Raw genomic sequence first — 53,945 nt, forward strand, 5'->3', positions numbered from 1 at the left:
AGGGCTGTTACCTTAAATGTTTCAGCGGAAGAAGGAAAAATCAGACAAGTGGCATCCATGATAAGTCTGAACGCCTAAATGGTAATTTACAATGCACATACATACCACCAAAATTGGGGAAGAACCAGAAAGTAGACAAGGATTTTACGGCCAAACTGATCCATACGCGTCCGGGAATGGGCTACATTATGAAGGAAGAATAGCAATGAAAATCAAAGACCGCATCGCTTTCCAGTTTACCCTTTTGGTAGCCGCGATTCTGCTGCTGTTTTCCATTGCGATTTACAGTGTTTCCGAACATTACAGACAGGAAGAATTTTATGACCGCCTGAAAAGCCGTGCAAGGACGACGTGCCGGCTTCTTGTAAAAGTAAAAGGAATCGACAAAGACCTGCTGAAAGCCATTGACCAGAATACGCTTTCTGAAATGCTGGATGAAAAAGTCCTGATCTTCAATTCCGCGAATGAACTGATTTATTCCAGTGTTGACGACAAACTGCTTACGTACCGCACCTCTTTACTGAATGACGTCCGGAAAAAGAAGTACATGGAATTTCATCAGGGTGAAAGTGAAGTAATCGGGCTGCTTTATCAGGAAGAAAGCCAGCCGCTGGTTGTACTCGCAACGGCTTACGATACTTTCGGGCACAGCAAACTGAATAACCTGAAAAGTACGCTCGGCTGGGGACTTCTGGCCGGAATTGCGGTGACGGTCGGGCTGGGTGTTTATTTTGCCGGCAATGCGCTCCGGCCGATCAGCCGCATTAACGAGCAGGTTTCACTCATTACCGCACAGAACCTTTCCCTGAAACTGGACGAAGGCAACCGGAAAGATGAAATTGCGCAGCTTGCCATCAACTTCAATACGGTGCTTTACCGGCTGCACAAAGCATTTGAGCAGCAGAAAAGCTTTGTTTCGCACGCTTCACACGAACTGCGAACGCCGCTTGCCGCACTTAAGTCCGAAATCCAGCTCGGCCAGCGGTTTACCAAAAGCGATCCGGACCTGGAAGAAGTGTTTTCCAATCTGTTTTCGGATACCGAAAGGCTGATCAGCATTACCAATAACCTGCTTTTTCTGGCACGTTCGTACGAGAATATGAGCAGCATGAAAATGGCGCCTATTCACATTGAAGACCTGGCTTTTCTGGCAAAAGAAGAACTGTTATCATCGCATCCGGATTACACGGTTGAAATTGACTATGAAACGATTCCGGAGAATGAAAATGAAACGGTTATTGAAGGCAATGAAGAACTGCTGAAAAGGGTTTTTTCCAATCTGTTTGATAATGCATGCAAGTACTCAGCCGATCATACCGCCAGGATTTTGATTTCATCCAATGAAAAATCGTGCATTGTCAAAGTCAGCGATCAGGGAATCGGGATTGGCAGGGAAGATCTGCCTCATATTTTCAATCCTTTTTTCCGCTCATCGAATGCCGCCGAGCTGCCCGGCTTCGGTATCGGTCTTTCCATTTGCCAGCGGATCGTGGAACTGCATCACGGCGTTATTTCGGTAACCAGCGAACCCGGCAAGGGAAGCGAGTTTCAGGTACAGCTTGATCACGTCTGAGCGGCGCAATGCCTTTTTCTAATCTTTTTCTAACTTTATTCTAAGCCTCCTGTAATACTGAAGTCGGAATATCGCATACTCTAAAAGAAAGATTATGCGAGTTTACATTATAGCGCTTTTCATCTGTATTTCAGGCGCTTTGCATGCGCAGGATACATTAAAGCTTTCCATGCGGCAGGCAGACAGCCTGTTTCTTCAGAACAATCTGGAAATCCTGGCTGAAAAATATCAGATCGACATTGCCAAGTCGATTGAAATTCAGGACAGGCTCTGGAACAATCCGGTTTTCGGTGTAGAAATCAGTGCTTACAATCCGTCCAGAGGATTGCTTGACGTCGGCAAGCAGGGACAAAAAGCATTTAACGTACAGCAGCTGATTACGCGTGCCGGCAAACGCAACAAGCAAGTCGCACTGGATATTGAATCGTCCCGGAAAAGTGAATACCAATTCTACGATCTTATCAGAACGCTGAAATTCGAGCTCAGACAAATTTTCTTTGAATCTTATTATCTTGGCCAGACCGTATCGCTGTACGACAACCAGATCAATACGCTTCAGACTACGGTAACTGCTTTTGAAAAGGAATATAACAGGCAAAATATCTCGCTTAAGGAAGTGGTGAGATTAAAGGCGCTGCTTTTCCAGCTTACCAATGACCGCGCGGATATTTTGTTTGAACTTCAGGAAAACCAGCGCGACCTCCGCACGTTGCTGAACACGGAGCGGCCCGTCAAAGCAGTTGTGGACAGTTCGGAAATACAGAAATACCAGCTTGAAAATTACACCGCAGCTGCTTTAAAGGACAAAGCATTGCAAAGCCGCAGTGACCTCAAAATTGCGCAGTCTTCAACCAAGCAGGCCGAGCTGAACTATACACTGCAGAAAGCCCTTGCCAAACCGGACGTGCAGATCGGCGCGGTTTACGATCAGGCGAGCAATTATGTGAACAATTATTTCGGCGTGTCGGCGTCCATGACGCTTCCGTTTTTTAACCGGAACCAGGGAAATATCCGGGCGGCCAAAAGCAATATCAATTATAATAAAACGGCCGAAACGCTGAAAGAAAACAGTATCCTGAATGAAGTTGACGCTGCCGTACAGAAAGTCGGCATTGCAGAAAAAGCATATCAGAGCGTGGAAAACCAGTTTACAGACCAGTTCCAACTGCTCAGCAAAGGTATTTTTGAAAATTTCCAGAAACGCAATATCACGCTGCTGGAATTCATCGACTTCATTGAAACTTACAACGAAAGCATCCGGGAATATAACCGTCTTCAGGCCGACCGCATCAAGGTTTACGAAGAGCTGAATTTTGTCGTCGGCGAAGAACTGTTTCAATAATAAAAGATAACAAGGATAAAACTTCAAATATCATGGCATCTGCCCTTAATAATTTCCCGATGAAAAGTCCATTTTACATGGTTATGCTGGCTGCATGCAGCTTATGGCTGACCGCGTGCGATACCCGGAAAGAGCAGCCGGAAGAATCAAAAGCTTTTATGCTTTCCGATACGATGATGAGCAGAATAAAGCTGGACACGGTGAAAACCGAGCCGGTACGGAATGAACTGACACTGGTCGGGAAAGTGGTTCCGGACGAAAACCGGATTATAAAAGTGTACCCGCTGGTTGGCGGAAATATCGAAGAAGTAAACGTTGAACTCGGCGACAACGTTAAAAAAGGCCAGAAACTCGCTACGATCAGATCCGGTGAAGTAGCTGATTTTGAAAGACAAATGATTCAGGCACAATCCGACCTGCTGATCGCACAAAAAAATCTTTCTTCTACGGAAGACCTTTTCGAAAGCAAGCTGGTTCCGGAAAAAGACGTGATTACGGCCAGACAAATGGTGGATAAATCAAAAGCGGAACTGAGCCGTGTAAAGGAAATATTTTCCATTTACGGACTTGGAAAATCCACCAATTACATTGTTAAATCACCAATAGACGGATTTATCATAGACAAAAACGTAAACCGTGGCATGCAGCTGCGTTCCGATAACTCCGAAAGCCTTTTTACAGTCGGGCAAATTACGGATGTATGGGTAATGGCCAATGTCAATGAAAGCGACATTCCGCGTGTCAAGCTCGGGATGCCAGCCGATGTCCGCACAATCAGCTTTTCGGATGAAGTATTCAAGGGGAAAGTTGATAAAATATACAATGTTCTTGATCCTGACACCAAAGCCATGAAAATCAGAATCCAGCTTCAGAATGCCGGTTTCAAGCTGAAACCTGAAATGCATGCAACGGTAAGCCTGAATTTTGAGGAAGGCAGCGAAATGCAGTCCATACCCGCCGAATCGATCATTTTTGACAAAAGCAAAAACTGGGTGATGGTTTATCACGGCCGCTCGAACATCGAGACCCGGCCGGTAGAAGTGTACCGTTCGCTTGCCAACCGCGCTTACATCAGCAACGGGCTTAAACCCGGCGAAACGGTTATTTCCAGAAATCAGCTGCTCGTTTATGACGCGCTGAATGATTAAGTGCAAGTTTCAAAGCGGGTCATTATTCAATCAGGATTCACTTATTCAAAAGTAAAAGATGAATAAATTCATTCGGGGAATCGTAGGTTTTTCTTTGAAAAACCGGTTCTTCATATTCTTTATGACCGGCCTGCTCATTGTTGCCGGAATCGTAAGTTACCGCGATACGCCGCTGGAAGCTTTTCCCGACGTAACCAATACGCAGATCATTATAGTAACGCAGTGGAACGGCCGCAGCGCCGAGGAAATCGAAAGGTTTGTAACGGTGCCGATCGAGGTTGCCATGAATTCGGTACAGCAGAAATCCAACGTGCGCAGCACGACCATGTTCGGACTGAGCATTATCAAGATCATTTTCGATGATGGCGTGGAAGATTTCTTTGCGCGGCAGCAGGTCAATAACCAGCTTCGGAACATATCGCTTCCCGAAGGCGTGGAACCCGACGTCCAGCCGCCGTATGGCCCGACCGGTGAAATATTCCGGTTTACCCTGAAAAGCAAAGACCGCGACAGCCGCGAATTACTGACGCTGCACAACTGGGTTATCGACAGACAACTGAGAAGTATCCCGGGCGTTGCCGACGTAGTTGCATTCGGCGGACGTGAAAAAATATATGAAGTGCAGGTAAATCCTACCAAGCTGGTAAAATACAACATTACGCCGCTGGAAGTTTATCAGGCCGTTACCAAAAGCAATGTTAATGTAGGCGGTGATATAATCGAGAAAAACGGTCAGGCATATGTCGTGCGCGGGATCGGACTTCTGAACTCCATTCCGGATATTCAGAACATTATTGTCGAGTTTGTCAAAGACAATCCGGTGCTTGTAAGAGATGTGGCAGACGTAAAGGAATCGGATATGCCGCGCGTCGGACAAGCCGGGCTGGATGGAAACGACGATGTGGTGGAAGGAATAGTCGTGCAGCGCAAGGGCGAAAACCCGAGTGAAGTACTTGCGCGTATAAAGGATAAGGTGGAGGAACTGAACACCAAAATTCTGCCGCCCGATGTAAAAATGGTCACTTTCTACGACCGCGACAATCTGATTGAGTTTTGTGCGCATACCGTAAAGCACAATCTGGTGGAAGGAATTGTGCTTGTCACCGTCATCGTTTTCATATTCATGGCCGACTGGCGTACAACGGTCATCGTTTCCATCATTATTCCGCTGGCATTGCTGTTCGCATTCATGTGCCTGAAATTAAAGGGCATGTCGGCAAACCTTTTGTCCATGGGTGCAATTGACTTCGGGATTATTATAGACGGGGCTGTTGTGATGGTGGAAGGGATTTTTGTGGCGCTGGATCATCTGGCGCACCGCAACGGAATGGACCGCTATAACAAACTGTCCAAACTCGGGCTGGTGAAAAGAACGGGCGGAGAACTGGGAAAAGCCATTTTCTTTTCCAAACTGATCATCATCACGGCACTGATTCCTATTTTCAGCTTTCAGAAAGTGGAAGGAAAAATGTTTACCCCACTTGCTTATACGTTGGGTTTTGCATTGCTCGGCGCTTTGCTGTACACGCTAACGCTCGTTCCGGTGCTGTGCTCTATTCTTTTAAATAAAAATGTACGGGAAAAGAGCAATCCGGTTGTCCGCTTTTTCGACCGCATCGTAAGCAACGGCTTTGAATGGTGCTATTCCCGCAAAAGGCTCAGCGTTGTGCTGGCAACGGCATTTCTGGTGATCAGCCTGTTTTCCGCGAAGTTTCTGGGAACGGAATTTCTGCCTACGCTGAACGAAGGCGCATTGTGGGTGGAAGCCAAAATGCCGATGAGCAGCTCGCTCAATGAAACGATCAAGATGGTGTCGGTGCTGCGTGCCAAGCTGAACGAATTTCCGGAAGTAAACGGCATACTGTCACAAACCGGCCGCTCCAATGACGGAACCGATCCGTCCGGGTTTTACTACGTCCAGATGCAGGTAAATTTGAAACCCAAAGAAGAATGGACAAGAAAAATCACACAGGATCAGCTGATTGAAGAAATGGACAAAAAGCTGAAACAGTTCCAGGGAATCAATTACAATTACTCGCAACCGATCATCGACAACGTGGCCGAAGCCGTAGCCGGAATGAACGCCAGCAATGCGGTAAAAATTTACGGCGATGACCTGGAAACGCTGAACAGCAAGGCAAATGAAGTGCTCGATGCAATCAAAGATGTACCCGGAATCAAGGATGCGGGTATTCTGAGAAATATCGGGCAGCCGGAAGTAAGTGTCATCCTGCATGATCATCTGATGGCGCAATACGGTGTAAGCATTGCTGACGCACAAGCTGTTATAGAAATGGCAATCGGCGGAAAAACGGCTTCCATACTGTATGAAGGCGAACGTAAGTTCGATATCCGGCTGCGTTACGAACAGCAGTACCGCCGCACCGTAGATGACATTCAGCAGCTGATGGTTCCTACGCTCACGGGCGGAAAAATACCTCTGAAGGAAATTTCCTCTATACGCACGGTAACCGGCCCGGCATTTGTTTACCGCGACAACAACAAGCGTTTTATCGGCGTAAAATTTTCGGTCCGGGAACGCGATCTGGGCAGTACGATTGCTGATGCACAAAGCCGTGTAAAGCCGCTGCTTTCATCTTTGCCGAAAGGCTATTCGGTAAACTGGTCCGGAGAATTTGAAAATCAGGTGCGTGCCACTGCCCGGCTCAGTCAGGTTGTTCCGGTTAGTCTCATCGGTATTTTCATTTTGCTGTTTATCATGTTCAGCAATGCAAAAGACGCAGGCCTCGTGCTGATCAATGTTCCCTTTGCTTTAATTGGCGGAATCCTTGCTTTGCACGTTACACACATGAATTTTGGTATCTCGGCGGGCGTAGGCTTTATTGCCCTGTTTGGTCTTTGTGTCCAGAACGGTGTGATCCTGGTTTCGGTCTTTAACAAAAACCTTGCAGCAAGAATGTCACTCGATGAAGCAATCCGGGAAGGTGTCAAATCAAGAATCCGGCCTGTGATCATGACTGCGCTGATGGCGGCAATCGGCCTTTTACCCGCTGCAACTTCCACCGGAATCGGCTCCGAAACGCAGAAACCGCTAGCAATCGTCGTCATCGGCGGATTGATCACGGCGACTGTACTTACGCTGCTGATTTTCCCGATTATTTACGATTTCTTCAACCGCAAGAAGAGATTGGCTTAACTGAAAAATGGCAATGATGTGCGGGTAAATAGCTGCATGTCATTGCCGTTTTAATTTAAAAAGCAGAACCGTAATCTGTTTGCAGGCAGACAAAATTTATTTACCTGCTTTCTCTTGATTGTTACTTGCCTGAAAACTGATCGTAAAAGTAGTTCCGACGCCCACTTCCGACTGCACGTCAATGCGTCCGTGGTGCGCGTGGATGATGCTCATGGTTGTAGACAAACCAATGCCCATACCGTTGTTTTTACCGGTAAAGTAAGGTTCAAAAATCTTGTCCATGTGCTCTTCGCTGATGCCCGAGCCGTTATCCGCAAAAATAACCTGAATGGAATCTCCCTGGTTTTTTGTTGTGATCCGCAAGATGCCCTGATCTTCTTCCATTGCTTCAATGGCATTGGTAATCAGGTTCAGAAACGCCATCTGGAGAGAAACCGGGTCCAGCGGCAGCGCAAGTTCCTCTTCTGCAAAATGGTTGACGATCTGGATTCTTTTTAGCTGAACACGGTCCAGCGCAGCACCGATGGCCTGTTCCAGAACAAGGTGAACGGAACTTTCCACAAGCTCGATATCCGCCGAGCTCGAAGGCTGCAGAAGCTGCGAAATCAGATCATTGATCCGGTTGCAGTTACGTTTTATTATTTGTGTATAAAATTTTTGGTCTTCGTCGACAAGCTCCATTTCAAGCTGTTCTGCCGAAAGATTCACATTCGTCAGCGGATTTCTGACTTCATGTGCAAGCATGCGTACCAAACGGCCGGTAACAGCCATTTTTTCAGAAAACAGCCTTTCCCGCTCCGACTGCTTTCTGGCGGTCATGTCATGCAATCGTCCCTGAATGTATGCATGATCGTCATCTACTTCCACCGATGCAGAAAAAAGACAGTATTTTTTGTCACCGTCTTTGGTCAGCAGCCGCACTTCCTGATCGTGAATCGTATGGTCTTTGATATTTTCCCAGTCCGTTTCGAATTCAGGTTCCTCAATGATTTCAAGAATGTTCTTCAGTTTCAGATCTTCTTCCGAGTAACCTGTAAGCACGCTTGCCGACGTATTGAAGTCAATGATATTTCCGGCCAGATCGCTGATGAACAGAAAGTCATTCGATTCTTCAAAAATACGCCGGTACCTTCTTTCACTGTGCCTTAATGCTTTCAGAACCGAGGTTCTTTCCAGCGCATAGCGGATGCTTCTTTCCAGCTTTTCGGCATCCAGTTCACTCTTGATAAGGTAATCCGCAGCTCCGAGACGAAGCGCTTCCACGGCAATTTTGGTATCGCCTTTTCCGGTCAGCAGGATAATGGGCTCTTCGCAATCCAGCTGACATGCCTGTTCGATCAGTTCTATTCCGGTGCTTTCTCCCAAAAGGTAATCAAACAGATACAAATCGTATTTGTTTTCCTTGATGTTCTTTACAGCTTCCCTGAACGTAGAACTCCATGTAATATCAAATTTCCAGTTTAAAAGATCCTGGAAATATTCTCTTGTAAGGAAATAATCATCCTCATCGTCATCAACTAGAAGAACCTTAATTAGTTTGTTATTCATTCTTTTTCATCCTGCTCAGTTGCCGGTAATTAAATATCAAATTGTTTCATTTTGTTGTAAAGCGTCTTCCGGTCGATATTCAGTAACCGGGCGGCCTTGCTTTTGTTGAAATTGACATCACGTAAAACCTGCATGATCATATCATATTCGGCTTCATTGGCAACTGTTTTGAGACTTGGCTTGGAATCGTCCGTTTCAACCGGCTCTGCAATGCTGACCGTGCTTGTCACCACAGGAAGCGGCTCTTCATCCAGATCTTTCAGTTTTCTGTAATTTACAATTTCAAACGGCAATGATTTTTCTTCGATCAGATCGCCGTCAGACAGCAATGTGGCCCTTTTGATCACATTCTTCAGCTCGCGCAAATTGCCAGGCCATGAATAGTTGAGAAAATCACTTTTTACTTCTTCCGAAAATCCGGATACATTCTTGTTCAGTTCTGCATTTGTATTTTCAAGAAATGTAGAAGCAAACAGCATCAGATCGTCTTTCCGGTTACGAAGTGCCGGCACTTCAATCGTAAATTCATTGAAACGATAATAAAGGTCTTCGCGGAATTTCCCGTTTTTGGCCGAATCCAGCAGTCTTTCATTACTTGCAACGATGATTCTTACGTCCAGGTCAATTTCTTTGGAACCACCGATCCTGCGCATTTTACGTTCCTGAACGACACGCAGCAGCGCAACCTGGATTTCATACGAAAGGTTGGAGACTTCATCCAGGAACAATGTTCCTCCGTTTGCCATTTCAAAATGGCCGATCTTCGTCTGCAATGCACCGGTAAAAGATCCTTTTTCATGACCGAACAGTTCACTGCCAGCCAGTTCCTTGGAAATTGCACCGCAGTCCATGGCTACAAACGGCATGTCTTTTCTTTTCGACCGGTTATGTATTTCCTGCGCAATCGCTTCTTTTCCGGAACCGCTTTCACCATAAATAATGACGCTGAAATTGGTCGGGGCAACCAGATCGACCTGCCGGAAAAGATTGTCCGAGACATCGCTTTGCCCCATTACATAGCCGGATTTCGATCTTGAGTAACCTTTGCGCGGTGCCTTTACAGGCTCGCTTGTATTTCCGCCGGCAACCGGCGAGATATATTCCGCTTCTTCATTTCTTGTAGATTCTGCATCTGCAATGGCTTTTTTTACAGTTACCAGAATTTCATCGGGGAAAAGCGGCTTTGTAATGTAATCGTAAGCACCCAGCTTCATTACATTCACGGCCACTTTTATATCCGAGTATCCGGTTATGATCAGTACAGGAACGTTTGGACGTTTTGTTTTGATAGTAGTAAGAAGCTCCGTTCCGGTAATATCACCCAAACGGAAATCGGTCATCACCAGATCAGGAGAAATGGATTCAATCAATGCAAGACCGTCTTTTCCGTTTTGCGCTGTTTCTACGATAAAATCATTCTTTGATAAAAATCTTTTTAACAAGAAGCAGATATCCGCTTCGTCATCAACAACAACAATTTTTTTCATGCAGGTTCTTAGGGCTTAAACTTAGTTTGTTCCAAGCTTTTGTATAGTTATTCTTAACGTTTATATAGTTACTCGCAGTCTTGCAGTCGGAATGTTTAACTGTTCCCGATACTTGGCAACCGTCCTTCTGGCGACTGAATAGCCTTTAACAGAAAGCATATCTGTAATCTGCTGATCGTTGTAGGGATGCCTTTTGTCTTCTTCACTCACTATTTCTCTTATTGCTTCCTGAATTTCCCTGTTGGAAACTTCGGTACCATCTTCATTCGTAACGCCTTCGGTAAATAGATCTTTCAGCAAAACGATCCCGAAAGGAGTCTGGACATATTTGTTTGTAGTAACCCTGGAAACGGTTGAAATATCCATGTCGATGATTTCCGCCACGTCTTTCAGGATCATCGGGCGCAGCTTTTTGACGTCTCCGGTCTGGAAATAATCGTACTGAAGCTTGACAATGGCTTTCAGCGTGCTCAGCATCGTATTTTCCCGCTGCTTGATCGCGTCAATAAACCATTTGGCCGAGTTCATCTTGTTTTTAAGGAACTGGTTTGTGGCCTTGTCGTTCTTCTGTTCAGCCATCTGGGTGAACAGTTTGTTAAGCCTTAACGCAGGGCTGTTTCCCCACGTAAGCTGAACTTCTATTTCACCGTCTTCGGTATACCGAAGCATAAAGTCAGGCTTGATGCTTTCATTGATAATGGAATCGTTCCGCAATCCGGAGGCCGGCTTCGGGTTTAAGGTGGTAATAAGCTGAATGGCTTTCTTGAGGGACTCTTCGTCGAGCCCGGTAATTCGCATGATCTTGTCGTAGTTTCTTGAACCCAGTTCATCAAACGCATCCGATATGATCCGGTAAGCCCATTTCCAGGTTTCATCCTGATTTTCCATCCTGTTGAGCTGTATCAGCAGACATTCTCTGAGGTCATTTGCTGCGATTCCGGGCGGATCAAGCTGCTGGATTACTTTCAGCATCAGGTTTACTTCATCCGTATCGATAAACATGTTATTGGCAAAAGAAATATCATCTGCAATTACTTCGCTTTCTCTTCTCAGAAAACCGTCTTCATCCAGCGAATCAAGTATAAAATCAGCAACCAGCTGCTGTCTTTCATTTAATCTTAAGAAATGGATCTGCTGTTTCAGATCATCCCGGAATGAAATTGTTTCCACCATTGGACGCGTATACAACTCATTGTCATCCGTCTGATTGTTTGCATATGTTTTATAGTCAGGAATATCATCGTCTCTGAACTCATCCCAGTCGTAATAATCCTGAACTGAAGTATCGTCGCCTGAATTTACTGCGTCCGTCGGGTCCTGAGCCTCGTCACTGCTGTCTTCTGATGCATTGTCCTCCTTGCCTTCTTCCAGTATCGGATTTTCTTCTAATTCTTCCTTTATTCTTTGCTCAAGCTCCATTGTAGTCAAATGCAGTAAATTCAGCATCTGGATTTGCAAGGGAGAATATTTCAGTGTCTGTCTTTGCGTCTGCGTCTGTCTTTGCATATAGCAACCAAGGGTAAAATTAAGTACTATTAAATCTAAACGGGTAAAGCCAAGCCGCTTTATTGTTACGTGCTTTAAATTTACAATTCTTTATCTAATCTACCTTTAAAGAATAGCTTGTTTATAAAGATTGCGTAGTTAATTCCACATTATGAGTACAATAATTCAGAATGTAGAGGTTGTTCACAAATATGAACATGAGCGGATTTGCCGAACTTAACGCTGTCTCTGATTTGCACAGCACCGGGATTTATTTAACAAGCATCACTCCTCATCATTAATTTTTCTGCGACTAACCGTTGGTGTTTCACCATGTTACTTTTCATTTCCTGCACGTAGCCGACATATTCTTCGGTTGAACGAATATATAAATTTTACTTTATGCCCGACTGAAAGCTGTGCTTTCACAAAGCTTATGTATTCCGGATTTTCGTAATTCATCCGACAATATCAAATATATGAGTAAAACCCTTGCCTGTAAAAAGCAAGGGCATATAAAAACCCTTCTTTAAAGGAAGGGTTCCGGTGAATGTAAATATTCCTGGTTACTATCTTTTGACAACCGGTTTTTCATCCGTTGCCTTTTTAACCCAGCGCAGACCTTTCAGCAACAGTTCCCGTCCATGCGGAACGCCATGCTTGATAATTACCTTTTCAACAACAATAGGAGCAAGAAGCCTGAGCGGCGCAGGCAATCCTTTGAATGCCGTATTGGTTAGGATGGCTCCTATTCCCGAAGCATTTCCTTTTCCGCTGATTCCTTTTGAACCTTCTAGAAATAAATCCTTTAAGTAACTGGCATTTTGCAAAACCGTTGACTTTGCCTTACTTTTTTGTGAATCTGCTACTAATGTTTTCATATCCCGGATGAAGTCTCTGATGAAAATGCAATACTTCCGGCCAACAAGAATATACGCCTGGCCGGAAGTTACATCATTTAGAATTTGTTGATTTCCTCTTTTGCTGTATCCTTGTACTCTTCTGCCTTGTTCACAGCAGCATCTTTATAAGCTTTTCCTTCTTCCTTGATATTTTCAGCTGTATCTGTGGCTTTTGCCTTGCTTTTTTCAAGCGCATCAATCAGATCTCTGGCAAGTGTATTGGTTTTTTTCTTGATTTTCTTTCTTGTGTTATCGCCGTCTTCAGGTGCGAAGAGTAATCCGATGATTGTTCCTGCCGCAGCAGCTGCTAAAACGCCCAAAATAATTTTATTGGTGGTCATGATCCAAGTCTGTTAGTTGTGGATAATTTATTTCTTTAATGCAAACACCTATCAAAAACCTGTACCAATTCCGGTTTCCGCTTTTCACAGTATAAGCAATTATTTGAAAATGAATCAGTTGCGCTGAAATCCGCATTTAACCGGCAAAGATGTGGTTTGAAATTCTGTAAATGAATGTTCCTATAAAGCGGAAAAGAGGGACAATGATTCTACAACCTTGCCAGGATCCGGAATCATTCTGTACCGTTCACTCATTTGCAATTAATACCTTTTCTACAGCAATTTGAATGGCAGGATTATTTTAACCTGATGTTTATTATTACTAAACAAGGCACTATTGTGGTCTGTTACCTCCGTAAAAATGAAAAAAAATCTATTTTTAACACATCGCTATGAAAATTGTAATTATTGAGGATGAAAAGGATTTAGGGATATTGATGCGCAATTTTCTAGTTAGGCAATTAAATATTAAGACTCCGGATACGACTGTCAAGGTGGCATCTTCGTTGCTGGAAGGAATGAATTGTATAAAAGAATTAAGTCCCGATTGGATATTTATTGACAATAACTTACCCGACGGCAAGGGAATTAACGAAATAAGGCATATAAAAGACGACAATTCCGGAAGAAGGATCAAAATTGTCATGATGAGTGCAATGACCAACCTGAGAGAAGAAGCATATAAAGAAGGTGCGGATTATTTCCTTGACAAACCGATCAGTTTTGTCGAGGTAAGAAACATCCTTAACCAGCCATTTTCGTAATTATTCCCGTTAGCTGAGTTTGTAACTGTTTGTGAAGCTGTGGTGAGGAATACGTAGAAAATATTTCTCAGCAGTAATTTTCCGGATTACCGAAGAAACAGCTAGAATAAAACCGGGCATCTGGTTCCCGAACGTGCTCTGGAGCCGGGAAGCTTGACTTTCTGGCTTTTGTAACGCACTTTCTTTTTTTTCACTGTTTTATTCTTTTTCTTCTCGTAAGGAACCAGTTTGAAATCGTAATCGGGAATGAAATAATCTTCATTGTACTCGGCCACGGGCAAAGGCATGTAATGACGCCCGGGAAATGAAAGCACGTCATACTCATAGTCGTAGAGGTAAATCGTTACAAAACCATCGCGGCTGTATTTGATACCAATGTCTGAAAAAGGGCTGTTTTCGTCTGCAGAAGCAACAAGTTTCATCATTTCCTTTTGCTTTCCTTTGGCAAGAATGGTCATATTGTACTGAAACACACGGTGCATTGAATCAATCTGAATGGCAATTCCGAGGTAATATTTGGCATCTTTAATGCGTTCCTGGCCGGCGTAAAGTACAGCCGTATTGTTCAGCGCACTCTTGTCCTGATAGTTCTGATAACTCTGCCTGGCTTCATCGTATTTCTCCTGATAGCGGTACACATTTCCCTGATTTACGTTGTAGAATTTCCTGGAAGGAGCAGCAGCCATCGCTTTTTTAAAATCCTGAAAAGAACCGTCGTATCTTGCATTGGCCTCATCCACCTGATGCCGCTGTTCGTGCCTGTTTCCTATATACGCCTGAACAATCCCGTGATTGTTATGCAGGAACGGAAGCTCCGGATTCTCTTTGATCAGACTGTCAAATAATGCCATAGAACGGTCCAGCTGGTCATTTTCCAGCATGACAACGCCCCAGCCGTTTTGTGCATTGATGTTTGCCGGATTGAGCGCAATGGCATTTTTAAAAACCTGATATGCTTTTTTATACATGTCGAAATGCAGCAGAAGATTTCCGTAATTGCTCCACATCCGGTCGTAGTTCTTTTCGTACATGAGCGCTTTTGCCATGTACTGCCCGGCTTCGGGAAACCGTTTCTGATCAATCATGATTCCGCTTAGTCCTGCAAGTGCTTCATAACGCGTCGGATCAAGGCGGATGGCCGTCAGAAAATCCTTTTGTGCCTCGGCCGGCTTTTTCAGGTAATATTCCGAAAATGCCTTTGTTACAAATACATCCGCAAGGAACTTGTTATTGACGTCAAGCACTTTCTCCGCTTTTTTAAAATCCTGCAGCGCCAGCTCGTATTTTTTCTGACCGTAATAAGCAACCGCTCTTCCCAGATACGCCGGCAAGTAAGTCGAATCCTTTTTGATCACCCGGTCGAAATAGGCAAAAGCGGTCTGATATTCATGCTTTGAAAGGTACGTATTGGCAATTCCGGTCTGGAGTGCAGGCGTTTCACGCTTCAAAGTGGCTGCAAGCCGGTAAAATCTTTGCGCTTCGCTGATCTGCTGAAGTCCGTAGTACGAATGCGCAATACCCAGAAAAGCATCGCCGCGGAAAGTCTTGTCCCCGCTTTCCAGGTACATTTCAAAAACCGCCTTTGCAGCACCGAACTGATTTAGTGAAAGCAATGCATTTGCGTAACGGATCTGCGCTTTCGGGTGCTTTCTGGACACTTTTTCAAAATCCTTGACTGCCCGTTTTTCATTACCGTTACGCATGAGAATATCGCCTCTTTGCAGGCGGTAAGCCATTTCATCTTTCTGACGGATGGCGGCGGTTATTTCATCGGCTGCTTCCGGGAGCCGGCCTTCAGACTTATGTACGAGGCCTATGTTGAAGTTCCATTTTCCGGCCGAATTTTTGGCGGAATTGCTGCCTGCAAAACGAAGCGCTTCCGGGTAATTCTTTTCTTTTGCATACGCGACAAGGGTGTTCAGCTTGGCCTGCGTACCGTTGGGAGCTTCCGAAAAATCATTTCTGGCATTGGCGTATTTGCCGGATAAAAGTGCAAATAACCCTCTGTTGTATTTCAATTGGGGATTTTGAGTATCCAGCCCCAGTTCCTGCATGATGTGCAGCGCCTTTGGATAATTGCCGGACAAGGCAAGCAGCACGGCTTCATTGTTCATTTTCTGAACCGAATCCGAAGGCTGGAAATTTTCCTTGTTATACAATGTATAAGCCGCTTTTAACTTCCGCAGTTCGCGCTGATACGTTTCATCCCGCAGAAGCGACGGATCATTTTCTTCAAAGGAGCGGTTAAAAACCGGCAACAGCTCTTTAACAATCCGCTGGCATTCATTAAAATCCTGGGCACAGGCAATTACGGATGTCAGAAGCATGAACAGCAGCAACATGCCTGAAAGCGCAAGTGTATGAATTTTCTGTACCATAACTGATCAAATGGCTCAAAAACTGCCGACGTACATTGAATTTCCCATTACCCGGTTTCGTATTTTAATCTTGTGGTTTTATTTCAGAAAACTCTTCCTATCAGGATGATTGCATTCTGCTGCCGGAAAATTGCTTTATTATCAGGATAAATCATGTAAAAGTAAAACGGGTGTCTGTTCCGGAAACAAGTAATTTCAGTTTTAATATCTTGCAAAATAGTCAAAATTACAATGCTCGGAATACTGAATTATCCGACGGCTCATATTGGATCAGAATTTATGTAGGATTAGTTATCTAAATCAAAAAACGCCTTAAACACATTTCAGCATACCATGTCCGTAATCAATAAAGATAAGTTTATTATATACCAGATTTTCACCCGCCTCTTCGGAAATCAGAATACAACCAACAAATTTTATGGTACCCTGGAAGAAAACGGTGCCGGAAAGTTCAACGATGTTACGGATACGGCACTTGAAGCGCTGAAAGATTTCGGCGTTACCCATTTATGGTATACAGGCGTGCTTCAGCATGCAACTTTAACCGATTATGCACAGTTCGGAATCCCGGCAGATCATCCGCTGATCGTCAAGGGAATTGCCGGATCGCCGTATGCCGTAAAGGATTATTACGATGTAGACCCCGACCTTGCCGTGGACGTAAGCAGCCGCATGCAGGAGTTCGAGCAGCTCATTGCCCGTACGCACAATCACGGCATGAAAGCACTCATCGACTTTATACCAAATCACGTTGCACGTCAGTATCATTCCAAAGCGCGCGCACAGGGAATAAAGGATTTTGGCGAGGAGGATGACAATACGGTGAGTTTTAAGCCAGACAACAACTTTTATTATATACCAAACCAGGATTTCATTGTTCCGGAAGGCCATAACCTGCCGGTGGACATCACAGCTCCTTATACCGAGCGTCCGGCAAAAGCAACGGGAAATGATGTTTTCGCGGCTCAGCCCAGCCAGTTTGACTGGTACGAAACCATCAAGCTCAATTACGGCATCGATTATCAGAACGGGAAAGCTGCCTACTTTGATCCGATTCCTTCCACATGGCATAAAATGTACGATATACTGCGGTTCTGGGTTCAGAAAAGCGTGGACGGCTTCCGGTGCGACATGGCCGAAATGGTTCCGGTCGAGTTCTGGGAATGGGTAATTCCCGAAATCAAGAAACTTAACCCGGAAGTGATTTTTATTGCTGAAATCTATAATCCGGCCGAATACCATAATTACATCCGAAAAGGAAAATTTGACTATCTCTATGACAAAGTAGGTCTGTACAATTCGCTGCGCAAACTGATGGAAGGAAACGGTACAGCGGAAGAAATTACCCGGTTATGGCAGCAGGAATCCGGCGATATCAGCGAACATATGCTCCGGTTCCTTGAAAACCATGACGAACAGCGCATTGCCTCGAAGTACTTTGCCGGAGATCCGTGGCCGGCTGTTCCGGCCATGACACTGAGCGCCACTTTGCATACCGGGCCGCTGATGCTGTATTTCGGTCAGGAACTGGGCGTGAACCCGACACAGGCAGAAGGATTTCAGGGAGAGGACGGGCGCACAACCATTTTTGATTACTGGGGCGTAACGGAGTTTCAGCAATGGGTGAACGGCGGGAAGTTCAATACCGAAAAGCTGACGGAAGACCAGAAGAAACTGCGTTCGTTTTACGAAAGCCTGAACCGGTTCGTACTTGATAATGAAGCTGTTTACGCCGGCGGATTTTATGATCTTCAGTATTTCAATATAGACGGGCAATGTTACAATTACGATAAAAAAGTAATATACAGCTACCTGCGATTTACCGAAAATCAGAAACTGCTGTTCATTTATAATTTTGACCGGGAAAGAAGCATGGAAACTGCGGTGAGGATTCCTCAGGATGCCTGGACTAATTTTTTAAAGCTGGAAAATACCTTTTTATACAAACTTAAACCTGTATTTCCCGCCTTTGCTTCTGAACTGAGCCTGAAAGCAACCGAAATTACTTCCACCGGTGTTCAGATCGAGTTGTTGCCTGCATCCGTTTTAGTTTATGAGATTGTCCGCAAGTAATAAATTGTAAAATCCGAACTGCTTTTATAACAATAGCTGCAATTTCGGCTATGCTGTAAAAGTAATACTTAAATTTGGTATAAGCGGAAGCTTAATATGGATGTTATGGAGCGTGTTGAAATACCTGAACGCATAGACTATGTCGGAAAATTTACTGAAATAATCCGAAGTCACTGGAAAGCCAAACAAAACAAAAACCAGCCCTTTTCCGAAATACTCTCCAGTATTTCGCTGGACTGGCGGGAAAAAGAACTGATGTCCGAACAGATCCTTTCAGTGCTTTTTTCGACCAAGTTTGTATCCTTGCTTACCGAGTCGGAAATCGGGTCCAACAAAGGTTTTTTTTCTGATGCTTCTGCACGGCTGAGCTTCAAGTTTCTGCCTCCGGTGGATGAACCGAACGAACTGAGAACGCATTTTGACCAGCTTTTCTGCAATAAAAAGGATTATCAATGGGTAAAGGCAATTCCGGACAGCAACTGGGCCGAATTTCTTTCCAGCCTGTTCAAAGAAGTAAATCCTGCGATCAAAAGATACATTGAAAAAGAAGTTCTTAATTCCATACTCATTCTTGCACAAAGGGCTGCGACGCTAGGCGTGGACCCGGAAGTTGCATCCAAAATCCCGAAAGTGGATGACCTCGACTCTCCTTTTCTGGGGCTGAACCGGGAAGTAATGCTCTATGTGGAAAAAAACCTGAATTACACTGATTATACGCTGACCGACCGCAATGATGATTACAAGCACATTCTGGTAATGATCAGCCAGTGTAAAAGCCAGATCAGCTACATTTACCGGCACAAGGATATTTTCGGGATCAGCCTGCAGCTCACTTATCAGGTGAGGCAAATCGAACAGTATCTGAAACGGCTTGCGCAGCTGCTTGAAATATTACAGACAAACGATCCAAACCGCCAATGGCTTACCATTACGCAGCTTCTTAAGGAATTTGTTTATGCCGAAAACACCAAGTACAGTTTACGCAAGCATTTTTCGACCAATCTTCAGTTGCTTACTTTTAAAGTCATTGAAAACACTTCCAAAACCGGAGAACACTACATTGCATCCGACAAATCGGCTTACTGGAAGTTGTTCGGAAAGGCAATTGGCGGCGGAGTAATCGTCGCTTTTCTGTGTATGAATAAAACCCGGCTGTATTTTCAGCATTTACCGATATTCTGGGAAGCTTTTTTTTACAGTCTTAATTATTCCATCGGCTTTATCCTGATCCATATTCTCGGATTTACAATTGCCACGAAGCAGCCCGCGATGACGGCTTCCACGATTGCAGCCAACCTGAGCAATAACGGAGAAAACCCGAACTGGCTGCACAAAACGACCCAATTGCTCATCCGTCTGATCCGGAGCCAGTTTATTTCACTGATCGGAAATGCGGTTATTGCCTTTCCGGTCGCCTATGCGCTGGACTGGATTTATTTTCGTATGATGGGTTATCATATTGCCGATCCTGCAAAAGCGATCAGGCTGATTGCCGAACTGAATATCTGGGAAAGCCTTGCGTTGCCGCATGCTGCACTGGCCGGTTTTTATCTGATGCTTTCGGGACTGATTTCCGGTTATTATGAGAACAAGTGGATTTATAACAAATATACCGCACGCATTAAAAAACACAGGAAACTGGTCCGGCTCTTCGGGCAGGAAAGGCTGAACCGCATGGCAGGTTATTTCGAACGCAACTTTGGCGGACTGGCCGGAAACTTTTTTCTTGGCATTTTTCTGGGCTCTACAAGCGCAGTGGGCTTTACTTTCGGTCTACCGCTGGATATCCGCCATATTACCTTTGCTTCCGGAAATTTCGGGCTTGCGGTTGGCGGACTGGAGAATAACGTTTCCACTGACCTCTGGCTGAACTCCATAATCGGGATTGCGGGTATCGGTTTTATGAACGTCATTGTCAGTTTTGGTCTTTCCATTGCCTTTGCGCTGAAATCCCGGAATGCGCGTCCGAGCGAAGTGAAAAGTCTGATCGGCAACTTGTCATGGCAATTTTTCCATCACGGACTGGCATTTTTCTTTCCGGTCAAAAACCCTGCAGACGTGAATGAAGAGTTACCCGAAGCATTGCCAAACCGCCATTTATAAGATTGCAATTGGATCGATTCGTCATTATTTTTACAATAATCTCGATTTTAGAGGTTAATTTTCTGCTTACGTTCTTTCAGTAAAAAAATGATTACAATCCGCATGATCAGAATTATAGTTCTTCTTGTATTAATGCTAGCTTCCACTTGCACGTTTGCCCAGACAAGCCCCCAAAAGACTTTCGGGCAAAAAATGGAGCTGCCGGACAGCAGAGATATCGGAACGCAGGTGCTGCGGATGAGCGAGTCATTTCTGGGAACGCCTTACGTTGCCGGAACTTTGGAAGGAAACCCGACAGAGCGGCTGGTCTGCAAATTCGACGGGCTGGATTGCACGACACTGGTGGAAAGTTCGATAGCGCTGGCCATTTCCAAAACGGAAAACCCGAGTTACGAAGGGTATAAAAACGAACTCACGAAGCTGCGTTACCGCGAAGGAAACATTGACGGATATGCTTCCCGGCTGCATTATATTCTTGACTGGCTGTATGAAAACCAGAAACGCGGCCGGCTGGAAGACATTACGGCCAAAGTAGGCGGCGTTCCCTTCAAGAAGGAAATCAATTTCATGAGCAACCATGCCAACCTGTACCCGGCCATGGCCGAAACCGAAGTCTGGGAAAAAATCCGCGAACAGGAAAACATCATCAATTCCAGAGAATACAGTTACATCCCGAAGGCAGGAATCCAGAAAACGGAACCGATGCTGCACGATGGCGACATTGTCGCTTTTACCTCTTCGGTGGAAGGACTGGATGTAAACCATATGGGAATCATCACCAAGGTCGGGAGCCGCGCTTATCTGATTCATGCTTCTTTAACGGGCAAAAAAGTAATCATGTCAAATGTTCCGCTGGCCGAGTATGTTGCTTCGGTTCCAAAACACACCGGAATGATCGTAGCCCGTCTTAATGATAACTGATGCAATGAATGATCTGTTGAAAATACTGGATCATGAAAATTACCCCTGGCTGGTTATAGTGATTTCCGGAATTATAGGTTTGGTAGTCAGCGGGATTATTATCAATCTGATTAAAATTACAGCTTCCAGAAAAGAGTGGCAGTCGGTCCGGTCCATAAGGGAAAACCTGACAAACGTTCTGCACTTCTTCATTCCGCTGCTGTTTATTACAGCCACAATCAAGACCTTTTCACTGACGCACAGGAACTATTACTGGATTTTCTCGATCAGTAAAATTCTCCTCATTGCGGCTACAACTTGGCTGATGATCCGCATTGTGGTCATTATTGAAAAACTGCTGATTGATCAGCTGGATTTTGATTCGCCGGACAACAATCAGGCAAGACGGATGTTCACAAAAATCAAATTTGTGAAACGCATTGTCATTATCATGATCATTCTGCTTGGCATTTCGGTTCTGATGCTGAGTTTTGAAAGTGTGCGGCAATACGGCGTGGGCATACTTACTTCTGCCGGTATTTTCAGTGTGATTATCGGTTTTGCCGCACAGAAATCGCTCGCCAACCTCATGGCAGGCATTCAGATTGCATTTACCCAGCCTATTAAAATTGATGATGTTGTGATTGTGGAAGGCGAATGGGGACGCATTGAAGAAATAAACCTGACTTATGTGGTTGTCAATATCTGGGACCTGAGAAGGATTGTGCTGCCCATCACCTATTTTATCGAAACGCCTTTTCAGAACTGGACGCGAAACGACAGTGCGCTCATCGGAACGGCTTTTTTCCATCTGAACTACCTTGCCCCGATTCCCCGATTAAGGGAAAAACTGAAAGAAATCCTGGACGAAACACCGCTATGGGACGGAAGGTCCTGGGCACTTCAGGTTACGGATACGCAGGGCCAGCTTATGGTGGTAAGAGCAACCATGTCTGCCCGGAATTCATCACAGACGTTTGATCTGCGTTGTCTGGTAAGGGAAAAAATGATCGAGTACATTGCCCGGGAGCTTCCCGATGCACTGCCGAGTTACCGGATTGAAGAAACCAAACAGGCTGAAACTTTTATGCAGGACAAAGGTCTGAAATGAAAAATTGGCTTTCGGAAAATCCAGAAGCCAATTCTTTCTTACTACTCACCTAACTCAATTTAACTCAATACAGTTTCTCTTTGATTTCTTCTGGCTGCAAGCGGATGATCTGAAAGTGCGATATGGTATCCAAATCCGATCAGCTCCATTTGCCCGCCTGCCTGTTCATAGTCATTTTTGAATCTTGTGATATTTTCCATCACGGTATGATCCACGTATGGCGAATTGGAAAAATCCACTTGTACAATCTTTCCTTTGGGTATGGCTTCGAGCTTTGCTTTCAGGCTGAGGTAATTGGCAAAAACCGCAGCACGCGGAACATGCACGAAAAAAACCTCATGCTCGGATTTCACTTCTATCTTTGGTGAGAAAATATGCGAAGGTTTAACGCCGTAAAACAGCTGAATCATTATTTTGACAAAAATACCGCATGCGATTCCAATCAGAAGATCAGTGCTTAACGTAACGATAATGGTGACAAGGAATATAATCAGCTGCTCTTTGCCGATGTAATAAATGTGTTTGAACTCGGCAGGAGAAGCAAGCCGGAAACCTACGGAAATCAGCATGGCCGCAAGTGCTGCCACCGGAACCATCCTGATAACCGGAGAAAGAAGTACCACGAAAATCAGCAGGAAAATACCGTGAAAAAGATTTGCCCAGCGCGTTTTGCCGCCATTGCTGATGTTGGCCGAACTGCGTATGACTTCTGAAATCATCGGAAGCCCGCCCAAAATACCTGCAGCCACATTGCCTGCACCCACCGCAGTTACATCACGGCTCAGATCGGTTTTACGCTTGTAAGGATCAAGTAAATCAATTGCTTTGACGGTCAGTGACGATTCAAGGCTCCCGATCAGTGCAAACATGGCCACATATTTCATAAATACCGGAAGCAAATCACCTTTGAGCCCGCTGAAATCGACATGAAAGGCAAATGAAAATTCTCCGGGATTGATCAACGGCTTGAAATCACGGTAAGTAGGTTCAAACAAATGAAAGAATTGTCCGAGCGCAATGGCAACGACAAGAACCACCAAAGCCGGCGGCATTTTTTTAAAGATGGAAAAAGACAGATATTTCCATCCAAACATAATCATCAGTCCGACAAGGCCGATGATGGCAATATGGTATTCTATGTTCATCAGGCTGTGCGGAACCATGGCAATGAGTTCCAGCGGCCCTTTGCTTTTCAGCTCGGAAGGCGCAATGCCGACTGCAAGATGAATCTGTTTGGACATGATAATGATCCCGATTGCAGCCAGCATACCGTGAACTACAGAAAGCGGAAAGAAATCGGCGAATCTCGGCAATTTAAAGATACCCATCAGCATCTGGATGATGCCGGCCGCAACAATAGCGCCAAGCGCAAGGTGCCAGCCGGTCACCATATTCCCTTTTCCAAGCTCGTCCACCGCGCCGGCTGCAATCACAATAAGGCCGGCGGTAGGCCCTTTAACGGTCAGCTCGGAACCGGTAAAAAATGAAACGAGGATGCCGCCGACAATCGCTGTCAGGACACCCATCATGGGAGGAAAATTACTTGCACCGGCAATGCCGAGACTTAGCGGAAGTGCAATGAGCGATACCAGAAAACCGGACAGCAGATCATCCTTCCAGTTCTCTGTAAATCCCCTGATACCCGTTGCAGGCTTCCATGCTGCGGACTTCCTGATCTTCATCTCGACTGAAAGAAATTGTTGTCTCCCGACGTACAGGAAACGATTGAAAACAGGCGGGATAAAGACAAAGAAATACGCTCCATAGCAGGCACAAATCAAGGCGGTGATTTATGCTACAAAAGACTTCTGAATGTGTTAAAGGCGCATTAACGCAGAATTAAAAGTCAATTAAAAAGGTGGGAACTTAAGAATGAAGGTCGTTCCGGAACCCAGTACAGACTCTACTTCGATGCTTCCGCCCTGCATGTTGATGATCCTTTTTGTAAGGGAAAGCCCGATTCCGTATCCGGCTTTACTGATGGTGGTGGCACTTCTGTAAAAGGTATCAAATATGTAAGGCAGTTCTTCTTTTGAAATACCGGTACCTACGTCTTTGAACAGAATCTTGATGAGATCTTTTTGAATCTGAAGATAAACGTTGACGGTTTTATTGTTGGAGTATTTGCAGGCATTGTCCATCAGGTTCATAAAGGCCGTTTTCAGCAGGCTTTCATCTCCGTAGCGTTTCAGCTGCTCTTCGTCATCGGGTATTTTATCATAATGGATATGCACTTCGTAACCCGGGTTTTTCTGCTGAACCGAAGCTTTTGCCTGCCATAATACCTCATCGATGCGGATTTTGGAAAACATTACCTTAAAGGTATTTTCCTCCGTACGCGCCAGCTCCAGCAGCCTGCTCACCAGTTCGTTCATTTCCTTTGCTTCTGCCCATATTCCTTTGAGCGCAACCTGATATTCATTGGCCGTGCGTTCTTTCATCAGGCTCAGTTCTGCTTCGCTCATGATCAGTGCAAGGGGTGTCCTGAGTTCGTGAGAAGCATGGGAAACAAAGTTTTTCTGCGCTACAAAAGCGATTTCCAGCCGGTTCAGCATTTGATTGAAGGTTTGTGCAAGAAATGCAAGCTCGTCCTTTTCCCTGCCGACCGTTACTTTTTCATGCAGGTTTCCCGCCGAAATATTATTTACCTGATCAATGATATCTGCAACCGGCTTAATTGCATCATTGGCAAACTGCCAGCCGGCAACGCCTACCAAAACAAGGGACAGAAGCCAGCCGATCACCAGAATTTCCCGCAGACGCTTCAACTGGTTCATACCCGAATAATCATTGGCAACGGCCATTACGACCCAGGGCTTGCGGTGATCCTGCAGAATATGGCGAATGATAATGGCTTCCTTTTTCTGGTATTTTGTGCGTATTTCGCGGCCTTCCCTGGCTTCGTTCAGCAAGGATTTCGAGAGTTCAAATTTTTCATTTCCGCTTGTAAAAATAACCGAATCCGCTCCGTCGTAGATTGTTATTTCTTCATCCAGTAAAATGGTGTTGTTTTCTTTTTCAATCTGCCGGATGTCTGCTTTACTGATGCCATTACTCGCTTCCACCAATTGCGCAATCGTTTGTCCGCGTTCGTTCAGAAATGAATAAAACTGCTTTTCACGGTACTGATCATAGAAAAAGTAAATGGACAGGCAGAACAACGCCATAATGGAACCAACCAGCATGGTAAAAAGGAGCGTAAGCCGGGATTTGATGTTCATTCTTCCTTAAAAATATAGCCCATTCCCACGACCGTATGGATCAGTTTGTTCGGATAATCTTTATCCACTTTCTTACGCAGAAAATTGATATAGACATCAATCACGTTTGTTCCCGTATCAAAACGTATGTCCCAGACCTGCTCGGCAATGTCCACGCGTGACACCACCCTTCCTCTGTTGCGCATCAGATATTCCAGCAGCGCAAATTCCTTTGCAGTAAGGTCAATGCGGTTTCCGCCGCGGCGCGCCACTTTTTCATCCAGATTAAGTTCCAGATCGGCAAGGCTTAATACCTGATGAGACTGTTCCCGTGAGCTGTTACGCTGCGAAAGCACCTTGATCCTTGCAATCAGCTCCCGGAACTCGAACGGTTTTACAAGGTAATCGTCACCGCCGGCTTCAAAGCCATCCAGTTTGTCATCAATTGTCCCCAAAGCAGTCAGAAACAGAATCGGCGTAGTTAGTCCGTCATTTCTGAGTTGTCTGGCCATATCATAGCCGTTCAGCAGCGGCAGATTCACATCCAGAACAATGACGTCGAAGCGGTAATTGGAAGCCATTTTCTTGCCGACCTGTCCGTCATAGGCCAGCTCCACTTCCCAGGATTGCTCTTCCAGACCGCGTTTCAGGAAACCGGCCAGCTTGGGTTCATCTTCAACAATTAAAATTTTCATAGCTACGATTAAGGGTTTCAATGCCAAAGGTTGCAAGGAAATTTTTCAAAAAAAGCTGCCCGGCATTTCCGGACAGCTTTAATGTTTATGACTGCATATTCAAAAATTTTCATTTCAGGATTACAGATCATGAATATAATGCATGAAAGTGTTTACAAAACCGTATCGTAAAAGCCTGCACAAAGCCTCAAACTACTTGTAGACATCAGTAATAATCTGCTCCGTTGTCGAAATCAGAACGATCGTCAAATGCGCCGTAATCGTCTTCTTCCAGACGCATTCCTTTTACTGCTTTTTTAATCAGTCCAACCTGTCCGATATGATAAACATCATGCTGGATCACACCGTGGATCAGGGTATAATAAGAGTAATTTCTGCCCGGCACAAATTCTTCAAGAAAACTGTCATCTTCGATTTTTTCAAGCTCTGAAATCAGTTCTTCCTGCGAAAGGCTGAGTTCCATCTGGATCGCTTCCCATTCGAATTCGTCAACAACCGGGAATTTTTTCCAGTCTTTATCCTGTGTTTTTATATCAAATTCTGCATCACCCTGAAGTTTGCGTACTGTAAAAATCCGCCATGTAGTCATGTGATAAACGATTTCAGCAATGGAATGTGTGTTGTTGCTTAATCTTGCTTCTGCCATTTTGGGAGTCACATCACGCAGAGCCTCAACGACTGACGGCCCGTACCAGGCCTCTTCACTTTCGTAAGTATCATTGAGTACATCGATGATCCTTAATAATTCTTCTTTTGTTTCCATAAATTTTTATAATAAGCATAGCGCCGGTTGTATTTATTCAGATCAAACACTGTTCCAGATATTTTTGGTTCTGGATCAGTTTTTATAAGGCAGTCACAGCACAGGCTTCCGAATCCTGCAATTCGGAATATAACCGCAGCAAATGTTTTCAGGATTGCTCCAACCAATTTAAAGGAATCGTAGTCAGGTTAATACCGTGAATATCTAAAACTAAAAAATTGAGCTGAGAAATGACTCATCATAAAATGTTCAATTTCAAATTTCGTTAATTTATCATATTTAAATACAAGAATAAACATGTTAAAGAAAGCTTCATTCATCTTGCTCATAGCCGGACTGGGTTTCATTTCCTGCTCCAAAGATCCTGTCAGCGATCTTTCCACGGAAGAATCGCTTGTGTACGTAACCAATTCCAGCAAATCTGTAAACTTCAAACAGTATAAAACGTTCAGTATTGTGGATTCTGTTCTTGTAGTTGAAAATGACCGCTCCGGAACTGCCCTTACAGAAATTGACAGAAGTCTGTTGCAGCGCATCATTACCAATATGGAAGGTCTGGGATATAAATACGTAAGCCCGAAAAGCAATCCGGATGTCGGTATCAATGCCGCGTGGATTACCAATACTTATCTGAATGTCGCTTCACTGCCATTGTCCTCTTATTACGGCGGTTACTGGGGCGGCGGCTTTGGCGGTTATGGCTATGGCTATCCAAGTTATTACCAGTATTATGAAACCAGCGAAAGCTACTGGCTCATTTCCATGCTGGACTTTAAAAATCCAAACACGGCGGATTCGACGGTAAATGTCATCTGGGATGCACAGATCCGCGGCTCGGGCATCGGTAGCCCGCAGCATATTGACAGAATGGTCGATTCGGTTTTTGGCCAATCAAGTTATTTAAAAATCAATTGAAATGAACAAAACAGCATTCATAGCACTTTTTTTCGCAGCCATATTTCCTGCATTGGCGCAGGATGCGCCCAAGATCTACACGCTTCCTTCTCCTTTCGACCGCTACACGCATTATCTTGCCACGGCGCGTTTTACGGGAGCAGTTCCGCTGGGATCTTTTTCGGATTCATATATCAGCAAGTCTTCTTTTCAGAATTTTTCGGCTTCGCTTGAATGGGTTTTAAGAAGTTCCCCTTTTTCTGTCGGAGGTGAAGTGGGTTCCACTTATTTTAAAGAACGGCTTCCGCGCGCATTATATGTAAACGGGAACGAAACGATTTCGGCCGTTCAGACGCGGACCGTTTCGCAATACCCGATCGAAGTGTTCGGCAATTACCATTTTCTGGGAAAAGCATCCGGCATTCAGCCGTATGTACAGATAAGCGGCGGGGTGAGTATTCTGGATTATATGGTTTATTACGGCAGTTTGTCTACGCAGGATCAGAAAATTGCGCCCAAATACGGAATCGGTGTCGGTTCCAAATTCCTGTTTAAAAAAGACGGCTCATTCGGCGTGGATGTACGCGTAAAATACAACGGCACCTCCTACAAGCATGAATATATAGAAAACGGGATTTCATCGCTCGACGGATCGGTAGGTGTTTTTTACCGCTGGTGGTAAGTTCAAGTACGGGTGGAAAGTTAAACTTCCGCCCTTATTTTTGTTCTTCAATTACTTTATTACCGGTGCCTGTTAAAAACAAAGTATTGTCAAAAACATCTTTTATCTGGATTTCTGCCCTTCTGGCAATCCTTTCTGCTTCCGGCTTTTGGGTATGGAAACGCTTCGGTCCTTCCAAAAGCAATGTTTACATTGAACAAATAAAGCCTTTGCCTGTTGCCCGCACGCTTGATTCTGCGGCTGCATCCTGCGATCTTACTGTGCGCCGCTATAAACAGATTGGCCGGGAAATGCAGTTTGAACTGGCCGCCAACGCAGGCGGACTTGCTCCGTACGAAGTGGAAATAACCCAGAATGGCAAAAAACAGCATTTCAAGGAAATACCGCACCGTTTCGGAATATGGCTTACTGTTCCGCAGCTTGATCTTGAACAAGGCCCTGCACAAATCAAGGTAAGCAGTCTGGGACAATCCGGCTGTGAAACCACCGCTTCTTTTGATTACGATGCGTCTCGCAGAAATGAAGTGCTGCCGGCAGAAAAATGGATACGGCAAGGCAGCAAGGACAACTGGCTCGACGTACGCCCGGTTACGGTCAATAATAAGGTTTTTCTGAAGGATTTTGCAGCGTATGACGATGGACGTACCAAAGTAATCATGATCGACGGAATCGAGGTAAAAGGCCTGGAAAACGGGTTTGAAGTACAGCCGGGCTACTTGTACTCCGTAACAGCACGATGGATCGATGCACCTTACAATGACTGGTGGAATGAAATGCGCAACCGTTCGTTACGCCAGCAGAATATATGGATTGCCGCAGCTGCCGGTACAAAGGAATGGTCAAATCTGGACAGAATTGAAATCCCGCAATGGTTTGCTCCTTCCGCTACGATCAATGTAGATTTTGATACGCGCTTTCCTGAATTTCAGCCTGTTAGAGGGAAGCTGGTGATGCAGTACAGACTGAATGCAAATGTGCCGCCGTCCAATTATTACAACCGCGGAGTAAATTATCTGAACGGATGGGAAAAAGATTTGCCTTACAGCCGGATGCACTGGACGGCCACACCCAATTATTTTGCCGACAAGGATGACAAATGGTTTGCAACTCTATCAAAGTCCGAAGTTGAATCACGCGCACAGATTCCGGATTTTGGCGTTTATGCCTATGATTTTGAATTCTGGAACCAGCATTATTCTGAGGAAGTAAAGCAACGGCTGATCTGGTTTTCTGAAACAATACGCAAAAATCATCCGCAGATGTATCTAATGGATTACTGGGGCGGCGGCGCTTACACCAATCCGCATATCAATACAACCGGCGGCGCAAACCCGAAAGACTTCATAAAGGATTATGAACAGCCGAAAGCCAACAATCCGAATTTCGATCCGCTGCCGAACGGCGAAAGTTTTCAGCACATTTTCAATACGACGCCCGTTGATGTTTATCCCAAGCCCATGTTCATGAAGGACGAACAGGGCAATACGCCAAACAATTTTGTCCTGCTATCCGCCATTCATTCGCAAAGGATCAACAAACTGATTCCTTATCAGAAAAATAACAGGTTTATCTTTTATGCATGGAACCGGTACATGCCGCTTTACAAAGATCCGATTGTTCCGTGGAACTACAATCTGACGGCCCCCAAAGGTGAACTGGTCATGAATCAGCTTGAAATGATGCCCGCAAGTCAGGCGCTGAGCCTTTCCCTGTTTTCACTGGTTTTATTCGACGGTTATTATTTATGGCACGACAGCGGACCTTACGGAAATGATCCCAATGCATACACGGTTTCCAAAGATGCTCCCGGTTGGGGTCATGAATGGTATCCTGCAGACGGGAAAACACCGGAAAGTGAAATTGGCAGCAAATCGGGTAAACAAGGTGCACCGCCATACTGGGATTATCCAACGGAGTTTTACGTTCTGGGAAACTGGATGGCCAAGCAGGTTGAAGACGTCATTGCCGGCGGCATAAACAAAGACCTTGCATTTCAGCTGAACGGAAAATGGACAGCTCCACGAAAAGAACAGGCACTTTTGGCCATTGAAAAAAAAGAGCCGTTCATAACGTCAGTCATAAACGGCAAAAAGATTGTTGTTTTAGGTATCGATTCTTTTCAGGCGCCCAATGCAAAAAAGAAAGTTAAAGTACGCCTGCCAGATGGAATCGAAACGGATATTGAACTATACGGCAACTGGCCTTCCCTGTACAAAGGCACTTTGAAAAATTAAACTGTTCAGGAAACACGGACATAACTTCCGAGCCATTTCAGGTGCGTTCCGTATTTGTGCATGATTTCCTTTACCGGCTCATCTTCCACATGCCCGAGAAATTCCACCAGAAACCAAGTCCTGAAAGCTGCTTCTCCTCTCAGTGGCCGGCTGTCGATTTTGGTAAGGTTTATGCCGCGGTCGTTGAAGTCTTTCAGGAATTCATAAAGAACACCAGGTCGGTTTGTGTTCGGAAGATTGGCAATAATGGTTGTTTTATCATCATCGCTTTTCACATTCACAAAATCCTTGGCCAGAATCAGAAAACGCGTTCTGTTCTGATTGCTGTCTTCTATGTTGTCAAAAAGGATCGGAACGCCGAACAGACTGGCGGAAATGGATGAACAGATTGCTGCCGAATCTACTTCCTGAGAAGCCAGCTTGGCCGCTTTCGCCGTGGACTCGACCGGAATCAGTTCTATGCCCATGCCATCCAGATATTCGCTGATGAATTTCCCGCACTGGCGGAAAGCAATGTCTTTGGAATAAATACGGCGAATGTTTCTTAAAGTATCCGACTGCGAAGCAAAGGTAAAATGCACTTCCAGCAAAACTTCGGCTACAATGGAAAGGTCTTTGTCCCGGAGAAAGTCAACGGTTTCAATAACGATTCCTTCCTGATTATTTTCAATAGGAACTACGCCGAATTTCGCACGGCCTGTTTCCACACTTTCAAATACCGAATGGATGGTTGGCAAAACCAGATACTCACTCATTCCTCCAAACCGGCTTTCGGCAGCCTGATGTGAAAAGCTGCCTTCCGGACCGAGGTAAGCAATGCGCTCCGGCAGTTCAAGATTGCGGGAAACTGCAAAGATTTCGAAAAAAATGGCATCAATTGCTTTGCGCGTCAAAAGACCGTTGTTCCGTTTTTCCAGCCTGTCCAGAATCTGTTTTTCTCTTTCCGGACGATAAATAATGGACTGGGACGAACGTTTCAGGTCGCCGACTTTCTGAACGAGCTCCATACGCTCGTTCAGAATATTCAGCAGCTGATCATCAAGTGTATCGATTCTGTTTCTTAATTCCTGTAAATCCACAAAGAACTTTTTTATTGTGTAAGGTTAACTGCCGGAACAGGAAAGGAATTGCAAACCTGCCTGTTCCGGATATTTTTAATTTGCCAAATATAAGCAAAGTGCCCGCTAACCTGCCAATGCAAGTTCCTCTACATTCTTTTCAATTTTCAGATTATCAATAATAAAGCGCTGTCTTTCAGGCGTATTTTTACCCATAAAGTAGCTTAACAATTTCTGTATGGAAGTTTCCTTCTGCAGAATCACCGGTTCCACATGCATGTCTTCGCCGATGAACTTGCCGAATTCTTCGGGCGAAATTTCTCCGAGACCTTTAAAACGGGTTATTTCCGGCTTGCTGCCCAGCTTGTCCACAGCAGCCTGTTTTTCCTCTTCGCTGTAACAGTAAATGGTTTCCTTTTTATTGCGGACTCTGAAAAGCGGCGTTTCCAGTACAAACAAGTGACCGTTACGAACAAGGTCCGGAAAAAACTGAAGGAAAAACGTCATCAGCAGCAAACGGATATGCATTCCGTCCACATCCGCATCCGTAGCAATTATAATCCGGTTAAAACGAAGGTTCTCAACGCCGTTCTCAATGTCCAGTGCATGCTGAAGAAGATTGAATTCTTCATTTTCATATACGATTTTTTTAGTGAGACCGAAGCAGTTCAACGGCTTTCCGCGCAAGCTGAAAACGGCCTGTGTTTGTATGTTTCTGGACTTGGTTATGGACCCGCTCGCCGAATCTCCTTCCGTGATGAACAGCGTACTTTCATAACGAAGGTCGTTTTTCAGATCGGTCAGATGCAAACGGCAGTCTCTCAGCTTCTTGTTATGAAGATTTGCTTTTTTGGCACGGTCATTCGCCAGTTTCTTGATTCCGGCAAGTTCTTTTCTTTCCCGCTCCGACTGCTCAATTCTTTTCTTCAGTGCATCCCGCGATTCCGGGTTCATATGCAGGTAATTGTCCAGCCTTTCCTTTACGAAATCATTTACGAAAGTCCGGATCGTTGTACTGTTCGGGTCCGGTGTAATGGTATTGGAGCCCAGCTTGGTTTTAGTCTGCGATTCAAAAACAGGTTCCTGAACACGGATGGCAACGGCAGCAATAATGGACGAGCGTATATCTTCCGGCGCATAATCCTTGTTGAAATGTTCTCTTACAGCCCGTACAACTGCTTCACGAAATGCAGCAAGGTGTGTTCCGCCCTGCGTTGTATATTGTCCGTTAACAAACGAATAATATTCCTCGCCATACTGATTTCCATGTGTCATGGCAAATTCAATGTCGTCCCCTTTCAGATGGATAATCGGGTAACGCAGTGAATCGGGGTCCGACTTGGACTTGCTCTGAAGCAAGTCGAGCAAACCGTTCTGGGAGTAATATTTCTGTCCGTTGAAGTTAATCGTCAGGCCGGCATTCAGATAGCAGTAGTTCCAGATCATATTATCCAGATACTGCGGAATATATCTGAAGTTTTTGAAAATAGTGCCATCCGGTTCAAACGCAATGTGCGTACCGTTACGCTGATTTGTGGTCAGTTCTTTTGATTCATGCAGAAGCGTTCCCTGCTGGAATTCGGCATTTTTGGTTTTTCCTTCCCGAAACGACTGCACCTTGAAATGATAGGAAAGCGCATTAACCGCCTTCGTTCCGACGCCATTCAGCCCGACCGATTTCTGAAATGCCCCTGAATCGTATTTTCCGCCCGTATTGATTTTTGAAACACAGTCCACGACCTTTCCCAGCGGAATGCCCCGGCCATAATCCCTTACTTCCACCCTGTGCTCGGAAATCTTGATTTCGATGGTTTTTCCATTTCCCATCATATGCTCGTCAATGGAATTGTCAACTATTTCTTTTACAAGCACATATATACCGTCGTCAATGGCGGAGCCATCGCCCAGCTTACCGATGTACATGCCCGGTCTTAATCTTATATGTTCTTTCCAATCCAGCGATTTGATGCTGTCTTCATTGTACTGAACGTTGGTACTTTCCATAAATAGGTGTCCCTTTGAGGGAGATAACTGTTTTTAAATATTGTATTTTAATAATTCAGGGCATTTGTCGTTACCCTGTTATAACTTTACATTCGCCGTTCAGTTCACTTGCTGCACCGGTAGGAAGTTCAATTAACAGAATTTCTTTAAAAATAGGAAAAATCTAATTTACTTTGCCAAGATATACACATTCAAATATTAGCATGCTCATAATATACATTTAAAAATACTGGTCATTTATGTAGTTTTAATTAATTATCAGCATTTTAATAGTACAAAAATATTCATATGAACAGATTCGGATTGATCAGTAGTTTTAAAAGCATTTTTCCATATTTTTTCAGTTTAATATTCTGCATACCTGCCCTTTCTCAGGTACTACCAACGGCACCATCTTCTACTGCCCCGCTTACGACATCTCCTATACAGGGAAATACGACAACCGGCAATCCGAGAAGCAATGCAGCAGGCAGTGCCCAGGGTAATCAGCAATCCGGCTCAGTACAGCAGCAGGCTGGAAACCAGAACGCTGCGAACCAGCAAAATGCCGAGAGCCAGACTAATGACAAAGGTAAAAATGCTGCGGATCAGGCTTCGGACTTACAAAAACAGAGCAAAATCAACTCGGAAACTTCTACAGTATTAACACCGGAAGAGCAGGAAAAGCTCGCTTTACGGCAAAAAATATTCGGTTATTCCATCTTTGCAAATAAAAAACTCGACCCTATTCCGAATCTGGAAATAGCAACTCCGACCAATTACATCGTCGGTCCGGGAGATGAATTAAAAATTTATCTCTACAACTATGCAGAAAGTACTCATAATGTAACCGTTACCAAAGACGGATTTATTTCCCTGCCCCGCGTAGGAAATGTTTATGTATCCGGTAGAAGTATTGAGGAAGTCCGTAAAATACTGATCGACAAGTTTGCAAAATTTACGCCGGGACTGATGGGAACAGGCGGTGAAACGGCCAGAACCAAACTCACCGTATCATTGGGCGAAGTCAGGTCTGTAAAGGTGTTTGTAACAGGCGAAGTTATCAATCCGGGAACATATGAACTGCCTTCGCTTGCCTCCGCTTTTAACGCATTATATCAGGCCGGCGGACCGAATGAAATTGGATCTTTCCGTGATGTGCGCGTTGTAAGAAACGGAAAAGTGGTGTCGCGTATGGACATCTACGATTATCTTGTCAATGGTAAAATCGATGGCGATATCCGGGTTCAGGACAATGACAATATCATTGTCGGCTATTATCTGAAACGTGCTGAGATAACCGGAATGATTAAACGTCCGGGTATTTATGAAGTCAAGCCTGAGGAAAAACTGGCGGACGTAATCCGTTATTCCGGCGGGTTCAATGACAAGGCATACCGGGCAAGGCTCAAAATCCAGCGGATTACCTCAAAAGAAAGAAAAATGCTGGACGTTTCGGAAGAAAACTATAACACTTTCGACCTGGTATCCGGCGATTCGATCCATGTAGAAACCGTTCTGGACCGTTTTGAAAATATAATCACCATTCAGGGTGCCGTCATGCGTCCCGGTGATTACTCACTGGACAACAGTCCGTCACTGAAAAAGCTGATCGATAACGCACAGGGATTGCGGGAAGATGCATTCGTAGGCCGGATAAGTGTCCTGAGGACCCGCGAAGACCTGACCATTCAGAATATTTCGCTGAACTACTCTGATATTATCAACAATGTTATTCCGGATCTTGTACTGACGCGCCTGGACCAGGTTATTGTTCCTTCCAAATTCGATATGGCCGAAAGTGCTTACGTGAGTGTGGAGGGAGAAGTCAATAATACAAAGATCAGTGTTAATGACGGAAAATTTCCCTATACGATTGATATGACGCTGGAAGATCTGCTTGTTCAGGCGGGCGGCCTTAAAGAATCCGCCTATAATTCCGAAATAGAAGTAATCAGGCGTAAAAGGAACAGTGTTGCAGGCGCAGCCAATGCGCAGATTTCGGAAGTATTCAAGTTCAATGTAAACCGCGATCTTTCGATGAACAGCAAAGAGTCCAATTTTGTGCTGCTGCCTTTTGATCAGGTTACTGTACGCAAATCGCCCAACTACGTGGAACAGCAAACGGTATTTCTGGAAGGTGAAGTGCTGGTTCCCGGGCCTTACACAATCATTAATAAAAATGATAAAATAAGCGATATCATCAGAAGAGCCGGCGGGCCTACCGAGCTTTCCTACCCGGAAGGAGCCACCCTGCTGCGGAGAACCGTTGTCCGTGATCTGGAAAAACCGACGGATTTTGATCAGATAGAACAATCGGAAACAAGCATCAAGAAAGGCGCCATCATCGGCGACGTACCGAATGTCAAAGAAGAATCCATTGGTATTAAACTGAAAAATATCCTGAAAAATCCCGGCTCTTTCGAAGACCTGATCGTTCAGGAAGGCGACATCATCCGTATACCGAAAAGACTGGAAACGGTTCAGGTTACGGGTTCTGTTCTGTATCCGACCACGGTCAAATACGGGAAAGGAATGTCATTTACGGATTACATTTCACAATCCGGCGGTTTTACTGTACAGTCGCTTAAAAAGAGTTCCTATGTAAAATACCCCAACGGGAATGTGGACCGCACGAGAAGGTTTCTTTTCTTTAACGTATATCCGAAAGTAGAACCGGGATCAGAAATTTACGTTCCTTTGAGGACCGCGCCAATACTAAACACACAACAAACAATTTCAACTGCTACCGGCTTATTAACCTCAGTCATGAGTTTGATCTTTGCGGTTCTAGCTTTCCGAACCATCCGATAAAATGTCCGCAACACTAACAACACAGCCAGTTCCTGAAGACGAGTTAACGCCTAAGGATGTCATAGAAAAGGTACTTGTAGTTAAAACTGCAATCCTGCGCAATTGGAAAATGCTGCTGCTTTTGCCGATTGTCGGTTTTGGTATCGGTTATGCCATGGATACCTATATGAAAACGCCTAACAAGTATGAAGCCAATGTTGTATTCAACCTGGGAAGCGGAAGTCAGGCTGCGGGGCTGGGCGATGTGGCCGGTTTGCTGGGGCTGGGCTCTGCACCGGATGCCAATATTTTTACAGGCGAAAACTTCTTCTATTTTGTGAAATCCCGTCCGGTACTGGAAAGAAATCTGATGAAAGAAGTGGACGTTCACGGAAAAAAAATGATACTGGCCAATTTTTACATTGATTCGAGCGGGATCAAAACTTCGGACTGGGAAGAAATGCCGTACCGTCAGAATTTTCATTTTACAACCAACGATATTAAAAAACTGGATATGAATTCCAGGGTTGTACTGAATGAAATCGTTAAAAAAACAGCCGGCGCAACGGAAATCGCATCGCTTGACCGCAAGTCTTCTTTCATTTCACTTTCCTGTACGATGGAGAATGAAACGCTTGCAGGATTATGGGTAACAACGCTTCTGAAAACCGTGGAAGAAATGTACACTGCCAACCAGACTCAGAAAACCAGTAAAACACTGCGCCTGCTTACAAACCGTGCCGATTCACTTGCATCCGTACTGGGAATTGCAGAACATAAACTGGCCAGACAACTGGATTACAGTCAGCAACTTATGTTTCCGGAGGCAAAAGTAACAGCCAGCAGTATGGAAAGAAAATCAACTTTTCTTCAGCAGCTGTATTATGAAGCCATGGCGAATGCAGAGAAAATGCGTGTTTCGCTGATTCGTGAAGCGCCTCTTTTTACCGAAATAGAAGGCATTAAGGTTCCGCTCGACATGAAGTCGGAAGATAAAAGAAGAGCGAAGATCGGGGCTCTGGCCGGTCTGATGATCGCGCTGATTTTCACCTATTTCAGAACAGTCTTCACCACTGTTCCCAAAGAAGCAAAAGCATAATGGCAGGACAACACACAATTACGATCAAGGCAGGCGGATCTGAAAAGGATTACTGGAAAGATTTATGGCTGAACAGGCAATTGCTCTGGATTTTGTCGAAAAGAGATATTTCGGTACGTTACAAGCAAACGCTCCTGGGTGTTGCATGGAGTGTCCTGCGGCCTCTGGCAACCATGATTGTAATGGTTTTTGTATTCAGTTACCTTGCAAAAATCAAAAGCGATCCCGGTGTTCCGTATCCGTTGATGGTTCTGAGCGGGCTCACGATCTGGACATTTTTTTCAAATACTTTTACCCAGATCAGCAACAGCATCCTGATTAATTCCAATCTGGTTTCAAAAGTTTACTTCCCGAGATTGTTAATGCCGCTCAGCTCAATTGCCGTCGGCTTTGTCGATTTCCTGATTACTTTCGGCATTTTTCTGTTGCTTACTTTCTTTTTCCGGCATCCGATCAGCTGGCAGATCGTATTTCTTCCTTGCTTCATTTTACTTACATTTATTACTTCATTGGGCTTTGGCCTCTTTTTTGCAGTGCTGAATGTACGCTTCCGGGATATCGGACAACTGATTCCGTTCCTGGTGCAAGTCGGAATGTATGCTTGCCCGGTCGCTTACAGCAGTACGCTGGCGCAAGGCACATGGTTTGAAAAATATTACAACCTGAATCCGCTTGTCGGCATTATTGATGGTTTCCGCTGGTGCCTTTTAGGCGACCAAGCTTATTTTAATCCGCAAAGTCTTTACTCAACAGCTGTATTAAGCCTTATTATATTGATATTATCTTTGATTTATTTCCGTAGAAAAGAGAACACTTTCGTAGATCATATCTGAAATTACACTTAAGCATGCCTGTAATTGTAGCTGAAAACATCAGCAAAAAATATATCATTGATCACCAACGTAAAACCGGTTCTCCAAGCCTGCGTGATATTGTTACGGATACAATGAACAAATGGTTTTCCGGGAAACGTAACGATGCGGGATTTGCTGAAAAGGAAGAATTCTGGGCATTACGCGATGTCAATTTCAGTATTGACCAGGGTGATCGCATCGGGATCGTGGGACATAACGGTGCCGGAAAGTCTACTTTACTGAAAATACTCAGCCGTATTACAGAACCTACGACCGGCCAGATTAAAATAAACGGCAGGATTGCAAGTTTGCTGGAAGTCGGAACCGGATTCCATCCCGAGCTTACCGGACGTGAAAATATTTTTTTGAACGGCGCCATACTCGGCATGTCCAAAAGTGAGATCAGACAATCTTTCGACGCGATTGTTGACTTTGCCGGTGTGGAAAAGTTTCTGGACACGCCTGTTAAAAGATACTCGTCCGGCATGTACGTCAGGCTCGGATTTGCCATTGCTGCACACCTGAACCCTGAAATCCTGATTGTGGATGAAGTTCTTGCAGTCGGAGATACGGAATTCCAGAAAAAATGTCTCGGTAAAATGCGCGATGTTTCGGAAAGTGGCCGGACGCTGCTGTTTGTAAGCCATAATCTTACTGCTATTCAGGCACTTTGCAACAAATCTTTTTACTTCGAAAAAGGTCGGCTGATTGATCAGGGCGAAACCACGCATATCATTACCAATTACCTGAGCAAGGTTTCGCATAAAATGCTGGAAAAGCATTGGGACAATATTGAAAATGCGCCCGGAAATGATCAGGTCAGGATCAAGAGTTTCAGGCTTATCCCTGACTATCAGGATGATCTTCGCCATATTGACGTAAGAACGCCGGTCAGCTTCGAGTTTGAATTCTGGAACCTGATAGAAGATGCCAATCTGAACCTGAGCATGCATTTATACACTTTTACAGGCGAATGCATATTCAATGTAGGAACTCAGTCCGAGTCTTTTGCCAAAGGGCTTGTCAGCGGAAAATGCGAACTGCCGGGCAACTTTCTGAATGACGGTTCTTACGTGGTTTCCATGATGATTGTAAAAGATACAAGCACCGTTCTTTACAACATGGAAGAGGCGCTTGTTTTTGATATTGAGGATTATCGTGAAAATGTTACCTGGTATGGCAAATGGCCCGGATATATTCGCCCTCAACTTAATTTTTCCATTCGCCAAATTGAACATGCAGTGAATGATTAACGTCACGAAGACTTTTTTACCAGATCAGGAAAAATATCTGCAGTATGTCCGGGAAATATGGGAACGCGGGTATCTTACGAATAACGGCCCGCTTTTGCAGGAACTAGAGACTCGGCTAAAAAATTACCTGCAGGTTGATCATCTTTATTTCTGCGGAAACGGCACAATCGTGCTGCAGATCGCAATCAAAGCACTTGAGATAACCGGAGAAGTAATCACCACGCCGTTTTCCTACTGCGCAACATCAAACGCCATTCTCTGGGAAAAGTGTACGCCGGTGTTTGTGGACGTTGATGCTGCCAGTTTCAACATCAATGCCGATCTGATCGAGGATTCCATTACGCCTGCAACTACGGCCATTCTGGCTACGCATGTTTACGGTAACCCGTGTGATGTTGAAAAGATCGAAGCCATAGCCAAAAAGCATAACCTGAAAGTGATTTACGACGCGGCACATGCATTTGGCGTCAAGTATAAAGGCCGTTCCCTGCTTTCATTCGGAGATATCAGTACATGCAGTTTTCATGCAACCAAGGTTTTTCACACAATTGAAGGCGGCGCGCTCATTTCCAATCATCCCGAGCTTGACAGGAAACTTTCCCTGCTGCGTGCATTCGGGCATCAGGGCGATGAACATTACCTGTACGCCGGCATAAACGGTAAAAATTCTGAATTTCATGCTGCCATGGGCTTGGTAAATCTGCCGCATGTTCCGGAAATCATCCGTGCCAGAAAAGAAGTTTTTGCGGCTTATGACCGTTTGCTGAACTGGGACCTGCTTTACAAGCCGGTCCTGAGCAAAGACATTGAATATAATTATGCGTACTATCCTGTTGTATTTTCTTCAGAACAGGTGATGTTCCGCGTTATGGAAGCTTTACGGGTGGAAGAAATTATTCCGCGCCGATACTTTTATCCGTCTTTAAACACACTTTCGTTCATGCCGAGACAAATTGCATGTCCGGTTTCAGAAGATATTTCAGCAAGAGTGTTAAGTTTGCCATTGTATGTCGGGCTTCCGTATTCGGATATTGAGCGGATCGCCGGCATAATTAACGGTCACTTATAACCATAGTTTATGGTCTTGCTTTATTGGCTAACATTTTTACTGTTTATATACGGCATTGGTTTTGTCGCAAAAAGAATTGCACAACAGTCTCTGACAGAATGGATTATTGTATGTTTTATTCTGTTTGCAGGAAGCATTATTCCCGCAGGGTTTGTATTATCAGCCTTTAACCTTACCGCCAATATTTATGCATGGATCGCAGGTACTTTCCTTGCGCTTGCGCTGCATTATGTAATCTGGAACTTTTTGATCCCGCAAAAACCGGATTATAAAATCCGTGGCATTCTGTCCAACAGGGCTGCTGCATTTCGGGTATGGGTCAGAGAATTGTCTCCGTACCTGAAAACTATTTTCATTATCATGTTCGGGACGCTGGCCATTATTGCAGTCACGAACCTGATCCTGGTGCTTTTTACGCCGCCAAATGAATGGGACAGCATGACCGGACATCTTAACCGGGCAGTACGGTACATCCAGCGCGGTACGATGGAACATTTCGGCGGTACCAACTGGAACATGGATACGTATCCGAAAAGTGTTACAACCATTCAGATTTACACGTATCTGATCAGCGGGAAATTTGAAAATGCGTTCAAACTGATTCATCATCTTTCCTATTACATCACGCTGATTTCGGTATTCGGAATCGCGCAGCGCATCGGAAGGAATCTTTCGGCGAGTTTTTTCTGCGCCCTGGCTTATGCCATGTTCCTTGATTTCCTGATGCAGGCAGTCACTACGGAAACCGACATTGTTTTAACTGCATACCTGAGCTGTCTGCTTTATTTTCTGTTTACCTATTTTACAAACAGAGACAATAAATACCTGTATCTGGCTGGAATGACCTTCGGGATCGTGTTCGGACATAAAATCACGTTTGCACTGCTGTTGCCTTCGGTTTTTGTCATTATGCTTTATACAGTGTTTCTGGCGCCGGACTTCCGCATTTTTCTGAACCGATTCGTGAAACTGGCAGCTGCTATTTTCATCGCTGTTCTGGTTTATACGCTGCCGACAGGTTATATCAAAAATGTCATGGTTTTCGGGCATCCGATCGGGCCGCCAACTGCATTGAAGCATCAGTCTATTGAACGCGCGGGGCCATTGTCCAATCTTTTTGAACAGGGAAGCAGGAATGTGGTTCGCTATGCATATGATTTTTTCAATCTTGACGGCCTCCGGAATGCACAGTGGGGCTATGATCTGAATACAATCGTTCGCAAGCCGATTGTCGTTCTGGAAGACAAGATGCATATGCGGCTGGACGAAGAAACCGATTTTTCCATTGTACCGTTCAGCTTTCAGCGGCGTTTTGACTTTTACAATGCCAATCCGTACTGGGGAATTTTCGGTTTTGCACTGACCATCCCGTTACTGATTCTGGTGCTGATCCGTGTTTTCCGTTCACGCGTGCACTGGTTTCTGGCACTGGCATTCTGCCTGCATTTTGCGGCTATTTCGTATTCTGCGCCGTACGATCCGTTTAAAGGACGCTATTTTATTGAAACCGGACTCTTTGGTGTTCTCTTTCTTCTGCTTTTGTTTTCTCATCACCGGCTGTCCATTATAAAGCCGAGAAGGAACGTCTGGAAAGGCTATGTTTTTCTGATTGTATTGCTGGCCTGCATTTCGGCAGTAATGTCTGTTTATCTGAATATCCGCTGTCTGCCGATCGGCGCATATGGCTACAAATCAGCTTTAAAAACAGAACGCATCGAATTCCAGACCTTTGCCCGTCCGGACGTTACGAAAGCATACCAGCATTTTGATTCCATTGTTCCGCAGGATGCAACGGTGGCACTTGCAACCATTAACGACGACTTTGAATATCCGCTTTACGGATCCAAACTGACGCGTAAACTGATTTCAATCAATCCGTTTGAACAAGGATTGAAGCCTGTTCCCAAAGAAGCGGATTATCTGTTTTACGCAAAAAGTGTAATTAATGACACCAGTCGTATAAAATCTTTACCGGAGGATATACGTTTAGGAACAGACACAACATTTACAAACCTCATCGTTAAAGGAGAAGATTATTATTTAAGAAAGCTCAAATAACCGTATCAATGACCATTGCCATCATGCAGCCCTACATATTTCCTTATATAGGGTATTTCCAGCTCATTCATGCGGTTGACAAGTTTATTTTATACGATGACGTCAACTTTATCAATAAAGGCTGGATCAACCGGAACAATATTCTTGTTTCCGGACAGCCGCACCTTTTTACAATTCCGCTGAAAGACGCAAGCCAGAATAAACTGATCCATGAAGTTGAATTGTCAAACAGCGAACCGTGGCAGAAAAAGTTGCTGAAAACAATCCGGCAATCGTATCAGAAAGCACCGTATTTTGAAAAGGTTTTTATTCTGATTGAAGAAATTGTAAATTTAAAAGTTCAAACAATCTATGAGCTTGCCACAAGTGCCATTCAGCAGACCTGCGCATTTCTGGAAATTCAGACCGTCATTGAACCTTCCTCAACGATCTATAAAAATACCCATCTGAAAGGGCAGAACAGAATACTTGATATCTGTAAACAGGAAAACGCTGATCATTACATCAATCCGATCGGAGGAATGGCGCTTTATGACAGGCATATATTTGAAACGGAAGGTATAAAACTTGATTTTATCAACAGTAAATCAAGCCCGTATCCGCAGTTTAAAAATGCTTTTGTACCCTGGTTATCCATTATTGATCTGATGATGTTTAACAGCCCTGAAGATATTATGAAACATTTAAAGGCTTACGAACTGATTTAAGAATGGCCAAGATTATTGTTTTCGGAGTACTGGATACCGCAGAACTGGCACACTATTATCTGACAAATGATTCGGAACATGAGGTTGCTGCCTTCACCGTGAATCGCCAGTATATTCAGGCAGAGCAGTTTAAAGGATTGCCCGTTGTTGCTTTTGAAGACGTTGAAAATCTTTTTCCGCCGGGAGAATATGCTTTTTTTGCCCCGATGACGGGCCGGAACATGAACCGCAACCGCGAAAATATTTACAATGAGGCCAAAGCAAAAGGTTATGCATTTATTTCCTACATCAGCTCACGCGCCACAGTATTTGATAAAAATGTAATCGGTGAAAACTGTTTTATACTGGAAGACAACACAATCCAGCCCTTTACGACTGTCGGGAACAACGTTGTCATGTGGAGCGGCAATCACATCGGCCATCACGGGCAAATCAAAGACCATGTTTTTTTTACTTCACACGTTGTCCTTTCCGGACATTGTGTCGTGGAACCGTATTCTTTTTTCGGCGTGAACAGTACAATCCGTGATTACACTTCCATAGCACAGGGCACATTGGTTGGAATGGCGTCTGCAATTACCAAAGAGACCGAAGAATGGAGTATTTACGTCGGAAATCCGGCTAAAAAAGTGCCGGGTAAAAAGAGTTTTGAAGCTTACTGATTTACTTTCCGCAAAAGAGATTTGTAATCGGGTGATCCAGGGTTTGAGATAGCAATTTATTTGGTTAATGGAGCAGAAGAAAATACTATTTGTAAGTCATGATGCAAACAGGGCAGGAAGTCAGCTGTTGCTTTTGCAGTTGCTGAGGCTTTTGAAAGAAAGGAAAGTTCCCATGCATCTTCTGCTTTGCAACGGCGGCGAGCTGGAACGTGAATTCGAAGAAGTAACAAGTATCACAAAGCTTTACCAGAACTTTAAAGTAGCTCCGGCGCCGCTTACCGGCAGACTGCTTAAAACGGTTAATCTGTACAGAAGATATCAGGAACGTTCCGTGCAGAAGATTAACGACCGGATCATTGCGGAAATCGAACTTCAGAACATCGGGCTTGTATTTATAAATTCCATTGCCAATGCGGGCGTTTTTCATGATTTCCTGAAATTTCTTAACCATTTGCCGCTCGTGTTGTTTGTACACGAACTGGGCATGTCAGTGAAAATTTACACGCACGAAAAACATCTTCATTTTCTGCTTAAAAAGACGGACGACCTCATTGCAGTTTCCAAAGCAGTTGCCAGTTATTACATCAAAAGGTTCGATTTTCCTGAAAGCCATGTAAGTACCTTTACGCTTTTTGATCATGAACATATTGATCAGAAACTTAAATCGGTCCAGCGCGATTTACTGGAAAGAACATACCATATTCCAAAGGATGCCATCGTAATCGGTGGCTGCGGCAATGCAGAATGGCGTAAAGGAAACGACATTTTCAACTGGATTGCCAAAAGCGTGATTCACAAAACCAATCCGCTGCCCGTTTACTTTGTGTGGGTCGGCGCCGGGCCTCAGCATGAAATTTATGAACTTATAGAAAGCGATATCCGTCAGATGGGTTTAAGCGACCGGATCATTCTGGTCCCTCCTACCCCGCATGCGCTGGATTACATCAACCGCTTTGATGTACTGCTGCTCAGCTCGCGCGAAGACCCGTACCCGTTGGTTGTTCTGGAAGCTGCTTTACAGGAAATCCCGGTTGTATGCTTTGACAATGCCGGCGGTGCACCGGAACTGATTGAATCGGATGCGGGATTTGTAATTCCGTTTATGGATCTTTCAGCAGCATCGGACGCCATTATCCAGCTTATACTTGATCCTTCTTTAAGGGAAACACTGGGCCGTAACGGTCGGAAAAAGGTTTTGGAAAGGCACAATACGGATAAAAGTCTAGCCCGCATTGAAGCCATCATTCAAAAGTATTTACCCTTACAGGTTTCGGAAAATCATAATCAATGACCATTGCCTTTACAATCTGTTCAATCAATTATCTGGCTCAGGCGCGGACTTTAGGAGATTCCCTGAAATCGACTAATCCGGAAATAAAATTCATTATCGGGCTTGTTGATTCGGTTAAAAATGTGGTTTTTGATGAAAGCTACACGCCTGAATTCCCGATGATTGAAATTGATAAAATTGACATAAAGGATTTTCAGGAAATGGCCGGCAGGTATAATATTACCGAACTGAACACGGCCGTCAAGCCTTTCTATTTTACTTACTTTTTCAAACAGTATTCGGAAGCTGAAAACGTCATCTATTTTGATCCGGATATCATTGTATTTCAGCCTTTAAGCGGGTTACTGAATTCCCTTGCGGAGCATAAGGCCGTTCTGACGCCGCACATCAACTCACCGATCGAAGACCGCCTAGTCCCGAACGAACTGCATCATTTGAATACCGGAATTTACAACCTGGGATTTGCTGCTTTCCGGCGTTCGGAAGAAACGACGGAGTTTGTTCACTGGTGGGAGGAAAAACTACGCTATGAATGCCTGATCGATCTTTGCAACGGTCTTTTTGTCGATCAGAACTGGATGAATTTTCTGCCGGTTTTTATGCCGGAAACCCATATCGAAAGAAACCCGGGCTACAATGCCGCTTACTGGAACCTGCACGAGCGCACTTTTTCTGTGAAGAACGATACGATATTTGTCAATGAAACCAATCCGCTGATTTTCTTTCATTACAGCGGCTACGATCCTGAAAAACCGGATGTGTTGTCGAAATATCAAAACCGTTTTGAGCTGAAACAACGCCCGGATCTCACAATTTTGTTTGACCTTTACAGAAACAAACTTCTGGAGAACGGAAATGCATATTATCGCAAATTTCCGTGTTCTTATATCAGGCCGGTGCAAATCCGGCGTTATCAGAGGATAAGAAAATGGCTGAAAATGCCATTGCAATATTTAATTGACCAGCTGGCAACAACCTGATGAAAGAACTTGTATCTGTAATAATCCCTATACTGAACCCCGAAATCAATCCTACGGAAGAAAAACTTCTGCATCATTGCCTGGAAACGCTCACCAGTTATCCGCTGATCTTTATTACTTATGAAGGTGCGGATTTGTCCATTATTAAAGAGCATAACGAAAATATAGACGTCGTTCATTTTCCCCGGAAATATTTCAGTTCCCGGCAGCACCTTGCCAGTCTGTTGCTCATGGAAGACTTTTATGATCGTTTCAACTGGTCGGAATTCCTGCTCGTGCATGAGCTGAACAGCTGGATCGTGAGAGATGAACTGTATTACTGGTGCAAGCAAGGTTATGATTATCTGAAAGCCGGCCCTGTTTACAATGATGTGATTTCAGCTAAAAACAATTCCATTTCCAGGTTTCTGGGCATGAATGAAGCGGAGAAAATCTCGTTTGCAAACGGCTATGAAAATAACGGACTGTACCTTTGCCGGATTGAACGGATGACAAAAGCGCTGAAAGGGAAAAACAGGGAAGCGCACCAGTACCGGAATTCGGAAAATTTGCCCAATGCGGATTCCGTTTTCTGGGATATTGAAGCCAACCGTTTCTGGCCGTATTTGCGCAAGCCTACGGAAATTGTCCGTAATCATTTTGCGCAGAACGCCGTAACGCTGGAAAATCCTGAAACCAAAAACCTGCCGTTTGCACTGACCGGAATTTCGAGATCAAATATTCAGCAATTGCCCTATTTCAAATCATTGCCGGAAGCGGATTAATTACGCATGAAGATCCTATTTACCGTTTGCAACCGAACAAATCTTACCCATGCACTCGTATTGGCCGACTCCGCGTTGCTTCATCAGCCGGACTGTGCTTTTTACTTATGCTGGGTTGATTCCGTACCTTTGACCAATCTTCCGGCACATATAAAATTACTTGCAGCAGATCAGGCCAACTTTCCGGCATGGAACTCCATGCACGAACATTACTTTGATTATGAACTGCTTGCAGCTTGCCGGCCATGGTTTGCACTGGAACTGCTCCGGCTGCATGAAAACTGCACCCGGCTTACATTTTTGTCGCCGTCTGTTTTCCTGAACGCGCCTTTTGATGAAGTTATGAGTTCAGGCGCTGCTTTTTTCCTGACTGTAAATATTCATAAACCTTTGCCGCACTCTCCGTTTCTGGACGATAAAAGAATCCTGAACGCAGGCATGTTCCATTCAGGAAGCTGGACGCTGAAACCTTCGGAAACGACACTCCGCGTACTAAAATGGTGGGCCGAACGCACTGCCGACCGCGCACAGTTTGATCTTTGCAGCGGCATGAACACAGACCAGTTATGGCTTAATTATGTGCCCGTCTGGATTCAGGAGACCACGCTGGTTTCGCATTCGGGCTGGCATTACGGGCTAAACTCGGTTTTAAACAAAAATCTGGAAATAGAAAACGGCCAGTATCTTGTTGATCAAAAACCGCTTGTTTCACTTGACTTTGCCGGCCTCGACTTCTTTGATCCGATCTGGTCGGATCATATCGGGCTGCTTTCGCACAACAAAACTTTCAAAAAACTTTTTGCTGAATACCGGAAAAAGGTTGAAGAGAAGGAAAAAATGCATGGCGTAAAAGGATTTCCGGGGTACGGAAAAGCATCTGAAATCAAAGAAAACAGGCTTTTCAGAAATAAATTTGCAAAAAGGTTGAAGGCCGTTTCCACATATATTGACCAGTTTTAACAATCAACAGCGGAATCCGTACAGCATGAATTTCCTTGAAAAAAACACGCACGAATTGCGGAACTCCATTTCCGGATTAAAAATTGACGTGGCAAAAAGTGCATTAAGTAAGTCTGAATTTCCCAAACTCACCGTCATTACGCCGTCGTACAATCAGGCAGATTTTCTGGAACGCACGATCCTCAGCGTTCTGAACCAGAATTATCCCAATCTGGAATACATTATTATTGACGGCGGTTCTACGGACAAAAGTGTTGATATAATCAGAAAATACGAAAAATACCTTTCCTGGTGGGTTTCGGAAAAAGACCGTGGCCAGGTTCATGCCATCAATAAGGCACTTGAAAAAGCAACCGGAGATTACATCAGTTTCCAGAATTCGGACGATGTTTATTTCCCGGATACATTCAGGATTTTCGGAGAAGCGGTGCGCAAAAGTGCCGATGATATTCTGTACGGAGATCTGTACATGATCACAACGGACGACGAGGTTACAGAAATTCTCAAAACAACATCTTATAACCTGAACTGCCAGATTCTGGAAGGCATGCAGATTCATAATCAGTCTCTGTTTTTCAAACGTTCCCTTGTGGAAAAGTACGGGGTTTTCGATGAAAGCTTCCGCTTTGCCTTTGATTACGAATTCATAACCCGCTATACGGCAAAAGGAACGACAACGGTCCGTAAAGTGGAAGGGCTTGCCGGTGCCTTAAGGGTTCATGCGGATGCAAAATCTTCCACCATTGCGTCCGTTGGAAAAGAAGAACACCTTCGTGTGCAGAAAATGTACCTTACGGAAAATGCTTCCGCTCCTCTCAACAAAATAAGGTATCTTAGTTGCCGGATTCGTAAAGTTGCCTATTTCGCTTTGCGGTTTGATTTCCAATATATCCGTTTCAGGTATTCAAGATGAACTGGAGTTTACTAAGCATCACTAGTAATTTTACCAACCTCAGATATTCGCTAGGCATCGCCATGATGTTCAACGGCTTCCCGCTGATTTTCTTTTTCCGGGATACGTTGGGCATCGGTCCGGCAAGCAGTGTATTTACGGCAATCTTTTTTACGCTTGCGCTGCTGCTGATGACGCCGGTGCATCTTTTTAAAAGATTGTACAAACCCAATACGATTCTGCTGAACCTCGGGCTCGGATTTTTGCTGCTTACCTTTTATTACTTCCTCTTTATCAATTCAGTTGGAAAATCTGTTGCTGACATTGGCAATTACGTTTTCATTTTCGGCTTTATGGTTTTACTGCTGCATGTTCCGAACGATGTCAAGGACACGCTCATTGCGGTTTTGTTTGTTCTTTCCTTTTTTGCCAACATTACCCTTGTTTACTCCCTGCTGACGGACCCGAACTGGACGCCGGGCATGCGTGCAGCCGTAAGTTTTGCGAATGACGGCGCACAACCGGGCGGAAATCCGCATATAACAGCCCGTAACGGCGTCATATGCATACTGACAGCCATGATTATGCTTGTCAGAACAAAAGGTATTTTCACCAAGTTGTTCCTGTTTTTCTCCGTTCTGTTCAGTCTGGCTGTTGTTATTCTTTCGCTTGCGAAATCAAGTTATCTTGGTTTGGGACTGATGATCGGCGCTTACCTGCTGTTTCAGTTCCGGGTTTCCAGTATTTTCTCAGCCGTCGGGAATGCGTTCAAATTCCGGAATATGCTGATTATCATCCTTATTTTTGTCGGCATCAATTATTTCCTCAACCGTTACGGCGATATTCTGAACCTTTTGCTTGGCTATTGGGACGTTTTTGAAAGCCGTATTATGGACGTTATTTTTACGTCAACGGGTTTGAAACTTTCCGATACAGCCGATGTCGATTATTCTGCGATGGGCCGTGTCAGCGGTTTTGGCGAATTCATTGAAACACTTTTTTCATGGAATGTTTTTCTTGGAAGAGGATATAAATCCGATTATCTGGATGTCCCGATCCTGGAATCCTGGGTAAATCACGGCTTTTTCGGGTTCGTCTTCTTTGCAGGGTTCAACTTTTTCCTGTTTATCTATGCCATTCGCGAGATTAAAAGAAATACAAACCAGCTTACAACTTTCCTTGCCTATTTCTTCTTGTCGCTGATGGTTCTGCTCATCACCGGCGGAAGGCCGTACGACATTGCATTCTGGTTTCCCTATGCCGTTATGATCCGTTTTCTGGGAATCAGATATCCGCAAAGCATGAAGCCGGCCGCCGTAAACAGGATTGCTGCGTCTGTATCTTAAACTTAATATTCTCATACATCAGGAACTGCATCCGGAAAAGCCGGAAAATGATTCCGGCAACACACATGAAAGACCGAGTAGAACAACTTGACGGATTAAGAGGCATTTTTTCCATTCTTGTCATTGCTCATCATCACAATGCATTCAAAAGCTCCGTTTTTTACAACAACTTCTTTGTAATCCATTCCAGCCTTTTTGTCGATTTCTTCTTTGTCCTGAGCGGATTTGTTATAGCCATGAATTACATCGGCCGTATCCGTACTGCCGGGGATTTTGTAACATTCATAAAAAAACGGTTCATACGACTGTATCCGCTTCTGTTTTACACCGAAATCGTTTTCATCCTTGCAAACCTGGCCGGAGAAGAAAGTTCAATGAAAAATGCCGGAAACCTCGGTATGGAATACTACTTATCGACTGCGCTGGATACGCTTACGTTCATGGGCTCTACGCCGGTGTTTGGCAGCTGGATGAGCATTAATTATCCGGCATGGTCTATTTCTGCGGAAATGGTTTCCTACTTCGTCTTCGGAATTGTCATTCTGCTTCTGCCGCGATTCAAATACCTGTTTTTTGGCGTAATTACAGCTGTTTCTGCCTTGTTCATCATTTCAAAAGGCGAATATCTGCTGGCTTACGACTATGGTTTTGTACGCGGACTGCTGTGTTTCTGCATCGGCATTTACACGCATCTTTTGCTAAGTAAAAGAAGGTTTCATCTGGCTGCATTTGAAATTCCTTTTCTGATTTTTATGGTTGCTGCCATGTATTTTACGCATCACTGGAACCTGAATTTGTGGAAACTGGCTTTTCCGTTTATTTTTTCAATCGGGATTATCATTTTTGCAAGCTCCGGCGGCATGGTTTCAAAACTGCTTTCCAGCAGGCCGTTCCAGTATCTGGGCAAAATTTCCTACTCCATTTATCTCAATCATGCCATTGTGCTCATTTTCGTCAATGTAGTCCTTTTCCGCATCCTGAAATCGCCGGCAACGGAGCCTATGATCGGAATTTCGTTGCTTGTCTCCATTCTATTGACCATTCTATATTCTCATTTTACTTACGAATTCATTGAGAAAAGAGCCGGCAGATTTCTTAAATCAAAGCTGGAATGATGTTTTCTGTCCCTTTTAAAACCAGCTTGCATGCCGCTTCTTATCAGGTTTTTTTAAACCTTTCGCAGGCAGGATTGGTTAATTATACAGGACTAAAAAACTTAAAATCATGGCCACATTTTCAGAACTTATCAACAGCAACAAGCCCGTTCTCGTGGATTTTTCAGCCGAATGGTGCGGACCTTGTAAAATGATGAAACCCATCCTGGAACAAGTGAAATCCGAGCTTGGAGATTCCGCTACAATCATCAAAGTGGACGTGGACAAAAACCAGTCAGCGGCCAACGCGTACAAAATCCAGGGCGTTCCGACATTGATCGTATTCAAACACGGCAAACCGATGTGGCGGCAGTCGGGTGTTGTACAGGCGGATCAGCTTAAATCGGTTATTAAAAAGTATATTTAATCAAACATAGAAAATGGCAGTTAGCAGCAATCTGGAATTTATAAACAACATTGATTTTAGCCGGGAACCGCTTCCGGACACCAGTTTTGAACAATATAAATTCACAAATTGTACCTTTTCGGATCTGGCTGGAATTGATTTTATTGACTGTATTTTTCAGGATTGCAACATCAGTAATGCAAGTGTAAAAAACTGCAAGATTTCCGATATTGCTTTTATCAACTGCAAGCTGACGGGCGTTAATTTTTCCGAAAGCAAGGACTTTGCATTTACGGCCAAATTTGAGAACTGCATTCTGGATTATGCCATTTTTGAACAGAAAAAGCTGAACAAAAGTGTTTTTAACAATTGCCGGATTCAAGGTGCAGACTTTACGCAGGCAGATATGTCGAAATGCAAACTGAACAATTGCGACTTTATGGATACCGTCTTTTATAATACCAATCTTGCGGGCGCTGACTTTTCGAACAGTAAAAATTTCACGATTGATCCGGCCAGTAATAATGTCAAAAAGGCCAGATTTCTGGCTTCCGACCTGGCCGGCTTGCTTACCAAATTTGATATAATTATTAAATAGTATTTTGAACGGCTGCATTTTTTCCGTTAATTGAACAGACCGTATTTTACAATTAGCCTCATGATGTCTGCTCAAATATTTGCCGAAAAAGTTTATACCGGAAACAGCGTTCTTGAAAATCAGCTTATTCAGGTTCTGGATGGTAAAATATCCGCCATGGAGTCTGCCGTTTCCGATCCTGAAATCACAAAAGTTGCCAATCTGTCCGCCGGTTTTTTTGACAGCCATATCAACGGCGGTGAAAAATATTATTTCACCCAAAAAGCGGACGAAGAAGCCATTGACGATATTTATAACGCCAGCGTAAATACCGGAACCGCATACGTCCTTCCTACGCTGATCACTTCTCCGCCTGAAAATATACTGAAAGGCATTGAAGCCGTTAAAAATTATCTTTCTGCAAATCCGGGCTCCGGCGTTTTGGGCATGCATCTCGAAGGGCCTTTTCTGAACCCTGTAAAAAGAGGCGCACATGTTAAAGAATTTGTCCGTACTCCGACGAATGCCGAGCTGGAAGAAATTATCCGTTACGGAAAAGATGTGATCAAACTGATGACGATTGCGCCTGAAATGTTCACGGATGAGCAGATCCAGATGCTTGTGGAATCCGGAATTACCATTTCTGCCGGCCACTCCAATGCGACATATGAAGAAGCAACGAAGGCATTTTCGCAGGGAATCAATCTGGTTACGCACTTGTACAACGCCATGTCCGCATTCGGCCATCGTCAGCCCGGCCTTGTAGGAGCAACTTTTGATTCGGAACAGGTGTACGCGCCGATTATCATTGATGGCGTGCATTGCGATTTCGGAGCTGCAAGTGTTGCCTATAAAATCAAAAAGGATAAGCTTTTCCTGATTTCGGATGCCTTGTTTCTGGGCGAAAAAGTCACAGAATTCAAATGGGGCGAATTTGATGCTTACCTGAAAAACGGAAGATATACAAATTCGGACGGCAATCTGGCAGGTGCAACCATTTCACTGGGCGATGCCGTTCGGAATGCGGTTCAGGTTTTGGGAATTCCCTTGCAGGAAGCGGTTGAAATGGCAACCACACGGCCGGCAGCTGCGCTTGGAATGGCGAACCAGATCGGAAGTGTTGCAGTGGGTTATCCGGCTGTTTTTACAACTTTTGACGATGATTTGAATGTTTTTGAAGTACTGAAACTTTTGAAGTACTCCCTACTTTTCAGACCATCAGTTGATCATTGGTAATTAAATTTAAGCAGCATTCAGGTAAAGATTTACTGGTTTTTTGCGGCCAATACCTTGATGCTTTCTGCAATTATATTGTTTGA

42 protein-coding genes and 1 pseudogene are annotated in these 53,945 nt (G+C 44.4%); 31 read left to right on the forward strand and 12 right to left on the reverse strand.

All coding sequences use genetic code 11. The features are described from left to right. From FEM33_RS26700 to FEM33_RS10905, 5 genes and pseudogenes are all read left to right on the forward strand, one after another. Positions 1 to 203: pseudogene (locus FEM33_RS26700) on the forward strand (hypothetical protein); the annotation flags it as partial. 2 nt (positions 204 to 205) lie between these two features. After that, positions 206 to 1,573 (forward strand): sensor histidine kinase, encoded by a 1,368-nt coding sequence (locus FEM33_RS10890; RefSeq protein ID WP_139012059.1) that lies wholly within the window; start codon positions 206 to 208, stop codon positions 1,571 to 1,573. Positions 1,574 to 1,667: 94 nt separating this feature from the next. Beyond that, entirely contained in the window at positions 1,668 to 2,915 is a 1,248-nt protein-coding gene (locus FEM33_RS10895; RefSeq protein ID WP_139012060.1) for a TolC family protein, read from the forward strand. 77 nt (positions 2,916 to 2,992) lie between these two features. After that, a complete protein-coding gene (locus FEM33_RS10900) occupies positions 2,993 to 4,063 on the forward strand; it encodes an efflux RND transporter periplasmic adaptor subunit (protein ID WP_374756426.1) in 1,071 nt (356 codons plus the stop codon). A 58-nt stretch (positions 4,064 to 4,121) separates the two neighbouring features. Continuing rightward, positions 4,122 to 7,220 (forward strand): efflux RND transporter permease subunit, encoded by a 3,099-nt coding sequence (locus FEM33_RS10905; protein WP_139012061.1) that lies wholly within the window; start codon positions 4,122 to 4,124, stop codon positions 7,218 to 7,220. Positions 7,221 to 7,316: 96 nt separating this feature from the next. Here FEM33_RS10905 and FEM33_RS10910 read toward each other — a convergent pair whose 3' ends face one another. The 5 genes from FEM33_RS10910 to FEM33_RS10930 all read right to left on the reverse strand — a co-directional run bounded on the left by FEM33_RS10910 (position 7,317) and on the right by FEM33_RS10930 (position 12,983). Further along, positions 7,317 to 8,768: a hybrid sensor histidine kinase/response regulator gene (locus tag FEM33_RS10910; RefSeq protein WP_139012062.1), complete on the reverse strand. Its 1,452-nt coding sequence runs from the start codon at positions 8,766 to 8,768 to the stop codon at positions 7,317 to 7,319. A 29-nt stretch (positions 8,769 to 8,797) separates the two neighbouring features. After that, positions 8,798 to 10,255, reverse strand: a complete 1,458-nt coding sequence (locus FEM33_RS10915; RefSeq protein ID WP_139012063.1) for a sigma-54-dependent transcriptional regulator — start codon at positions 10,253 to 10,255, stop codon at positions 8,798 to 8,800. 60 nt (positions 10,256 to 10,315) lie between these two features. Then, positions 10,316 to 11,761 (reverse strand): RNA polymerase factor sigma-54, encoded by a 1,446-nt coding sequence (gene rpoN, locus FEM33_RS10920; RefSeq protein WP_139012064.1) that lies wholly within the window; start codon positions 11,759 to 11,761, stop codon positions 10,316 to 10,318. Between the two features lie 548 nt (positions 11,762 to 12,309). Then, the gene (locus FEM33_RS10925; RefSeq protein WP_139012065.1) at positions 12,310 to 12,621 is read right to left on the reverse strand and encodes a hypothetical protein; all 312 of its coding nucleotides are present in this window, start codon (positions 12,619 to 12,621) and stop codon (positions 12,310 to 12,312) included. Between the two features lie 77 nt (positions 12,622 to 12,698). Further along, positions 12,699 to 12,983, reverse strand: a complete 285-nt coding sequence (locus FEM33_RS10930) for a YtxH domain-containing protein (RefSeq protein WP_139012066.1) — start codon at positions 12,981 to 12,983, stop codon at positions 12,699 to 12,701. A 392-nt stretch (positions 12,984 to 13,375) separates the two neighbouring features. Here FEM33_RS10930 and FEM33_RS10935 point away from each other — a divergent pair, with 392 nt between their 5' ends. Beyond that, positions 13,376 to 13,747 carry a response regulator gene (locus tag FEM33_RS10935; protein WP_139012067.1) on the forward strand — a complete coding sequence of 124 codons (372 nt, stop codon included), beginning with the start codon at positions 13,376 to 13,378 and terminating at the stop codon, positions 13,745 to 13,747. A 101-nt stretch (positions 13,748 to 13,848) separates the two neighbouring features. Here FEM33_RS10935 and FEM33_RS10940 read toward each other — a convergent pair whose 3' ends face one another. Next, the gene (locus FEM33_RS10940; protein ID WP_139012068.1) at positions 13,849 to 16,125 is read right to left on the reverse strand and encodes a tetratricopeptide repeat protein; all 2,277 of its coding nucleotides are present in this window, start codon (positions 16,123 to 16,125) and stop codon (positions 13,849 to 13,851) included. Positions 16,126 to 16,458: 333 nt separating this feature from the next. Here FEM33_RS10940 and FEM33_RS10945 point away from each other — a divergent pair, with 333 nt between their 5' ends. The 4 genes from FEM33_RS10945 (at position 16,459) to FEM33_RS10960 (ending at position 22,312) form a co-directional block, all read left to right on the forward strand. After that, positions 16,459 to 18,198: an alpha-amylase family protein gene (locus FEM33_RS10945; protein ID WP_139012069.1), complete on the forward strand. Its 1,740-nt coding sequence runs from the start codon at positions 16,459 to 16,461 to the stop codon at positions 18,196 to 18,198. A gap of 105 nt (positions 18,199 to 18,303) precedes the next feature. Next, positions 18,304 to 20,301, forward strand: a complete 1,998-nt coding sequence (locus tag FEM33_RS10950; protein ID WP_161597104.1) for a site-specific recombinase — start codon at positions 18,304 to 18,306, stop codon at positions 20,299 to 20,301. Between the two features lie 102 nt (positions 20,302 to 20,403). After that, the gene (locus tag FEM33_RS10955) at positions 20,404 to 21,222 is read left to right on the forward strand and encodes an N-acetylmuramoyl-L-alanine amidase-like domain-containing protein (protein ID WP_139012071.1); all 819 of its coding nucleotides are present in this window, start codon (positions 20,404 to 20,406) and stop codon (positions 21,220 to 21,222) included. A gap of 4 nt (positions 21,223 to 21,226) precedes the next feature. Next, entirely contained in the window at positions 21,227 to 22,312 is a 1,086-nt protein-coding gene (locus tag FEM33_RS10960; protein WP_139012072.1) for a mechanosensitive ion channel family protein, read from the forward strand. 59 nt (positions 22,313 to 22,371) lie between these two features. Here FEM33_RS10960 and FEM33_RS10965 read toward each other — a convergent pair whose 3' ends face one another. The 4 genes from FEM33_RS10965 to FEM33_RS10980 form a co-directional block, all read right to left on the reverse strand. After that, complete coding sequence (locus FEM33_RS10965) at positions 22,372 to 23,994, reverse strand: SulP family inorganic anion transporter (protein ID WP_139012073.1); 1,623 nt, start codon at positions 23,992 to 23,994, stop codon at positions 22,372 to 22,374. Between the two features lie 168 nt (positions 23,995 to 24,162). Further along, positions 24,163 to 25,533 carry a sensor histidine kinase gene (locus FEM33_RS10970; RefSeq protein ID WP_139012074.1) on the reverse strand — a complete coding sequence of 457 codons (1,371 nt, stop codon included), beginning with the start codon at positions 25,531 to 25,533 and terminating at the stop codon, positions 24,163 to 24,165. Beyond that, on the reverse strand, positions 25,530 to 26,207 hold the full coding sequence (locus FEM33_RS10975; RefSeq protein WP_139012075.1) for a response regulator: 678 nt from the start codon (positions 26,205 to 26,207) through the stop codon (positions 25,530 to 25,532). Before FEM33_RS10975 ends, FEM33_RS10970 begins: the two co-directional genes overlap by 4 nt. 205 nt (positions 26,208 to 26,412) lie before the next feature. Then, the gene (locus FEM33_RS10980; RefSeq protein ID WP_139012076.1) at positions 26,413 to 26,970 is read right to left on the reverse strand and encodes a DinB family protein; all 558 of its coding nucleotides are present in this window, start codon (positions 26,968 to 26,970) and stop codon (positions 26,413 to 26,415) included. A gap of 297 nt (positions 26,971 to 27,267) precedes the next feature. Between FEM33_RS10980 and FEM33_RS10985 the strand changes: the two genes are divergently transcribed. The 3 genes from FEM33_RS10985 (at position 27,268) to FEM33_RS10995 (ending at position 30,780) form a co-directional block, all read left to right on the forward strand. Beyond that, positions 27,268 to 27,885 carry a DUF4136 domain-containing protein gene (locus FEM33_RS10985; RefSeq protein WP_139012077.1) on the forward strand — a complete coding sequence of 206 codons (618 nt, stop codon included), beginning with the start codon at positions 27,268 to 27,270 and terminating at the stop codon, positions 27,883 to 27,885. Position 27,886: 1 nt separating this feature from the next. After that, positions 27,887 to 28,546, forward strand: coding sequence for a hypothetical protein (locus tag FEM33_RS10990; protein WP_139012078.1), 660 nt, complete (start codon positions 27,887 to 27,889; stop codon positions 28,544 to 28,546). Positions 28,547 to 28,632: 86 nt separating this feature from the next. Continuing rightward, entirely contained in the window at positions 28,633 to 30,780 is a 2,148-nt protein-coding gene (locus tag FEM33_RS10995; protein ID WP_229214195.1) for a hypothetical protein, read from the forward strand. A gap of 5 nt (positions 30,781 to 30,785) precedes the next feature. On the opposite strand, the gene pheA is transcribed toward FEM33_RS10995, so the two are convergent. Both pheA and FEM33_RS11005 read right to left on the reverse strand, forming a co-directional pair. Then, complete coding sequence (pheA, locus tag FEM33_RS11000) at positions 30,786 to 31,859, reverse strand: prephenate dehydratase (RefSeq protein ID WP_139012080.1); 1,074 nt, start codon at positions 31,857 to 31,859, stop codon at positions 30,786 to 30,788. 105 nt (positions 31,860 to 31,964) lie between these two features. Continuing rightward, positions 31,965 to 33,842, reverse strand: coding sequence for a DNA topoisomerase IV subunit B (locus tag FEM33_RS11005; protein WP_139012081.1), 1,878 nt, complete (start codon positions 33,840 to 33,842; stop codon positions 31,965 to 31,967). A gap of 288 nt (positions 33,843 to 34,130) precedes the next feature. Between FEM33_RS11005 and FEM33_RS11010 the strand changes: the two genes are divergently transcribed. From FEM33_RS11010 to nagA, 18 genes are all read left to right on the forward strand, one after another. Then, positions 34,131 to 36,635, forward strand: a complete 2,505-nt coding sequence (locus FEM33_RS11010; protein WP_139012082.1) for an SLBB domain-containing protein — start codon at positions 34,131 to 34,133, stop codon at positions 36,633 to 36,635. Position 36,636: 1 nt separating this feature from the next. Continuing rightward, on the forward strand, positions 36,637 to 37,713 hold the full coding sequence (locus FEM33_RS11015; RefSeq protein ID WP_139012083.1) for a GumC domain-containing protein: 1,077 nt from the start codon (positions 36,637 to 36,639) through the stop codon (positions 37,711 to 37,713). Beyond that, entirely contained in the window at positions 37,713 to 38,546 is an 834-nt protein-coding gene (locus FEM33_RS11020) for an ABC transporter permease (protein WP_139012084.1), read from the forward strand. Before FEM33_RS11015 ends, FEM33_RS11020 begins: the two co-directional genes overlap by 1 nt. A 14-nt stretch (positions 38,547 to 38,560) precedes the next feature. Then, positions 38,561 to 39,820: an ABC transporter ATP-binding protein gene (locus tag FEM33_RS11025; RefSeq protein ID WP_139012085.1), complete on the forward strand. Its 1,260-nt coding sequence runs from the start codon at positions 38,561 to 38,563 to the stop codon at positions 39,818 to 39,820. Beyond that, positions 39,813 to 40,889, forward strand: a complete 1,077-nt coding sequence (locus FEM33_RS11030) for a DegT/DnrJ/EryC1/StrS family aminotransferase (RefSeq protein WP_139012086.1) — start codon at positions 39,813 to 39,815, stop codon at positions 40,887 to 40,889. Before FEM33_RS11025 ends, FEM33_RS11030 begins: the two co-directional genes overlap by 8 nt. 9 nt (positions 40,890 to 40,898) lie before the next feature. Then, a complete protein-coding gene (locus FEM33_RS11035) occupies positions 40,899 to 42,947 on the forward strand; it encodes an ArnT family glycosyltransferase (protein WP_139012087.1) in 2,049 nt (682 codons plus the stop codon). Between the two features lie 8 nt (positions 42,948 to 42,955). Beyond that, positions 42,956 to 43,654, forward strand: a complete 699-nt coding sequence (locus FEM33_RS11040; RefSeq protein ID WP_139012088.1) for a WbqC family protein — start codon at positions 42,956 to 42,958, stop codon at positions 43,652 to 43,654. 2 nt (positions 43,655 to 43,656) lie between these two features. Further along, positions 43,657 to 44,316, forward strand: coding sequence for an acetyltransferase (locus FEM33_RS11045; protein WP_139012089.1), 660 nt, complete (start codon positions 43,657 to 43,659; stop codon positions 44,314 to 44,316). 67 nt (positions 44,317 to 44,383) lie between these two features. Next, positions 44,384 to 45,607 (forward strand): glycosyltransferase family 4 protein, encoded by a 1,224-nt coding sequence (locus FEM33_RS11050; RefSeq protein WP_139012090.1) that lies wholly within the window; start codon positions 44,384 to 44,386, stop codon positions 45,605 to 45,607. Further along, positions 45,604 to 46,587, forward strand: a complete 984-nt coding sequence (locus FEM33_RS11055) for a glycosyltransferase family protein (RefSeq protein WP_139012091.1) — start codon at positions 45,604 to 45,606, stop codon at positions 46,585 to 46,587. Before FEM33_RS11050 ends, FEM33_RS11055 begins: the two co-directional genes overlap by 4 nt. Beyond that, positions 46,587 to 47,351, forward strand: coding sequence for a DUF5672 family protein (locus tag FEM33_RS11060; protein WP_139012092.1), 765 nt, complete (start codon positions 46,587 to 46,589; stop codon positions 47,349 to 47,351). Before FEM33_RS11055 ends, FEM33_RS11060 begins: the two co-directional genes overlap by 1 nt. Before the next feature lie 6 nt (positions 47,352 to 47,357). After that, positions 47,358 to 48,311: a hypothetical protein gene (locus FEM33_RS11065; RefSeq protein ID WP_139012093.1), complete on the forward strand. Its 954-nt coding sequence runs from the start codon at positions 47,358 to 47,360 to the stop codon at positions 48,309 to 48,311. A 25-nt stretch (positions 48,312 to 48,336) separates the two neighbouring features. After that, on the forward strand, positions 48,337 to 49,224 hold the full coding sequence (locus FEM33_RS11070; protein WP_139012094.1) for a glycosyltransferase family 2 protein: 888 nt from the start codon (positions 48,337 to 48,339) through the stop codon (positions 49,222 to 49,224). Continuing rightward, positions 49,221 to 50,549 (forward strand): hypothetical protein, encoded by a 1,329-nt coding sequence (locus FEM33_RS11075; RefSeq protein WP_139012095.1) that lies wholly within the window; start codon positions 49,221 to 49,223, stop codon positions 50,547 to 50,549. The genes FEM33_RS11070 and FEM33_RS11075 overlap by 4 nt, the downstream gene beginning before the upstream one ends. 65 nt (positions 50,550 to 50,614) lie before the next feature. After that, complete coding sequence (locus FEM33_RS11080; protein WP_139012096.1) at positions 50,615 to 51,664, forward strand: acyltransferase family protein; 1,050 nt, start codon at positions 50,615 to 50,617, stop codon at positions 51,662 to 51,664. Between the two features lie 109 nt (positions 51,665 to 51,773). After that, the gene (gene trxA / locus FEM33_RS11085) at positions 51,774 to 52,070 is read left to right on the forward strand and encodes a thioredoxin (protein WP_138281110.1); all 297 of its coding nucleotides are present in this window, start codon (positions 51,774 to 51,776) and stop codon (positions 52,068 to 52,070) included. A gap of 13 nt (positions 52,071 to 52,083) precedes the next feature. Next, on the forward strand, positions 52,084 to 52,647 hold the full coding sequence (locus FEM33_RS11090; protein WP_139012097.1) for a pentapeptide repeat-containing protein: 564 nt from the start codon (positions 52,084 to 52,086) through the stop codon (positions 52,645 to 52,647). 60 nt (positions 52,648 to 52,707) lie between these two features. Continuing rightward, on the forward strand, positions 52,708 to 53,862 hold the full coding sequence (gene nagA, locus FEM33_RS11095; protein WP_229214196.1) for an N-acetylglucosamine-6-phosphate deacetylase: 1,155 nt from the start codon (positions 52,708 to 52,710) through the stop codon (positions 53,860 to 53,862). Positions 53,863 to 53,945 lie beyond the last annotated feature (83 nt).

The sequence above is a fragment of the Dyadobacter flavalbus genome (assembly GCF_006149045.1).
In the GTDB taxonomy this organism is placed as follows: Bacteria; Bacteroidota; Bacteroidia; order Cytophagales; family Spirosomataceae; genus Dyadobacter; species Dyadobacter flavalbus.

What these genes read in the sequence shown, in the direction of transcription:
- FEM33_RS10890 (WP_139012059.1), top strand. Translation starts at nt 206, where the DNA reads ATGAAAATCAAAGACCGCATCGCTTTCCAGTTTACCCTTTTGGTAGCC.
- FEM33_RS10895 (WP_139012060.1), top strand. Translation starts at nt 1,668, where the DNA reads ATGCGAGTTTACATTATAGCGCTTTTCATCTGTATTTCAGGCGCTTTG.
- FEM33_RS10900 (WP_374756426.1), top strand. Translation starts at nt 2,993, where the DNA reads ATGGTTATGCTGGCTGCATGCAGCTTATGGCTGACCGCGTGCGATACC.
- FEM33_RS10905 (WP_139012061.1), top strand. Translation starts at nt 4,122, where the DNA reads ATGAATAAATTCATTCGGGGAATCGTAGGTTTTTCTTTGAAAAACCGG.
- FEM33_RS10910 (WP_139012062.1), bottom strand. Translation starts at nt 8,768, where the DNA reads ATGAATAACAAACTAATTAAGGTTCTTCTAGTTGATGACGATGAGGAT.
- FEM33_RS10915 (WP_139012063.1), bottom strand. Translation starts at nt 10,255, where the DNA reads ATGAAAAAAATTGTTGTTGTTGATGACGAAGCGGATATCTGCTTCTTG.
- rpoN (WP_139012064.1), bottom strand. Translation starts at nt 11,761, where the DNA reads ATGCAAAGACAGACGCAGACGCAAAGACAGACACTGAAATATTCTCCC.
- FEM33_RS10925 (WP_139012065.1), bottom strand. Translation starts at nt 12,621, where the DNA reads ATGAAAACATTAGTAGCAGATTCACAAAAAAGTAAGGCAAAGTCAACG.
- FEM33_RS10930 (WP_139012066.1), bottom strand. Translation starts at nt 12,983, where the DNA reads ATGACCACCAATAAAATTATTTTGGGCGTTTTAGCAGCTGCTGCGGCA.
- FEM33_RS10935 (WP_139012067.1), top strand. Translation starts at nt 13,376, where the DNA reads ATGAAAATTGTAATTATTGAGGATGAAAAGGATTTAGGGATATTGATG.
- FEM33_RS10940 (WP_139012068.1), bottom strand. Translation starts at nt 16,125, where the DNA reads ATGGTACAGAAAATTCATACACTTGCGCTTTCAGGCATGTTGCTGCTG.
- FEM33_RS10945 (WP_139012069.1), top strand. Translation starts at nt 16,459, where the DNA reads ATGTCCGTAATCAATAAAGATAAGTTTATTATATACCAGATTTTCACC.
- FEM33_RS10950 (WP_161597104.1), top strand. Translation starts at nt 18,304, where the DNA reads ATGGAGCGTGTTGAAATACCTGAACGCATAGACTATGTCGGAAAATTT.
- FEM33_RS10955 (WP_139012071.1), top strand. Translation starts at nt 20,404, where the DNA reads ATGATCAGAATTATAGTTCTTCTTGTATTAATGCTAGCTTCCACTTGC.
- FEM33_RS10960 (WP_139012072.1), top strand. Translation starts at nt 21,227, where the DNA reads ATGAATGATCTGTTGAAAATACTGGATCATGAAAATTACCCCTGGCTG.
- FEM33_RS10965 (WP_139012073.1), bottom strand. Translation starts at nt 23,994, where the DNA reads ATGAAGATCAGGAAGTCCGCAGCATGGAAGCCTGCAACGGGTATCAGG.
- FEM33_RS10970 (WP_139012074.1), bottom strand. Translation starts at nt 25,533, where the DNA reads ATGAACATCAAATCCCGGCTTACGCTCCTTTTTACCATGCTGGTTGGT.
- FEM33_RS10975 (WP_139012075.1), bottom strand. Translation starts at nt 26,207, where the DNA reads ATGAAAATTTTAATTGTTGAAGATGAACCCAAGCTGGCCGGTTTCCTG.
- FEM33_RS10980 (WP_139012076.1), bottom strand. Translation starts at nt 26,970, where the DNA reads ATGGAAACAAAAGAAGAATTATTAAGGATCATCGATGTACTCAATGAT.
- FEM33_RS10985 (WP_139012077.1), top strand. Translation starts at nt 27,268, where the DNA reads ATGTTAAAGAAAGCTTCATTCATCTTGCTCATAGCCGGACTGGGTTTC.
- FEM33_RS10990 (WP_139012078.1), top strand. Translation starts at nt 27,887, where the DNA reads ATGAACAAAACAGCATTCATAGCACTTTTTTTCGCAGCCATATTTCCT.
- FEM33_RS11005 (WP_139012081.1), bottom strand. Translation starts at nt 33,842, where the DNA reads ATGGAAAGTACCAACGTTCAGTACAATGAAGACAGCATCAAATCGCTG.
- FEM33_RS11010 (WP_139012082.1), top strand. Translation starts at nt 34,131, where the DNA reads ATGAACAGATTCGGATTGATCAGTAGTTTTAAAAGCATTTTTCCATAT.
- FEM33_RS11015 (WP_139012083.1), top strand. Translation starts at nt 36,637, where the DNA reads ATGTCCGCAACACTAACAACACAGCCAGTTCCTGAAGACGAGTTAACG.
- FEM33_RS11020 (WP_139012084.1), top strand. Translation starts at nt 37,713, where the DNA reads ATGGCAGGACAACACACAATTACGATCAAGGCAGGCGGATCTGAAAAG.
- FEM33_RS11025 (WP_139012085.1), top strand. Translation starts at nt 38,561, where the DNA reads ATGCCTGTAATTGTAGCTGAAAACATCAGCAAAAAATATATCATTGAT.
- FEM33_RS11030 (WP_139012086.1), top strand. Translation starts at nt 39,813, where the DNA reads ATGATTAACGTCACGAAGACTTTTTTACCAGATCAGGAAAAATATCTG.
- FEM33_RS11035 (WP_139012087.1), top strand. Translation starts at nt 40,899, where the DNA reads ATGGTCTTGCTTTATTGGCTAACATTTTTACTGTTTATATACGGCATT.
- FEM33_RS11040 (WP_139012088.1), top strand. Translation starts at nt 42,956, where the DNA reads ATGACCATTGCCATCATGCAGCCCTACATATTTCCTTATATAGGGTAT.
- FEM33_RS11045 (WP_139012089.1), top strand. Translation starts at nt 43,657, where the DNA reads ATGGCCAAGATTATTGTTTTCGGAGTACTGGATACCGCAGAACTGGCA.
- FEM33_RS11050 (WP_139012090.1), top strand. Translation starts at nt 44,384, where the DNA reads ATGGAGCAGAAGAAAATACTATTTGTAAGTCATGATGCAAACAGGGCA.
- FEM33_RS11055 (WP_139012091.1), top strand. Translation starts at nt 45,604, where the DNA reads ATGACCATTGCCTTTACAATCTGTTCAATCAATTATCTGGCTCAGGCG.
- FEM33_RS11060 (WP_139012092.1), top strand. Translation starts at nt 46,587, where the DNA reads ATGAAAGAACTTGTATCTGTAATAATCCCTATACTGAACCCCGAAATC.
- FEM33_RS11065 (WP_139012093.1), top strand. Translation starts at nt 47,358, where the DNA reads ATGAAGATCCTATTTACCGTTTGCAACCGAACAAATCTTACCCATGCA.
- FEM33_RS11070 (WP_139012094.1), top strand. Translation starts at nt 48,337, where the DNA reads ATGAATTTCCTTGAAAAAAACACGCACGAATTGCGGAACTCCATTTCC.
- FEM33_RS11075 (WP_139012095.1), top strand. Translation starts at nt 49,221, where the DNA reads ATGAACTGGAGTTTACTAAGCATCACTAGTAATTTTACCAACCTCAGA.
- FEM33_RS11080 (WP_139012096.1), top strand. Translation starts at nt 50,615, where the DNA reads ATGAAAGACCGAGTAGAACAACTTGACGGATTAAGAGGCATTTTTTCC.
- trxA (WP_138281110.1), top strand. Translation starts at nt 51,774, where the DNA reads ATGGCCACATTTTCAGAACTTATCAACAGCAACAAGCCCGTTCTCGTG.
- FEM33_RS11090 (WP_139012097.1), top strand. Translation starts at nt 52,084, where the DNA reads ATGGCAGTTAGCAGCAATCTGGAATTTATAAACAACATTGATTTTAGC.
- nagA (WP_229214196.1), top strand. Translation starts at nt 52,708, where the DNA reads ATGATGTCTGCTCAAATATTTGCCGAAAAAGTTTATACCGGAAACAGC.